At 68.5% G+C, this 56,812-nt stretch carries 55 protein-coding genes and 1 tRNA gene (1 of these 56 cut by a window edge); 11 read left to right on the top strand and 45 right to left on the bottom strand.

Annotated elements, in window-relative coordinates; genetic code table 11:
• On the bottom strand, positions 1–218 hold the start of the coding sequence (locus tag ACIBU0_RS11635; protein WP_398815314.1) for a hypothetical protein. Its footprint begins 328 nt before the window's first position; 218 of the gene's 546 nt are visible here — the first part of the coding sequence; the start codon lies at positions 216–218; the stop codon falls past the left edge of the window.
• A gap of 152 nt (positions 219–370) precedes the next feature.
• Between ACIBU0_RS11635 and ACIBU0_RS11630 the strand changes: the two genes are divergently transcribed.
• From ACIBU0_RS11630 to ACIBU0_RS11620, 3 genes are all read left to right on the top strand, one after another.
• Positions 371–1,540, top strand: coding sequence for a sensor histidine kinase (locus tag ACIBU0_RS11630; RefSeq protein ID WP_398815311.1), 1,170 nt, complete (start codon positions 371–373; stop codon positions 1,538–1,540).
• Complete coding sequence (locus tag ACIBU0_RS11625) at positions 1,537–2,178, top strand: response regulator (protein ID WP_398815308.1); 642 nt, start codon at positions 1,537–1,539, stop codon at positions 2,176–2,178. Before ACIBU0_RS11630 ends, ACIBU0_RS11625 begins: the two co-directional genes overlap by 4 nt.
• Before the next feature lie 139 nt (positions 2,179–2,317).
• Complete coding sequence (locus ACIBU0_RS11620; RefSeq protein WP_398815305.1) at positions 2,318–4,138, top strand: glycosyl hydrolase family 18 protein; 1,821 nt, start codon at positions 2,318–2,320, stop codon at positions 4,136–4,138.
• Positions 4,139–4,161: 23 nt separating this feature from the next.
• Here ACIBU0_RS11620 and ACIBU0_RS11615 read toward each other — a convergent pair whose 3' ends face one another.
• The 26 genes from ACIBU0_RS11615 to ACIBU0_RS11490 form a co-directional block, all read right to left on the bottom strand.
• Positions 4,162–4,608 (bottom strand): DUF2550 domain-containing protein, encoded by a 447-nt coding sequence (locus ACIBU0_RS11615; RefSeq protein ID WP_398815302.1) that lies wholly within the window; start codon positions 4,606–4,608, stop codon positions 4,162–4,164.
• Positions 4,609–4,783: 175 nt separating this feature from the next.
• Positions 4,784–5,158, bottom strand: a complete 375-nt coding sequence (locus ACIBU0_RS11610; protein WP_398815299.1) for a F0F1 ATP synthase subunit epsilon — start codon at positions 5,156–5,158, stop codon at positions 4,784–4,786.
• Between the two features lie 130 nt (positions 5,159–5,288).
• Positions 5,289–6,725, bottom strand: coding sequence for a F0F1 ATP synthase subunit beta (gene atpD / locus ACIBU0_RS11605; RefSeq protein ID WP_394726319.1), 1,437 nt, complete (start codon positions 6,723–6,725; stop codon positions 5,289–5,291).
• A complete protein-coding gene (locus tag ACIBU0_RS11600) occupies positions 6,726–7,643 on the bottom strand; it encodes a F0F1 ATP synthase subunit gamma (protein WP_398815296.1) in 918 nt (305 codons plus the stop codon).
• 21 nt (positions 7,644–7,664) lie between these two features.
• Positions 7,665–9,266, bottom strand: a complete 1,602-nt coding sequence (gene atpA / locus ACIBU0_RS11595; protein WP_398815293.1) for a F0F1 ATP synthase subunit alpha — start codon at positions 9,264–9,266, stop codon at positions 7,665–7,667.
• A gap of 132 nt (positions 9,267–9,398) precedes the next feature.
• Entirely contained in the window at positions 9,399–10,214 is an 816-nt protein-coding gene (locus ACIBU0_RS11590) for a F0F1 ATP synthase subunit delta (protein WP_398815290.1), read from the bottom strand.
• On the bottom strand, positions 10,211–10,750 hold the full coding sequence (locus tag ACIBU0_RS11585; RefSeq protein ID WP_398815287.1) for a F0F1 ATP synthase subunit B: 540 nt from the start codon (positions 10,748–10,750) through the stop codon (positions 10,211–10,213). Before ACIBU0_RS11585 ends, ACIBU0_RS11590 begins: the two co-directional genes overlap by 4 nt.
• Positions 10,751–10,804: 54 nt before the next feature.
• The gene (atpE, locus tag ACIBU0_RS11580) at positions 10,805–11,029 is read right to left on the bottom strand and encodes an ATP synthase F0 subunit C (RefSeq protein ID WP_126395086.1); all 225 of its coding nucleotides are present in this window, start codon (positions 11,027–11,029) and stop codon (positions 10,805–10,807) included.
• Between the two features lie 74 nt (positions 11,030–11,103).
• Entirely contained in the window at positions 11,104–11,928 is an 825-nt protein-coding gene (gene atpB, locus ACIBU0_RS11575; RefSeq protein ID WP_398815284.1) for a F0F1 ATP synthase subunit A, read from the bottom strand.
• 225 nt (positions 11,929–12,153) lie between these two features.
• Entirely contained in the window at positions 12,154–12,567 is a 414-nt protein-coding gene (locus ACIBU0_RS11570) for a hypothetical protein (RefSeq protein ID WP_398815282.1), read from the bottom strand.
• Positions 12,568–12,866: 299 nt separating this feature from the next.
• Positions 12,867–14,219: an MraY family glycosyltransferase gene (locus ACIBU0_RS11565; RefSeq protein ID WP_398815279.1), complete on the bottom strand. Its 1,353-nt coding sequence runs from the start codon at positions 14,217–14,219 to the stop codon at positions 12,867–12,869.
• Positions 14,220–14,359: 140 nt separating this feature from the next.
• The gene (gene glyA, locus ACIBU0_RS11560) at positions 14,360–15,598 is read right to left on the bottom strand and encodes a serine hydroxymethyltransferase (protein WP_398815276.1); all 1,239 of its coding nucleotides are present in this window, start codon (positions 15,596–15,598) and stop codon (positions 14,360–14,362) included.
• A gap of 72 nt (positions 15,599–15,670) precedes the next feature.
• Entirely contained in the window at positions 15,671–16,351 is a 681-nt protein-coding gene (locus ACIBU0_RS11555) for a protein-tyrosine-phosphatase (RefSeq protein WP_398815273.1), read from the bottom strand.
• Complete coding sequence (locus ACIBU0_RS11550) at positions 16,348–16,995, bottom strand: L-threonylcarbamoyladenylate synthase (protein ID WP_398815270.1); 648 nt, start codon at positions 16,993–16,995, stop codon at positions 16,348–16,350. Before ACIBU0_RS11550 ends, ACIBU0_RS11555 begins: the two co-directional genes overlap by 4 nt.
• A gap of 50 nt (positions 16,996–17,045) precedes the next feature.
• Entirely contained in the window at positions 17,046–17,885 is an 840-nt protein-coding gene (gene prmC / locus ACIBU0_RS11545; protein ID WP_398815267.1) for a peptide chain release factor N(5)-glutamine methyltransferase, read from the bottom strand.
• Positions 17,886–17,983: 98 nt separating this feature from the next.
• A complete protein-coding gene (gene prfA, locus ACIBU0_RS11540) occupies positions 17,984–19,060 on the bottom strand; it encodes a peptide chain release factor 1 (RefSeq protein ID WP_398815264.1) in 1,077 nt (358 codons plus the stop codon).
• 106 nt (positions 19,061–19,166) lie between these two features.
• Positions 19,167–19,391, bottom strand: a complete 225-nt coding sequence (gene rpmE / locus ACIBU0_RS11535) for a 50S ribosomal protein L31 (protein WP_062155333.1) — start codon at positions 19,389–19,391, stop codon at positions 19,167–19,169.
• A 196-nt stretch (positions 19,392–19,587) separates the two neighbouring features.
• Positions 19,588–20,724, bottom strand: a complete 1,137-nt coding sequence (locus tag ACIBU0_RS11530; protein WP_398815261.1) for an LCP family protein — start codon at positions 20,722–20,724, stop codon at positions 19,588–19,590.
• 206 nt (positions 20,725–20,930) lie between these two features.
• Positions 20,931–22,718 carry a trypsin-like serine protease gene (locus ACIBU0_RS11525; RefSeq protein WP_398815258.1) on the bottom strand — a complete coding sequence of 596 codons (1,788 nt, stop codon included), beginning with the start codon at positions 22,716–22,718 and terminating at the stop codon, positions 20,931–20,933.
• 165 nt (positions 22,719–22,883) lie between these two features.
• Positions 22,884–24,917, bottom strand: a complete 2,034-nt coding sequence (gene rho / locus ACIBU0_RS11520; RefSeq protein ID WP_398815255.1) for a transcription termination factor Rho — start codon at positions 24,915–24,917, stop codon at positions 22,884–22,886.
• A gap of 408 nt (positions 24,918–25,325) precedes the next feature.
• Positions 25,326–26,243 (bottom strand): homoserine kinase, encoded by a 918-nt coding sequence (gene thrB / locus ACIBU0_RS11515; RefSeq protein WP_398815252.1) that lies wholly within the window; start codon positions 26,241–26,243, stop codon positions 25,326–25,328.
• 296 nt (positions 26,244–26,539) lie between these two features.
• Positions 26,540–27,598: a threonine synthase gene (gene thrC / locus ACIBU0_RS11510; protein WP_398815249.1), complete on the bottom strand. Its 1,059-nt coding sequence runs from the start codon at positions 27,596–27,598 to the stop codon at positions 26,540–26,542.
• A gap of 6 nt (positions 27,599–27,604) precedes the next feature.
• On the bottom strand, positions 27,605–28,894 hold the full coding sequence (locus ACIBU0_RS11505) for a homoserine dehydrogenase (RefSeq protein WP_398815567.1): 1,290 nt from the start codon (positions 28,892–28,894) through the stop codon (positions 27,605–27,607).
• A gap of 149 nt (positions 28,895–29,043) precedes the next feature.
• Complete coding sequence (gene lysA / locus ACIBU0_RS11500; RefSeq protein ID WP_398815246.1) at positions 29,044–30,435, bottom strand: diaminopimelate decarboxylase; 1,392 nt, start codon at positions 30,433–30,435, stop codon at positions 29,044–29,046.
• Positions 30,436–30,455: 20 nt separating this feature from the next.
• Positions 30,456–31,565, bottom strand: coding sequence for an ArgS-related anticodon-binding protein NrtL (nrtL, locus tag ACIBU0_RS11495; RefSeq protein WP_398815243.1), 1,110 nt, complete (start codon positions 31,563–31,565; stop codon positions 30,456–30,458).
• A 272-nt stretch (positions 31,566–31,837) separates the two neighbouring features.
• A complete protein-coding gene (locus ACIBU0_RS11490; RefSeq protein WP_398815240.1) occupies positions 31,838–32,395 on the bottom strand; it encodes a response regulator in 558 nt (185 codons plus the stop codon).
• A 125-nt stretch (positions 32,396–32,520) separates the two neighbouring features.
• Between ACIBU0_RS11490 and ACIBU0_RS11485 the strand changes: the two genes are divergently transcribed.
• A tRNA-Arg gene (locus ACIBU0_RS11485) sits at positions 32,521–32,592 on the top strand.
• Positions 32,593–33,378: 786 nt separating this feature from the next.
• Here ACIBU0_RS11485 and ACIBU0_RS11480 read toward each other — a convergent pair.
• The 13 genes from ACIBU0_RS11480 to ACIBU0_RS11420 all read right to left on the bottom strand — a co-directional run bounded on the left by ACIBU0_RS11480 (position 33,379) and on the right by ACIBU0_RS11420 (position 45,139).
• Positions 33,379–34,734: a hypothetical protein gene (locus tag ACIBU0_RS11480; RefSeq protein WP_398815237.1), complete on the bottom strand. Its 1,356-nt coding sequence runs from the start codon at positions 34,732–34,734 to the stop codon at positions 33,379–33,381.
• 132 nt (positions 34,735–34,866) lie between these two features.
• On the bottom strand, positions 34,867–36,330 hold the full coding sequence (locus ACIBU0_RS11475; protein ID WP_398815234.1) for a tyrosine-type recombinase/integrase: 1,464 nt from the start codon (positions 36,328–36,330) through the stop codon (positions 34,867–34,869).
• Positions 36,327–36,521, bottom strand: a complete 195-nt coding sequence (locus tag ACIBU0_RS11470; RefSeq protein WP_355501895.1) for a helix-turn-helix domain-containing protein — start codon at positions 36,519–36,521, stop codon at positions 36,327–36,329. The genes ACIBU0_RS11475 and ACIBU0_RS11470 overlap by 4 nt, the downstream gene beginning before the upstream one ends.
• Complete coding sequence (locus ACIBU0_RS11465; RefSeq protein WP_398815230.1) at positions 36,518–37,675, bottom strand: AAA family ATPase; 1,158 nt, start codon at positions 37,673–37,675, stop codon at positions 36,518–36,520. Before ACIBU0_RS11465 ends, ACIBU0_RS11470 begins: the two co-directional genes overlap by 4 nt.
• Positions 37,672–38,571 (bottom strand): bifunctional DNA primase/polymerase, encoded by a 900-nt coding sequence (locus ACIBU0_RS11460; RefSeq protein ID WP_398815227.1) that lies wholly within the window; start codon positions 38,569–38,571, stop codon positions 37,672–37,674. The genes ACIBU0_RS11465 and ACIBU0_RS11460 overlap by 4 nt, the downstream gene beginning before the upstream one ends.
• 90 nt (positions 38,572–38,661) lie before the next feature.
• A complete protein-coding gene (locus ACIBU0_RS11455) occupies positions 38,662–39,114 on the bottom strand; it encodes a hypothetical protein (protein ID WP_398815224.1) in 453 nt (150 codons plus the stop codon).
• Positions 39,115–39,116: 2 nt separating this feature from the next.
• Positions 39,117–39,722, bottom strand: coding sequence for a hypothetical protein (locus ACIBU0_RS11450; RefSeq protein ID WP_398815221.1), 606 nt, complete (start codon positions 39,720–39,722; stop codon positions 39,117–39,119).
• An 11-nt stretch (positions 39,723–39,733) separates the two neighbouring features.
• The gene (locus ACIBU0_RS11445; RefSeq protein WP_027734944.1) at positions 39,734–39,922 is read right to left on the bottom strand and encodes a hypothetical protein; all 189 of its coding nucleotides are present in this window, start codon (positions 39,920–39,922) and stop codon (positions 39,734–39,736) included.
• A gap of 35 nt (positions 39,923–39,957) precedes the next feature.
• Positions 39,958–40,209 carry a hypothetical protein gene (locus ACIBU0_RS11440; protein ID WP_398815218.1) on the bottom strand — a complete coding sequence of 84 codons (252 nt, stop codon included), beginning with the start codon at positions 40,207–40,209 and terminating at the stop codon, positions 39,958–39,960.
• A gap of 139 nt (positions 40,210–40,348) precedes the next feature.
• Complete coding sequence (locus tag ACIBU0_RS11435) at positions 40,349–42,592, bottom strand: cell division protein FtsK (protein ID WP_398815215.1); 2,244 nt, start codon at positions 42,590–42,592, stop codon at positions 40,349–40,351.
• A 314-nt stretch (positions 42,593–42,906) separates the two neighbouring features.
• Positions 42,907–43,848, bottom strand: a complete 942-nt coding sequence (locus ACIBU0_RS11430) for a hypothetical protein (RefSeq protein ID WP_398815212.1) — start codon at positions 43,846–43,848, stop codon at positions 42,907–42,909.
• Positions 43,845–44,843, bottom strand: coding sequence for a DUF2637 domain-containing protein (locus ACIBU0_RS11425; RefSeq protein WP_398815209.1), 999 nt, complete (start codon positions 44,841–44,843; stop codon positions 43,845–43,847). The genes ACIBU0_RS11430 and ACIBU0_RS11425 overlap by 4 nt, the downstream gene beginning before the upstream one ends.
• The gene (locus tag ACIBU0_RS11420) at positions 44,840–45,139 is read right to left on the bottom strand and encodes a hypothetical protein (protein WP_398815206.1); all 300 of its coding nucleotides are present in this window, start codon (positions 45,137–45,139) and stop codon (positions 44,840–44,842) included. Before ACIBU0_RS11420 ends, ACIBU0_RS11425 begins: the two co-directional genes overlap by 4 nt.
• A gap of 283 nt (positions 45,140–45,422) precedes the next feature.
• Here ACIBU0_RS11420 and ACIBU0_RS11415 point away from each other — a divergent pair, with 283 nt between their 5' ends.
• Positions 45,423–46,169 carry a helix-turn-helix domain-containing protein gene (locus ACIBU0_RS11415; protein ID WP_398815203.1) on the top strand — a complete coding sequence of 249 codons (747 nt, stop codon included), beginning with the start codon at positions 45,423–45,425 and terminating at the stop codon, positions 46,167–46,169.
• On the top strand, positions 46,166–46,639 hold the full coding sequence (locus ACIBU0_RS11410) for an NUDIX domain-containing protein (RefSeq protein ID WP_398815200.1): 474 nt from the start codon (positions 46,166–46,168) through the stop codon (positions 46,637–46,639). The genes ACIBU0_RS11415 and ACIBU0_RS11410 overlap by 4 nt, the downstream gene beginning before the upstream one ends.
• On the opposite strand, the gene ACIBU0_RS11405 is transcribed toward ACIBU0_RS11410, so the two are convergent.
• Together ACIBU0_RS11405 and ACIBU0_RS11400 are read right to left on the bottom strand one after the other, a co-directional pair.
• A complete protein-coding gene (locus tag ACIBU0_RS11405; protein ID WP_398815197.1) occupies positions 46,632–47,192 on the bottom strand; it encodes an HD domain-containing protein in 561 nt (186 codons plus the stop codon). The genes ACIBU0_RS11410 and ACIBU0_RS11405 overlap by 8 nt on opposite strands.
• A gap of 26 nt (positions 47,193–47,218) precedes the next feature.
• Positions 47,219–47,653, bottom strand: a complete 435-nt coding sequence (locus ACIBU0_RS11400; RefSeq protein WP_398815194.1) for a GntR family transcriptional regulator — start codon at positions 47,651–47,653, stop codon at positions 47,219–47,221.
• 492 nt (positions 47,654–48,145) lie between these two features.
• Between ACIBU0_RS11400 and ACIBU0_RS11395 the strand changes: the two genes are divergently transcribed.
• The gene (locus ACIBU0_RS11395; protein ID WP_398815190.1) at positions 48,146–49,579 is read left to right on the top strand and encodes a hypothetical protein; all 1,434 of its coding nucleotides are present in this window, start codon (positions 48,146–48,148) and stop codon (positions 49,577–49,579) included.
• Between the two features lie 117 nt (positions 49,580–49,696).
• Here the strand turns inward: ACIBU0_RS11395 and ACIBU0_RS11390 are convergent, their stop codons facing one another.
• Both ACIBU0_RS11390 and ACIBU0_RS11385 read right to left on the bottom strand, forming a co-directional pair.
• Positions 49,697–50,746, bottom strand: coding sequence for a hypothetical protein (locus ACIBU0_RS11390; RefSeq protein ID WP_398815187.1), 1,050 nt, complete (start codon positions 50,744–50,746; stop codon positions 49,697–49,699).
• Positions 50,747–51,303: 557 nt separating this feature from the next.
• Positions 51,304–51,744, bottom strand: a complete 441-nt coding sequence (locus tag ACIBU0_RS11385; RefSeq protein ID WP_398815184.1) for a hypothetical protein — start codon at positions 51,742–51,744, stop codon at positions 51,304–51,306.
• Between the two features lie 489 nt (positions 51,745–52,233).
• Between ACIBU0_RS11385 and ACIBU0_RS11380 the strand changes: the two genes are divergently transcribed.
• The 4 genes from ACIBU0_RS11380 (at position 52,234) to ACIBU0_RS11365 (ending at position 54,053) form a co-directional block, all read left to right on the top strand.
• Entirely contained in the window at positions 52,234–52,623 is a 390-nt protein-coding gene (locus ACIBU0_RS11380) for a GNAT family N-acetyltransferase (protein WP_398815564.1), read from the top strand.
• A gap of 279 nt (positions 52,624–52,902) precedes the next feature.
• On the top strand, positions 52,903–53,145 hold the full coding sequence (locus tag ACIBU0_RS11375) for a hypothetical protein (protein WP_398815181.1): 243 nt from the start codon (positions 52,903–52,905) through the stop codon (positions 53,143–53,145).
• A gap of 99 nt (positions 53,146–53,244) precedes the next feature.
• Positions 53,245–53,550: a hypothetical protein gene (locus ACIBU0_RS11370; protein WP_398815178.1), complete on the top strand. Its 306-nt coding sequence runs from the start codon at positions 53,245–53,247 to the stop codon at positions 53,548–53,550.
• Entirely contained in the window at positions 53,547–54,053 is a 507-nt protein-coding gene (locus ACIBU0_RS11365) for a TetR/AcrR family transcriptional regulator (protein WP_398815175.1), read from the top strand. The genes ACIBU0_RS11370 and ACIBU0_RS11365 overlap by 4 nt, the downstream gene beginning before the upstream one ends.
• A gap of 16 nt (positions 54,054–54,069) precedes the next feature.
• Here the strand turns inward: ACIBU0_RS11365 and ACIBU0_RS11360 are convergent.
• The coding region (locus tag ACIBU0_RS11360) for an ATP-binding protein (protein WP_398815171.1) at positions 54,070–56,812 on the bottom strand (2,743 nt) is incomplete at its 5' end.

Raw genomic sequence — 56,812 nt, 5'->3', positions numbered from 1 at the left:
CCGATGTAGACGGCGGCGAGGCCGTGCTTCCAGTCGGGCTCCGCGCCGTTCTTGAGATCGATCGCGGTGACGGTGAACAGCACGATCTCCAGCAGCGGCTCGCACAGCAGCAGCGCGAGGCCAACCCGCGGCATCCGGAATGCGTACCGGAAGGCCAGTCCTGCCGCCAGCAGCACCCAGAAGGCCACCTCGCACGCGACGATCAGTCCGACGATCACCACTCGCTCCTCTCAGTCCTCCTTCCAGGCTCGCGTCGGAACCGGCCGCTTTCGTCGTCGCCGGTGACGAAGTGGCGGTACATCGAAAGATGCAGTCCAGGTCCCTTCGCGAGCATCAAGCGGTGAGCGTCCGGCCCGTGTTGGATGGAGACATGGCCGTACGACTGCCCCGCCCGCACCGCTTCGACGTCTGCGTCGCCGTCGCCGGGCTGCTCTGCGGCATCCTGTTCTGGGCGCTCGGACAGAACCTGAATTCGGGCCGGCTTCTGCCGGGGGCCTGGGTGCTGCTGCCCCTCGTCGTGATGGCCGCACTCGAACTGCTGCGCAGGACCAGACCCCAGCCCGCTGTCGTCCTCGGCACCGTCATGCTGGTCGTCGACCAGTTCACGGTCAGCAGCATCGCCACGATCACGATGTACACGGACCTCATGTACGCGGCCGCCCTGTACGGCACCCCCGCCGCCGCCCGCCGCCTGCCCATCAGCACGGGCCTGGTCACCGCGGGCGTGACGGTCGGGCTCCTCGCGTGGTGGCGGGCGCCCGAAGCGCTGCTGGTCGGATTCGTGACCGGCGTGGTCTCCTTCGCCCCGGCAGCGACCGGCGCGCTGGTCCGCTACCACCGCGACGCCGCCGAGACAGCCCGGCTGCGGGCCGAGCAGACGGCGCTCCTCGCCGAGATGGACCGCACCCAGGCCGTCGGCGCCGAGCGGGCCCGGATGGCCCGCGAGCTGCATGACATGGTCGCCAACCACCTCTCGGCCATCGCCATCCACTCCACCGCCGCGCTCTCCCTCGACGATCCGAACACCTCCCGGGACGCCCTCACCGTCATCCGCGAGAACAGCGTCGAGGGACTGTCCGAGATGCGCCGCCTGATCGGCATCCTGCGCGACAGCAGCGGCGACCTGGAACCTGCCGCGGCCCCGACACTCGAAGGGCTCGGGTCCCTGGTCGAGGGCGCCCGCAACAACGGCCTGGACATCACCCTGGACCGCGAGTACGGCAGCCTGCCCGCCCCCGTCGAACTCGCCGCCTACCGCATCGTCCAGGAGTCCCTGACCAACGCCCTCAAGCACGCCTCCCCCGGCCGGGTCACGGTCGACCTCGCACAGCAGGACGGTTCGCTCACCGTGACCGTGGCCAGTCCCTTCGGCGACCGCGACGGGCCGCGTGCTCCCGGCTCGGGCGCCGGGCTCGTCGGCATGCAGGAACGGACCGCGCTGCTGGACGGCCGTTTCGAGGCAGGCCCCGAGGACTCCCCCGACGGCAAGATCTGGGTCGTACGTGCCACGCTCCCCGTGACCGAAGGAGACAGAGAATGATCCGCGTCCTGGTCGCCGAGGACCAGTCCGCCGTCCGCGCGGGCCTGGTGCTCATCCTGCGCAGCGCGCCCGACATCGAGGTCGTCGGCGAGGCGGCGGACGGTGAGCAGGCGGTGGCCATGGCCCGTGAGCTGCGGCCCGACCTGGTGCTGATGGACGTTCAGATGCCGCGGCTGGACGGGGTGTCGGCGACCCGGCAGGTGGTCGCCGAGCGGCTGGCCGATGTCCTCGTGCTCACCACCTTCGACCTCGACGCGTACGTGTTCGGGGCGCTGCGCGCCGGGGCCGCGGGGTTCCTGCTGAAGAACACGGAGGCGAAGGACCTGATCGAGGCGGTCCGGACGGTGGCGCGCGGCGAGGGCCTGATCGCCCCGGCCGTCACCCGGCGCCTGATCGCCGAGTTCGCCGCGAAGCCGGTACGGGAGCCGACGGCGGATCCGTCCGTGCTGGACGCCCTCACGCGCCGCGAGCGCGAGGTGCTGGCCTGTCTCGGTGAGGGGTTGTCCAACGCCGGCATCGCGGCCCGGCTCGACATGGCCGAGGCGACGGTGAAGACGCACGTCAGCCGGTTGCTGGGGAAGCTGGAGCTGCGCAGCCGGGTCCAAGCGGCCGTACTGGCGCAGGAGTTGGGGATCTAGAGGGGGCGTAACGCAACCCAAAGGGGCTAGTGGTCCAGACCTATTGACCTGTGGTCCAGACCTTTCTATTCTCACCGCACCGTGTGCGGCATGAGGCTCAGTCATGCCTGCCCCTGACTCCCCGACAAGGAGGCGCAGCATGCGCTTCAGACACAGAGCCGCCGCAGGGTTCGCGACCCTGTTGCTCCCGCTGGCCGGTCTCGTCGGCCTGGCGAGCCCCGCCGAGGCCGCGACGTCCGCCACCGCGACCTACGCCAAGACCCAGGACTGGGGCTCCGGCTTCGAGGGCAAGTGGACGGTGAAGAACACCGGGACCACGACGCTCAGCTCCTGGACCGTCGAGTGGGACTTCCCCTCCGGCACCTCCGTCACCTCCGCCTGGGACGCCGACGTCACCTCGTCGGGCACCCACTGGACCGCCAAGAACAAGTCCTGGAACGGCACCCTCGCCCCCGGCGCCTCCGTCTCCTTCGGCTTCAACGGCGCCGGCTCCGGCTCCCCCGCGAACTGCAAGCTGAACGGCGGCAGCTGCGACGGCGGCAGCGTCCCCGGCGACAACCCGCCCTCCGCCCCCGGCACGCCCAGCGCCTCCGACATCACCAACACCTCGGTGAAGCTGACCTGGTCGGCCGCCACCGACGACAACGGCGTCAAGAACTACGACGTCCTGCGCGACGGCGCCAAGGTCGCCACGGTGACGACCACGTCGTACACCGACACCGGCCTGAGCGCCGGCACCGACTACTCCTACACCGTCCAGGCCCGCGACACCGCCGACCAGACCGGCCCGGCCAGCGGCGCCCGCGCGGTGCGCACCACCGGCGGCACGACCGAGCCGCCCACGGGCGACAAGGTCAAGCTCGGCTACTTCACCGAGTGGGGCGTCTACGGCCGCAACTACCACGTCAAGAACCTGGTGACGTCCGGCTCCGCGTCGAAGATCACGCACATCAACTACGCGTTCGGCAACGTCAAGAACGGTCAGTGCACCGTCGACGACACCTACGCCGCCTACGACAAGGCCTACACCGCCGACCAGTCCGTCAGCGGCACCGCCGACACCTGGGACCAGCCGCTGCGCGGCAACTTCAACCAGCTCCGCCAGCTCAAGGCGAAGTACCCGAACATCAAGGTGCTGTACTCGTTCGGCGGCTGGACCTACTCCGGCGGCTTCGGCCAGGCCGCGGCCAACGCCGCCGCGTTCGCCAAGTCCTGCAAGGCCGTCGTGGAGGACCCGCGCTGGGCCGATGTCTTCGACGGCATCGACATCGACTGGGAGTACCCGAACGCCTGCGGCCTGACCTGCGACACCTCCGGCGCCGCGGCCTTCAAGAACCTCACGCAGGCACTGCGTGCCGAGTTCGGCTCGAACTACCTGATCACCGCCGCCATCACCGCCGACGCCTCGTCCGGCGGCAAGATCGACGCGGCCGACTACGGCGGCGCCGCGCAGTACCTCGACTGGTACAACGTGATGACGTACGACTACTTCGGCGCCTGGGACAAGACCGGCCCGACCGCCCCGCACTCGCCGCTCACGTCGTACACGGGCATCCCGAAGGAGGGCTTCAACTCGGCGGCCGCGATCGCCAAGCTCAAGGCCAAGGGCGTCCCGGCCAGCAAGCTCCTGCTCGGCATCGGCTTCTACGGCCGCGGCTGGACCGGCGTCACCCAGTCCGCCCCCGGCGGCACCGCCACGGGCCCGGCGACCGGCACCTATGAGGCGGGCATCGAGGACTACAAGGTCCTCAAGACGTCCTGTCCGGCCACCGGCACGGTCGCCGGCACCGCGTACGCGCACTGCGGCAGCAACTGGTGGTCGTACGACACTCCCTCGACGATCGCCGGGAAGATGAGTTGGGCCAAGAACCAGGGGCTCGGCGGCGCGTTCTTCTGGGAGTTCAGCGGTGACAGCAGCAATGGCGAGCTGGTGAGCGCCATCAACAGCGGGCTGTCGTAAAGCAGTTCCAGGGGTTGCGACCCCTAAGCGACATTGACGCGCTGACCGGGCGGGGCTGCCTCCAGCCACGCGAGGAAACCGGTCAGCGCGTCTTCGCTCATGGCGAGTTCCAGGCGCGTGCCCCGGTGCAGACAGACGAGGATCACGGCGTCGGAGAGCAGCGCCAGCTCCTCCTCGCCGTCGGGGACGCGGCGGCCGGCCACCTCGATCGAGGCGCGCTCCAGGATGCGACGGGGGCGGTAGGCGTAGGAGAAGACGCGGTACCACTCGATGCGGTCGCCGTTGTAGCGGGCGACGCCGTAGCTCCAGCCCTTGCCGCTGGGGTCGGGTTTCTCCGGCACGTCCCAGCGCAGGGAACAGTCGAAGGTGCCGCCGGAGCGCTGGATGAGCCTGCGGCGCAGACCGAAGACGAACAACCCCAGCACCACGAGGGCGACCACGATTCCGCACACAGTCAGAGCGAGGACCATCGACACCGACCTCCTCGTCTCCTAGGTACCTTCAGTAGGTAACGGAACGGAAAAAACATCCATATCTGCCTCAGCCGCGACCGGCACCGGATTGCTCCGGTCCCAGCCGCGGCTGAGTGACGTCATCGCGTGCGCTCCCCCAGAGCCTAAAGGGCCCGGGCGGTACCCCCAGGGGTCAGCGCGCCGTCGCCGCCCGCAGTCGTACGTCCGCGCGGCGCTCGGCGGCGGCGTCGCCCTCCGCCTTCGCGCGCTCGAGCTCGCGCTCCGCGCGCTGGACGTCGATCTCGTCCGACAGCTCGGCGATCTCGGCCAGCAGCGACAGCTTGTTGTCCGCGAACGAGATGAAACCGCCGTGCACAGCGGCGACGACCGTTCCGCCCTCACTCGTACGGATGGTCACCGGGCCCGACTCCAGCACACCGAGCAGCGGCTGGTGACCGGGCATGACGCCGATGTCGCCGGACGTGGTGCGCGCGACGACCAGGGTGGCCTGGCCCGACCAGACCTCACGGTCGGCGGCGACCAGCGCGACGTGCAGCTCAGCAGCCAAGGTGGCTCCTCGGGTCACCACCCGGCGGTTCTGCCGGGTGTTGGTTACAAGTCTAGTAGGCGTGAGTGAGGGGGCGGGACGAACCCCCGCCCCCTCACCCAGAGCTCAATGGCTCACGAAGACCGGTGCGTCAGGAGACGCCCAGTTCCTTCGCGTTCTTCTTCAGGTCCTCGAGACCACCGCACATGAAGAACGCCTGCTCCGGGAAGTGGTCGAACTCACCGTCGCAGATCGCGTTGAACGCGGTGATCGACTCGTCCAGCGGCACGTCCGAGCCGTCCACACCGGTGAACTGCTTGGCGACGTGCGTGTTCTGGGACAGGAAGCGCTCGACGCGGCGGGCACGCTGGACGACCAGCTTGTCCTCCTCGCTGAGCTCGTCGATACCGAGGATCGCGATGATGTCCTGGAGGTCCTTGTACTTCTGCAGGATCCCCTTGACGCGCATGGCGGTGTTGTAGTGGTCCTGCGCGATGTAGCGCGGGTCCAGGATCCGGGACGTGGAGTCCAGCGGGTCCACGGCCGGGTAGATGCCCTTCTCGGAGATCGGACGGGACAGAACCGTCGTCGCGTCGAGGTGGGCGAAGGTGGTGGCCGGGGCCGGGTCGGTCAGGTCGTCCGCGGGGACGTAGATCGCCTGCATCGAGGTGATCGAGTGACCACGGGTCGAGGTGATGCGCTCCTGGAGGAGACCCATCTCGTCGGCCAGGTTCGGCTGGTAGCCCACCGCGGAGGGCATACGGCCGAGCAGGGTCGACACCTCGGAACCGGCCTGCGTGAAGCGGAAGATGTTGTCGATGAAGAACAGCACGTCCTGCTTCTGCACATCGCGGAAGTACTCCGCCATGGTCAGACCGGCGAGGGCCACGCGCAGACGGGTGCCCGGGGGCTCGTCCATCTGACCGAAGACCAGCGCGGTCTTGTCGATGACGCCCGACTCGCTCATCTCGTCGATGAGGTCGTTGCCCTCACGGGTGCGCTCGCCGACACCGGCGAACACCGACACACCGTCGTGGTTGTTGGCCACGCGGTAGATCATTTCCTGGATCAGAACGGTCTTGCCGACACCGGCACCACCGAACAGACCGATCTTTCCACCCTTGACGTACGGGGTGAGAAGGTCGATGACCTTGACGCCGGTCTCGAACATCTCGGTCTTCGACTCGAGCTCGTCGAAGTTCGGGGCCTTGCGGTGGATGGACCAGCGCTCGCCCTCGTACTGCTCGTCGACGTTCAGCACCTCACCGAGGGTGTTGAACACCTTGCCCTTGGTGAAGTCGCCGACCGGGACGGTGATGCCGTCGCCGGTGTCGGTGACCGGGGCCTGGCGGACCAGACCGTCGGTGGGCTGCATGGAGATGGTGCGGACCAGGCCGTCACCCAGGTGCTGGGCGACCTCCAGGGTCAGCGTCTTCTTCTCGCCGGCGTTGGCCGGGTCGGCCACCTCGACGTGAAGGGCGTTGTAGATGTCCGGCATCGCGTCGACGGGGAACTCCACGTCGACGACCGGGCCGATGACCCGGGCGACGCGGCCCGTAGCCGTCGCGGTCTCAACAGTGGTGGTCATTTATCGGTCACTCCCCGCGGTCGCGTCGGCCAGGGCGCTCGCGCCACCGACGATCTCGCTGATTTCCTGGGTGATTTCGGCCTGGCGGGCCGCGTTGGCAAGACGGGAGAGCGTGTTGATCAGCTCGCCCGCGTTGTCGGTGGCCGACTTCATCGCGCGCCGCGTGGCGGCGTGCTTGGAGGCGGCCGACTGGAGCAGCGCGTTGTAGATCCGGCTCTCGACGTACCGCGGCAGCAGGGCGTCGAGGACGTCCTCCGCCGACGGCTCGAAGTCGTACAGCGGGAGGATCTCGCCCTTGGTGTGCGACTCCTCCGCCACCTCTTCGAGGCTGAGCGGCAGCAGACGCGCATCCAGCGCCTGCTGGGTCATCATCGAGACGAACTCGGTGTAGACGATGTGGAGCTCGTCCACGCCGCCCTCCGCCGTCTCCTTCTCGATGGCCTCGATCAGCGGGGCCGCGACCTTCTTGGCGTCCGCGTACGAGGGCTCGTCGGTGAAGCCGCTCCACGACTCCGCGATCTTGCGCTCACGGAAGTTGTAGTGGGCGACACCGCGGCGGCCGACGATGTAGATGTCGACCTCCTTGCCCTCGCGCTCCAGCCGCTCGGTGAGCTGCTCGGCAGCCTTGATGGCGTTGGAGTTGAAGGCACCGGCGAGACCACGGTCGCTCGTCAGGAGCAGCACCGCGGACCGCGTGACCGTGTCGGCCTGCGTGGTCAGCGGGTGCTTGGTGTTCGAACCGGTACCGACCGCCGTGACCGCGCGGGTGAGCTCGGTCGCGTACGGCGTGGAGGCCGCCACCTTGCGCTGCGCCTTGACGACGCGCGAGGCGGCGATCATCTCCATCGCCTTCGTGATCTTCTTGGTCGCGGTGACGGATCGGATGCGACGCTTGTAGACCCGGAGCTGGGCTCCCATGAGTCAGGTCCCTTCCTTACGTCACTTGGAGGCGCTGGTCGCCTTCGGGCCCGCCTCTTCGCCGAGCAGCTTGCCGTCCGAGGTCTCGAACTGCTTCTTGAACTCGGCGATGGCGTCGGCGACGGCGGTGAGCGTGTCGTCGGACATCTTGCCGCCCTCCTTGATGGAGGTCATGAGGCCCTGCTCCTTGCGGTGCAGGTACTCCAGGAGCTCCTTCTCGAAGCGGCGGATGTCGGCGACCGGCACGTCGTCCATCTTGCCGGTGGTGCCGGCCCAGACGGAGACGACCTGGTCCTCGGTGGACATCGGCTCGTACTGCGCCTGCTTCAGCAGCTCGACCATGCGCTGACCGCGCTCCAGCTGCGCCTTCGACGCGGCGTCCAGGTCGGAACCGAAGGCGGCGAACGCCTCCAGCTCACGGAACTGGGCGAGGTCCACGCGCAGACGGCCGGAGACCTGCTTCATCGCCTTGTGCTGCGCGGAACCACCGACTCGGGAGACGGAGATACCGACGTTCAGCGCGGGGCGCTGACCGGCGTTGAACAGGTCCGACTCCAGGAAGCACTGGCCGTCGGTGATGGAGATGACGTTGGTCGGGATGAACGCCGAGACGTCGTTGGCCTTGGTCTCGACGATCGGCAGACCGGTCATCGAGCCGGCGCCCATGTCGTCGGAGAGCTTGGCGCAGCGCTCCAGCAGACGGGAGTGCAGGTAGAAGACGTCACCCGGGTAGGCCTCACGGCCCGGCGGGCGGCGCAGCAGCAGGGACACGGCGCGGTAGGCGTCGGCCTGCTTCGAGAGGTCGTCGAAGATGATGAGGACGTGCTTGCCCTCGTACATCCACTGCTGGCCGATGGCCGAACCGGTGTACGGCGCCAGGTACTTGAAGCCGGCCGGGTCGGACGCCGGGGCGGCGACGATGGTCGTGTACTCCAGCGCGCCGTTCTCCTCCAGCGCGCGGCGGACCGACGCGATGGTGGAGCCCTTCTGGCCGATGGCGACGTAGATGCAGCGGACCTGCTTGTTCGGGTCGCCGGTGCGCCAGTTGTCGCGCTGGTTGATGATCGTGTCGACGGCCAGGGCGGTCTTGCCGGTCTGGCGGTCACCGATGATCAGCTGACGCTGGCCACGGCCGATCGGGGTCATCGCGTCGACGGCCTTGTAGCCGGTCTCCATCGGCTCGTGCACCGACTTGCGCTGCATGACCGTGGGGGCCTGCAGCTCAAGGGCACGGCGGCCGGACGTCTCGATCTCGCCGAGGCCGTCGATCGGGTTGCCGAGCGGGTCGACGACGCGGCCGAGGTAGCCCTCGCCGACGGCCACGGAGAGCACCTCACCGGTGCGCTGCACCGGCTGACCCTCCTCGATGCCGCTGAACTCACCGAGGACGATGGCACCGATCTCGCGCTCCTCGAGGTTGAGGGCGAGGCCGAGGGTGCCGTCCTCGAACTTCAGCAGTTCGTTGGCCATGGCCGAGGGCAGCCCCTCGACCTTCGCGATGCCGTCGCCGGCAAGGGTGACCGTACCGACCTCCTCGCGCGAGGCCGCGTCCGGCTTGTACGACTGGACGAAGTTCTCCAGCGCGTCCCGGATCTCCTCCGGCCGGATCGTGAGCTCCGCCATCTGGGTTCCCTGCTCTCCTTGTTGGGCCCGAAGTTTCACTTTGGGGGGATGGGGACTCCCCCCATTAGGAGGTGAATCCTCTGCACGGCCCAACATGGGCCGTCATAAGTACGTACTGCTATTAAGTTGCCGCTAGCTCGCCAGTCGGCGGCCGGCGTCCTCGATGCGGTCCGCGAGGGAGCCGTTGATGACCTCGTCGCCGACCTGCACCCGGATGCCGCCGACGACCTCGGGGTCCACGTCGAGGTTGAGGTGCATCGTGCGGCCGTAGAGCTTCGCGAGGGCGGCGCCCAGGCGCTGCTTCTGCGCATCGCTCAGCGGCACCGCCGAGGTGACGACGGCGACCATGCGGTCCCGGCGGTCGGCGGCGAGCTTGGACAGGGACTCCAGTCCCGACTCCAGGCTACGTCCACGCGGCGCGGTCACAAGACGCGTCACCAGACGCTCGGTGGTCACCTTGGCCCGCCCGCCGAGCAGGCTGCCCAGCAGCTCGCTCTTGGCCGCCTTCGTCGCGGCGCGGTTGGTCAGCGCGGAGCGCAGCTCGGTGTTGGAAGAGACGATCCGGCCGAACCGGAACAGCTCGTCCTCGACGTCGTCGAGCGTGCCCGCCTTCTGCGCGGCGGTGAGGTCGGCGGTGCTCGCCAGCTCCTCCAGCGCGTCCACCAGGTCGCGGGACTGCGACCAGCGGGAGCGCACCATGCCGGCCAGCAGGTCCGCGGTCTCCCCGCCGACCTGGCCACCGAGGAGGCGCTGGGCCAGCTCGGCCTTGGCCTCACCGGCCTGCGCCGGGTCGGTGAGGACCCGACGCAGCGACACCTCGCGGTCGAGCAGCGCGGTGACGGCGGCCAGCTCGTCGGCGAGCTTGGCCGCGTCGACGGACGTGTTGTCCGTCAGCGCGTCGAGACGCTCACGTGCGGCTGCCAGGGCCTCGCGGCTCGCTCCGTTCATCGGCCGGCCTCGGCCTTCTCCTCGAGCTCGTCGAGGAAGCGGTCGATGACGCGGCTCTGCCGGGCGTGGTCCTCGAGGGACTCACCGACGAGCTTGCCGGCCAGGTCGGTGGCGAGCTTGCCGACGTCCTGGCGCAGCGCGGACGCGGCGGCCTTGCGGTCGGCCTCGATCTGCGCGTGACCGGCGGCGATGATCTCCTCACGCTGCCGCTGGCCCTCCGCGCGCATCTCGGCGATGAGCGTGGCGCCCTGCTCCTGCGCCTCCTGGCGCAGCCGCGCGGCCTCGTGCCGGGCCTCGGCGAGCTGGGCCTTGTACTGCTCCAGAACGCTCTGGGCCTCGGTCTGAGCGGCCTCGGCCTTCTCGATACCGCCCTCGATGGCCTCGCGACGCTCTTCCAGAACCTTGTTGATGTTCGGGAGGAGCTTCTTGGCGAGGAAGCCGAAGACGATGACGAAGGCGATCAGGCCGATGACGAGCTCCGGCCACGGCGGAATGAGGGGGTTCTCCTTCTCCGCCTCGGCCGCCAGCTGAACCATGGCGAGGTTCACATCAGTGCCTTTCGTCGAATACGGCTGGTCGTTGGGTTCGTCTTAGTAGACGAACGGCATGACCAGACCGATGAGGGCGAGCGCCTCACAGAAGGCGAAGCCCAGGATCTGGTTGGCGCGGATCAGACCGGCCGCCTCGGGCTGGCGGGCGAGGGCCTGGGTACCGTTGCCGAAGATGATGCCGACGCCGACGCCGGGGCCGATGGCCGCGAGACCGTAACCGACGGAACCGAGGTCACCGGTGACAGCAGCGAGGGTGGAGGCCATGAGAGTTCTTCCTTCTCTTTACGGACCGGTGGGGGTTGGCCACCGGACGGCTGTGGGATTCGAAAGCGGGGTGCTCAGTGGTGCTCGGCGAGCGCGCCCTGGATGAAGGTGCAGGTCAGCAGGACGAAGACGTACGCCTGGACGGCCTGGATGAAGAGCTCGAAGGCGGTCATGACGATGACCATCGTGAACGAGACGGCCGAGTACGCGATGCCGATGCCGTTCAGCATGTACCAGCTGGCGATGGTGAACAGCAGCAGCAGCGTGTGACCGGCGAACATGTTCGCGAAGAGTCGCACCGCGTGCGTGAACGGGCGCACCAGCAGGTTCGAGAAGAACTCGATGGTCATGGCCAGCGGAAGCACCGGGCCGAGCGACTTGTCGTAGCCCGTGAAGTTCTTGAAGGCGCCGACGAAGCCGTGCCGCTTGAACGTCAGTGAGACCCAGGTGATGTAGACGATCGCGGCCAGGACCGCCGGGTAGGCGATGATCGACGTCACCGGGAAAGAGGCGACAGGAACGATCGACCAGACGTTCATCATCCAGATGAAGAAGAACAGCGAGACGGCCAGCGGAACGTACTTCTCGCCTTCCTTCTTGCCGATCGTCTCGTAGACGATGCCACGGCGTACGAAGTCGTATCCGGCCTCGACGACCATCTGGAGCTTGCCCGGTACCACCTGCGGCTTACGGAAGGCGGCCCAGAAGACGCCCACCACGATGATGGAACCGAGGAGAGCCAGCAGCATCGGCTTGTTGAAGTAGAAGCCGTTGCCGTCTGCGTCGCCCCACAGGGGCTCGAACAGGAACGAGTGCAGGCCCGGAGCCGGGAAGCCACACCCGTCGAAAAGGTGGCAGTCGGTCTCGAAGGCGAGCACCTGCGTCGGGTCAGCACTCACCGCGGGCTCCTTCAGCGTGGCGCATAGGTACGGCAACCTCGTTGTGTCGGCGCGGCGTGGAGCCGCGGTTCGGCACGGGACTGGTGTTACGGATGTGGGGGCGGCTGGGGGGCATCTCGCCTCGCGATTGAGCAGGCGTCAGCTCAGATGCCCGCGCCCGCGATGCCGCAGTTGGCACCGGACGATAGCAGGATCTCTCAGACGTCCTTATCCCGGCCCTACCCCTCACGACGAGTGCCCCGATTTATCGGGCTCGACGTAGAGGATCTTGGCCTTCATATGAGCACGGGTCTGGGCGGCGATCCAGGTCAGGGTGCCGACGACCAGCGTGATCGCGAAGGCCTTGGGATGGAACAGCGTCGTGTTCTTGAACGCGGCCAGGAAAATGAACAGCAGCAGGATCTGCGCCGCGTACAGCATCAGACCCATGGCCTGGAACAGATGCGGAAGCGATTTGGCAGTGCGCTGGAGAACATAGAGACCGAGCCCCATGAAAAGGATCACGACCACCGTCGCGACGACAGCACCGATCGCTCCCTTGCCGCCGGCGACCACACCGCTGACGACGGCGGCAATCGCGCCGACGGCGGCTGTGGGCACAGCGGCCTGAAGCAGGATCCGGGCGTCATTGGACGGCATGGCGGCAACTCCGCTTTCACAAGGGGGCAGGGTGTCGTCATGGACGAGCGTAGTCCCGGGCTGAGAGAGAACCTCACACCAATGGACCGTCGCACTACGGCCCTTCGGCTCTATCCGGGGGGTTCTCGTGAACCGTATCACAAACTATTTGATGAGGTCTTTACCTGGCGGGTGTGCCCGCCGTCACACATGAGAGTGACAGTGCGCGTCTGTGCAGGATCGCGGTCGACTTGTCTGGTATTAGGGCGCTTCGCACCCCCATCGCACTGCCACGGTTTGGCAATGCTCTAGTCAGATTCTTACCTTGACCGTGTCCTTACGAGACGCGAACGGGCGCCGATGGCGGTCGCTCCGTTGACGCGTGAGGCCCCGGCGGCGACCGGCGTGCGGGCCTCCTCCTCGGCGCAGGCCCCGGACAGGGCGTCCGCCGGTGTCTCGGCGGACGCCGTCTGCGGCGTCGTGGCCGCGGGTTCGGCGACGGCCCGGCCACGGCGGTAGCGCGGCGGCACGAAGGCCTCGGCCCAGCGCGGGGCCCGCGGCGTGAAGCGCGGGAGCAGCAGCAGGACCAGGCCGATGGCGCTGAGGAACACCACGCCCAGCACGATCCACATGGACGCCGAGTTCACGGAGTAGGCGAGGGCGCCGAAGCCGATCAGCGCCGACCAGAAGTACATAATCAGCACCGCGCGGCTGTGCGAGTGCCCGATCTCCAGCAGGCGGTGGTGCAGGTGGCCGCGGTCGGCGGCGAACGGCGACTGGCCGCGCCAGGTGCGGCGGACGATCGCCAGCACCAGGTCCGCGGCCGGGATCGCGATGATCGTCAGGGGCAGGAGCAGCGGAATGTAGACCGGCACCGTCTGGTGCACGGCCGCCTTCTCGGAACCGGTCCACAGCTTCAGGGCGTCCGGGTCGACCTGGCCGGTGATGGAGATGGCGCCCGCCGCCAGGACCAGGCCGATCAGCATCGAGCCGGAGTCGCCCATGAAGATCCGCGCCGGGTGCATGTTGTGCGGCAGGAAGCCCAGGCACATGCCCATCAGGATCGCCGCGAACAGCGTGGCCGGGGCGGCCGCCTCGATGCCGTACGACACCCAGACCCGGTAGGCGTACAGGAAGAACGCGGCGGACGCGATGCAGACCATGCCGGCCGCGAGGCCGTCCAGGCCGTCGACGAAGTTCACCGCGTTGATGGTGATGACGACCAGCGCGACCGTCAGCAGGGTGCCCTGCCACTGGGTCAGCGCCACGTTGCCGACGCCCGGGATGGGCAGCCACAGGATGGTCAGGCCCTGCATGACCATGACGCCGGCGGCGATCATCTGGCCGCCCAGCTTGATCAGGGCGTCGATCTCGAACTTGTCGTCCAGGACGCCGATCAGCCAGATGAGCGCCGCTCCGGAGAGCAGCGCCCGCGGTTCGTTGGAGTTCTCGAAGACGGCACTGAGATTGGTGAGGTGGTCGGCGACCAGCAGGCCCGCGCACAGGCCGAAGAACATCGCGATCCCGCCGAGCCGCGGAGTGGGCTCCCGGTGCACGTCACGTGCCCGGATCTCCGGCATCGCTCCGGCCACGATCGCGAATTTCCGTACCGGCCCTGTCAGCAGATACGTCACCGCGGCCGTGATGCAGAGCGTCAGCAGGTATTCACGCACGGGCTTCCCCACAAGTCTCGCCGGCCATCTCAGCCCCACACCCTAGCGACGGACACATACGCGACGCATATGTGTGGGGACTTCCGGGTAGCGACGATGGTTGCACGCGTGGCTGTGCATGCGGGTGCGCCTACCCCGCCTCAGCCGGGATACGGCGGAAATCTACCGGCCAGCTCCCGCACTTCTTCACGCGCCTTCTGGCTTTCGGTCTCCGCCCGCAGCACCCGCGCCAGCAACCCGGCCAGCCACGCCATCTCCTCCTCGCCCATGCCCTGGGTGGTCACGGCCGCCGTGCCGAGGCGCAGACCGCGGGCATCGCCGTGCGGCAACGCACAGCAGTCCAGCACGATCCCGGCCGCCGCGAGCCGGCCGCGCGCGCCGCGGCCGTCGGCGCCGAGCGGCGCCGGGTCGGCGGTGATGAGGTGGGTGTCGGTGCCGCCCGTGGTGACGACGAAACCCTCCGCGGCCAGCCCGGCCGCCAGGACCCGCGCATTGGCGACCACCTGATGGGCGTACGCGGTGAACGCCGGCGTTGCCGCCTCGCCGAACGCGACGGCCTTGGCGGCGATGGTGTGCATCTGCGCGCCGCCCTGGGTGAACGGGAAGACGGCACGGTCGACGCGCTCGGCGAGGTCCGCGCCGCACAGGATCATGCCGCCGCGCGGTCCGCGCAGCACCTTGTGCGTGGTGGCGCAGACGACATCGGCGTACGGCACCGGACTCGGCGCCGCTCCCCCGGCGACGAGCCCCATCGGGTGGGCGGCGTCGGCGATGAGGTACGCCCCGACCTCGTCGGCGACCTCGCGGAAGAAGGCGTAGTCGATGTGCCGGGGGTAGGCGATGGATCCGCAGACGATGGCCTTGGGCCGGTGGGTGCGGGCCAGGGTGCGCACCTGGTCGTGGTCGATGAGCCCGGTCTCCGCGTCGACGCCGTAGGGGACGAAGTCGAACCAGCGGCCGGAGAAGTTGGCGGGCGAGCCGTGCGTGAGGTGTCCGCCGTACGGCAGCCCCAGCGCGAGCACGGTGTCGCCGGGCCGCAGCAGGGCGGCGTACGCGGCGAGGACGGCCGAAGAACCCGAGTGGGACTGCACGTTGGCGTGTTCGGCGCCGAACAGCAGCTTGGCCCGCTCCACGGCGAGCCGCTCGGCGACGTCGACCATCTCGCATCCGCCGTGGTAGCGGGCGCCCGGATACCCCTCCGCGTACTTGTTGGCGAGCGGCGACCCGAGGGCCGCCAGCACGGCCGGCGACGTGAAGTTCTCGGCGGCGATGAGCTGCAGCGTCGTCGACTGCCGGTCCAGCTCCCCGAGCAGGATGTCGGCGAGCTGCGGGTCCTGGCGGCGCAGGACGTCGGCCTCGATGGCAGGGGTGACCGTCATGGTGGGCTCCGGGCGTGCGTCGACGGTGACGTACGTCCAATGTAGGCCCGGTACGTCAGGGGCGCCCGGTTGTTACGCCTTTGCAGGTACTCCGGTGAGCGCCGTGACCACCGGATCCAGCGCCTCGTGTATCTCGTCCCCCACCGACCGGAAAAACGTCAACGGCGCCCCGTACGGGTCGTACACCTCGTCCGCCTCCGCCGTCGGCGCCAGCAGCCACCCGCGTAGAGCCGCCGCAGCACGCACCAGCGCACGCGCGCGCGTGACGACGCCGTCGTCCAGGGGCGGCAGCGTCGCGGGGTCTATCGCCTTCACCAGGCGGGTGAACTCCTTGAGGGTGAAGGTGCGCAGGCCCGCCGAGTGGCCCATGGAGATGACCTGGGCGCGGTGGTCGCGGGTCGCTGTCAGGACCAGGTCGGCGCGGATGACGTGCTCGTCGAGGAGCTCGCGGCCGGTGAAGCCGGAGGCGTCCGCGCCGAAGTCGGCGAGGACGGTCTCCGCGTTGGCCTCCATGGGCGCGCCCTCGTGGCCCCAGGTGCCCGCGCTCTCCACGATCAGCCCGCCGCCCAGCACACCGAGCCGCTGGGCCACGAAATGACGGGTCAGCCGCTCGGTGATGGGTGAGCGGCACACATTGCCGGTGCTGACGTGGAGGATGCGGAAGCTGTCGCGCGGGAGCCCGACGAAGGTGGTCGTGATCTCCGCGGCACGTTCCCCGTTGCCTATGCCACGCCCCGCCTCAGGGGCTGTCAATTCGCCACCTCGAGGTCGGGTACGACCTTCCGCAGCTCGTCCGCCGAGAGGGCGCCCTCACGCAGCAGGAGCGGGACCTCGCCGGTGACGTCGACGATCGAGGAGGGCACGTTGCCCGGCGTGGGGCCGCCGTCGAGGTAGACGGAGACCGAGTCGCCGAGCATCTCCTGTGCGGCGTCACAGTCCTCCGGCGCCGGATGACCGGTCAGGTTCGCCGAGGACACCGCCATCGGGCCGACCTCGGTGAGCAGCTCGATGGCGACCGGGTGCAGTGGCATGCGCACGGCAACCGTGCCCCGGGTGTCGCCCAGGTCCCACTGCAGGGACGGCTGGTGCTTGGCGACGAGCGTCAGCGCGCCCGGCCAGAACGCGTCCACCAGCTCCCAGGCCAGCTCGGAGAAGTCGGTGACGAGACCATGGAGCGTGTTCGGGGAGCCGATCAGCACAGGGGTGGGCATGTTGCGGCCCCGCCCCTTGGCCTCCAGGAGGTCACCCACGGCCTCCTTGGAGAACGCGTCGGCGCCGATGCCGTACACCGTGTCGGTCGGGAGGACCACGAGCTCGCCTCGGCGGACGGCGGACGCGGCTTCGCGCAGACCCGTCGTGCGGTCGGTCGCGTCGTTGGTGTCGTATCGCCGTGCCATCTAGCGGGCCTCCTCGTACACGTACTGCGGGAAAGAAGTGGGGGCGGTGGTCACGGCAGCGCCTTGCGGGCGGTCGCGAACCTCGGGCGATTGTTGAGGTCGGGGTGGTCGGCCGCGTCGGCCCAGCCCCGCTCCTCGGTGAAGATCCACGGCACCTGGCCGCCCTGGGTGTCGGCGTGCTCGATGACGACGACGCCGCCGGGGCGCAGGAGACGGTGTGCGGTCCGTTCCAGACCGCGGATGAGGTCGAGGCCGTCCTCGCCCGAGAAGAGGGCGAGTTCGGGATCGTAGTCGCGGGCCTCCGGGGCCACGTACTCCCACTCCGTGAGCGGGATGTAGGGCGGGTTGGAGATGACCAGGTCGACCTGGCCGTCGAGGTCCGGGAAGGCGTCCAGGGCGTTGCCCTGACGCAGGTCCACCCGTGACCCCGCGACGTTCTTCCGCGTCCACACCAGGGCGTCCTCGGACAGCTCCACGGCGTGCACGCGGGAACGCGGGACCTCCTGGGCGAGGGCGAGCGCGATGGCACCGGAGCCGGTGCACAGGTCGACGATGCAGGGCTCGACGACGTCCATCGCGCGCACGGCGTCTATGGCCCATCCGACGACCGACTCCGTCTCGGGGCGGGGCACGAACACGCCCGGCCCGACTTGGAGTTCGAGATAGCGGAAGTAGGCCCGCCCGGTGATGTGCTGCAGCGGCTCGCGCTGCTCACGCCGGGCGATGACCTCCCAGTACCGGGCGTCGAAGTCCGCGTCCTTCACGGAGTGCAGCTCGCCCCGCTTCACGCCGTGCACGAACGCGGCGAGCTCCTCCGCGTCGGTGCGCGGTGAGGGCACGCCGGCATCGGCCAGCCGCTGGGTGGCCTGTGCCACCTCCGCGAGCAGCACGCTGCGGGGGCTTTGGGGTCGCCCCCCAAAAGATTGCTGCACGCAAGTCCTCCGTGTCGTACTCGTACGTGCGTACGCCCTTTACGTCTTCTACGTCGTTACGCGGCCGCCAGCTTCGCCGCCGAGTCCGCGTCGACGCAGGCCTGGATCACCGCGTCGAGGTCGCCGTCCAGGACCTGGTCCAGGTTGTACGCCTTGAAGCCGACGCGGTGGTCCGAGATGCGATTCTCCGGGAAGTTGTAGGTGCGGATCTTCTCGGAGCGGTCGACGGTGCGGACCTGGCTGCGGCGGGCGTCCGCGGCCTCCTTCTCCGCCTCCTCCTGCGCCGCCGCGAGCAGCCTGGAGCGCAGGATACGCATCGCCTGCTCCTTGTTCTGCAGCTGGCTCTTCTCGTTCTGGCAGGAGGCGACGACTCCGGTCGGAATGTGCGTGATGCGCACGGCGGAGTCGGTGGTGTTGACGGACTGGCCGCCCGGGCCGGACGACCGGTACACGTCGATGCGCAGGTCGTTCGGGTTGATCTCGACGTCGATCTCCTCGGCCTCGGGCGTGACCAGCACACCGGCCGCGGAGGTGTGGATACGGCCCTGGGACTCGGTCGCGGGCACGCGCTGCACGCGGTGCACACCGCCCTCGTACTTCAGCCGCGCCCACACGCCCTGACCGGGCTCGGTCGCCCCCTGGCCGCCCTTGGTCTTCACCGCGACCTGGACGTCCTTGTAGCCGCCGAGCTCGGACTCGGTGGAGTCGATGATCTCGGTCTTCCAGCCGACGCGCTCGGCGTAGCGCAGGTACATGCGCAGCAGGTCGCCGGCGAAGAGCGCCGACTCGTCGCCGCCGGCGCCGGCCTTGATCTCGAGGATGACGTCCTTGTCGTCGCTGGGGTCGCGCGGGACGAGGAGCATGCGCAGCTTCTCGGTGAGCTCCTCGCGGTGCTTCTCCAGCTCCTTGACCTCGGCGGCGAACTCCGGGTCGTCGGCGCCGAGTTCACGCGCGGTCTCGATGTCGTCGCCGGTCTGCTTCCAGGAGCGGTACGTGGCGACGATCGGGGTGAGCTCGGCGTAGCGCTTGTTCAGCTTGCGCGCGTTGGCCTGGTCGGAGTGGACCGACGGGTCGGCGAGCTTCTTCTCCAGGTCGGCGTGCTCGGCGACGAGTTCCTCGACGGCCTCGAACATCTTGGGCTCCTGTGTGCGTACGGGGGTGAAGGGGCGGGCGACCAAAAACGCCGGTCCCGGCACGCCTGTGGGAGGGCGCGACCGTGGACCGGCGAATTGGAGCTCGCTACTTCTTGGAGCCGGCAGCAGCCTTGCCGAAGCGGGCCTCGAAGCGGGCCACACGGCCACCGGTGTCGAGGATCTTCTGCTTGCCCGTGTAGAACGGGTGGCACTCGGAGCAGACCTCGGCACGGATGGTGCCGCTGGTGATCGTGCTACGGGTGGTGAACGACGCGCCACAGGTGCAGCTGACCTGCGTCTCGACGTACTCGGGGTGGATGTCGCGCTTCAAGGTGTCTCCTATGTTTCGGGAGGGCGCCGGGTCGCTGCCGCGGGGTGCGGGAGCGTGAACCGGAGCCGACGTACCAGTCTGCCAGGACTGGGGCCATCCCCCAAAACCGGGGGTACGCCTTGTGTATTCCCTGCGGGCCGGTGGGGGTTGATCTCGCCCACGCGGCGGAGCCGCAAATCGATACAGCCCCGCGCCCCTAAGCGGCGTTCACCACACCCTTGGCATCCCCGGTAGCGGTGCCTTCGGTGGCCGTCCTGGGGATCGGCTTGTCGTTCTTCAACGCCTTCCAGACCATCTTGGCCTTGGCCTCCGCCACCAGAACCCGGTTGGGGTCCGCCGGGTCGTACTGGACCGGCATCGTGACCATGGTCATGTTCTTCGAGCTGATGCCCTTCAAGCCATTGGCGAAAGACATGAGCTTGTTGACCGAGCCGAGGTCGGAGTCGGTCGTCACGGCCTTGGTCGCGGTGTTGGCGAGGTCGTAGAGCTTCTTCGGGTTGCCGAAGAGGTTGATGTCCTTGACCTGGTTGATCAGCGCCTTGATGAAGGCCTGCTGGAGCTGGATGCGGCCCAGGTCGGAGCCGTCGCCGACGCCGTGGCGGGTGCGGACCAGGCCGAGGGCCTGCTTGCCGGTGAGTTCGTGGGGGCCGGCCTTCAGGTTGAGGTGGCTGTCGGGGTCGTTGATGTCCTTGGTGGTGGTGACCTCGACGCCACCGAGCTCGTCGATCAGCTTCTGGAAGCCGGCGAAGTCGACCTCCAGGTAGTGGTCCATGCGGAGGCCGGTGATGGACTCGACGGTCTTCACCGCGCAGGCGGCGCCGCCCGTGCCGTACGACTCGTTGAACATCACGCCGGACGCGGCGTCGTGCGTCTTGCCGTCGGTGTCCGTGCACTGAGGGCGTTCCACGAGGGTGTCGCGCGGGATGGAGACCACGCTGGCCTTCTTGTGGCCCTCGTAGACGTGCACGATCATCGCCGTGTCCGAGCGGGCGCTGCCGTCGTCGGTGCCGCCCCCGAGCTTCTTGTTGCTGCCGGAGCGGGTGTCGGAGCCGAGGACGAGGATGTTCTCGGAGCCGTTGTCGACCTTCTCCGGCCGGTCGGTGCCGAGGGCCTGGTCGATGTCGACGCTCTTGATGTTGCCGTTGAGCTTGAAGTAGAGGTAGCCGGCTCCGGTGCCCCCCAGGACCACGATGCCCGCGGCCGTCCAGGCCATGATCAGCAGGCCCTTGCGCCTTTCGCGGGGCTTGCGGCGGCGGCCCTTGGCGCGGTGGCGCGGGGCGCTGGTGCCGGTCCCACCCGGTATGCCGGGCTCCGGCGTGCTCTCGGCGGACACTGTGCTCCTCGGTTCTCGTTCGGTCGGTTACCCCCTGTTTTCAGGGTCAGGCGTGGCCATACGGCCCGTACCGCACCATCGTCACCCCGTCCGGTCAGACGGGGAAACTCGGAGAAGGGTTGCACAACGGACCGTGCCCACCGCTGGGCGAGCGGTGGGCACGGCATGGGGGCGGTGATCCGGTCGGGCCCGTCTCACCTGCTGTTTCAGCCGAAGATGTCGTACTGCTTGAAGTCCGTACCGACCGAGATCCTTGTGGCAAAGATCTCGCTGGTGGCCTTTCCGGTGCCCTTGTACAGGTAGAGCGTGCCGCCGGGCGTGCGCGCCAGGAAGTCGGCCCTGCCGTCACCGCTGATGTCGCCGACCGCGTCGAAGGCGTTGTACGTCGTGCTGCTCCACGTACGCACCTTGATCCGCGACGAGAAGGCGCCCGTGCCGGACTTGCCGGTGCCCTTGTACAGGTACACATAGCCGCTGCTCTTGGCGCGGGCGATCAGGTCGGTCTTGCCGTCACCGGTGAAGTCGCCGTGGCCGCGCAGGCTGTCGTACTGGTTCCAGCCGGAGCCGACCTGCGCGCGCGTTCCGAAGGTGCCGTCGCCCTTGCCCGGGTAGATCCACAGGTAGCCGCCGGAGTCGACCGACAGCAGGTCGGGCAGGTAGTCCCCGGTGACGTCACCGGGGACGGCGATGCGGGTGCGGCTCGCCCAGTTGTCGGCGATCTGCTTGGTGGACCAGTCGTCGATGGACCTGACGTAGTGGGTCCAGAAGACGTCGCCGTCCGAGCTGCGCCGGAACAGCAGGTCCTGGTAGCCGTCCCGGTCGAGATCGGTCTGCAGCACGAGGTTGACGCCGCTCCAGTCGCCCCACGACACACGCGCGGCGAACGAGCTGCCGCCTGAGTCCTTCGAGTAGCCGGTCTTGGTGGAGGCGTTGCGCACCCACAGGTCGGCCTTGTGGTCACCGCTGATGTTGGTGTCGTCGACCCGCGGGTAGGCGGCGCCGACGTAGGTGCTGACCTTGGAGAAGACGCTGTAGGCACCCTCGGCGACGCAGTCCTGCACACCCCAGGAGACGACACCGACGATCCGGTTGTTCACGACGAGAGGCCCGCCGGAGTCACCGTTGCAGGCGGAGGTGGTGCCGTCGTCGCTGCCGCTCGCCGGGTTGCCCGCGCAGACCATGTGGCCCTTGATGAACTCGGTGCCGTAGTAGCCGGTGCAGGTGGTGTCGGACTGGATGGGCAGCGTGGCCGTCTTCAGCGTCTGCGAGATGTCCTGACTGGTGGAGCTGGTACGGCCCCACCCGTAGACCTTGGCGCTCGTCCCCGCGGCGTACGAGGCGGTGTCGCCCGACGTCGTCATGCGGATCGGCGTCACCTTGACCGCGCGCTCCAGCGTGATGACGGCGATGTCGTTGTCGATCGTCGTCGCGTTGTACGACGGGTGGTTCCACTGCCGCAGCGGCAGGGTGACGGTGCCGCCGTGCAGGTCGGTGTTGCCGGCGTCGTCGGTGGTCGGCAGCTGGGCGGTGCCGGTGACGACGGCGCCGTAGTTGTACCAGTCGTAGCCCTTGGCGCAGTGCGCGGCGGTCAGGATCTTCGTCGGCGCGACGACGGCACCCCCGCAGAAGAACCCGATGTCGTCGGCCTCGTCGGTGGTGCCCTGGTCGTCGTAGTACCAGAGCTGCGCCATCCAGGGCGCCGAGGTGATGGTGGTCTCGGTGCCGCCGATGACCATGGGGCTCACGGTGGGGTCCCCGGAGGAACTGCTGGTGCTCGCGCTGTACGACGACTTCTGGGTCGTCTGCCCCGCGGTGTCGTCACCCTCGACGGCACCTGCGACACGCCGCTCCAGCTCGGCGAGCGAGGCCGAACCGGCGGCGGGCTTCACGGTGGGCTTCGGCAGCGCGGTGGCGGCCCCCGCGGACGAGGTCAGCAGCGCGGCGGCAACGGCCGCGGCGACGCCGGCGGCGGCAACGGGCAGCCCGAATCGCATCCGGCGTCTGTGACGACCGCTGCCGGACAGGGTGGTGGTCAAGAAAGTCCCCCCAGAGGAACAAGAGTAGGAAGGGGCGTACGCATACGCCCGTCCCTATCAGCGCCAAAAGGCCGCCCCCCGTCACTGCAGGACGGGGGGCGGCCTTTTTCAGATCGCTGAAGCTCAGTCTCCGTTACCGGGCGTCGGCGTCGTCTTCTGAATCTGCATCAGGAACTCGACGTTCGACTTGGTCTGCTTCATCTTGTCGAGCAGCAGCTCGATCGCCTGCTGCTGGTCGAGCGCGTGCAGCACCCGGCGCAGCTTCCAGACGACGGCCAGCTCCTCGTTGCCGAGCAGGATCTCTTCCTTACGGGTACCGGACGCGTCCACGTCCACCGCCGGGAAGATGCGCTTGTCGGCGAGCTTCCGGTCGAGCTTGAGCTCCATGTTGCCGGTGCCCTTGAACTCCTCGAAGATCACCTCGTCCATGCGGGACCCGGTGTCCACCAGGGCGGTGGCGAGGATGGTCAGCGAACCGCCGTCCTCGATGTTGCGGGCCGCACCGAAGAAGCGCTTCGGGGGGTACAGGGCGGTCGAGTCGACACCACCGGACAGAATGCGGCCGGAGGCGGGCGCGGCCAGGTTGTACGCACGGCCCAGACGCGTGATCGAGTCGAGCAGCACGACGACGTCGTGACCCAGCTCCACCAGACGCTTGGCACGCTCGATGGCGAGCTCGGCGACCGTGGTGTGGTCCTCGGCCGGGCGGTCGAAGGTCGAGGAGATGACCTCGCCCTTGACCGACCGCTGCATGTCGGTGACCTCTTCCGGACGCTCGTCGACGAGGACGACCATCAGGTGGCACTCGGGGTTGTTGTGCGTGATCGCGTTGGCGATCGCCTGCATGATCATGGTCTTACCGGTCTTCGGCGGGGCCACGATCAGACCGCGCTGGCCCTTACCGATCGGCGACACGAGGTCGATGATGCGGGTGGTCAGCACGCCCGGGTCCGTCTCCAGGCGGAGGCGGTCCTGCGGGTACAGCGGGGTCAGCTTGTTGAACTCCGGGCGGCCACGGCCGTGTTCGGGCGCCATGCCGTTGACGGAGTCGAGACGGACCAGCGCGTTGAACTTCTCGCGCCGCTCGCCTTCCTTGGGCTGACGGACCGCACCGGTGATGTGGTCACCCTTGCGCAGGCCGTTCTTGCGGACCTGGGCGAGGGAGACGTACACGTCGTTCGGGCCGGGCAGGTAGCCCGAGGTACGGATGAAGGCGTAGTTGTCGAGGATGTCCAGGATGCCCGCGACGGGGATCAGGACGTCGTCCTCGGCGATCTGCGGCTCGGAGGCGATGTCGTCGCGGCCACGACGGCCCCGGCGGTCGCGGTAGCGGCCACGACGGCCACGGCGGCCGCCCTCGAAGTCGTCGTCGTCCTGCGGGGCGTTGTCGCGCTGACGGTCCTGACGGCCGCCGCCCTGCTGCTGGCCCTGCTGGCGGTCCTGCCGGCCGCCCTGCTGGTCGTCGCCCTTGCGGCGGTCGCCACGGTCACCACGGTCACCACGGTCACCGCGGTCACCGCGGTCGCGGTCCCGGCCGCGCTCACGGCGGTCGCGACGGCGGCCCTCGCCGCCCTCACCGGCGTCGCCCTTGGCGTCGCCCTGCTGGGCCTGCGACTGTGCGGGCGTCTCGGCCTTCGGCTCGCTCTTGGCCTCGGCGGCGACCGTCTCGGGGGCGGCCGCGGGGGCGCCCGCCTCGGCGGTGGCGCGGCGACGGCGGCGCTCGGCCGGGGCGTCCTCGGCGGCCGGCTGGCCGGGAATCTCGATCTGCTGCTGGGCCACGGCCTTCTCGGCGGGGGCCTCAGCCGCCTTGTCCGCCTTCTTGTCGGCGGCGGCCTCGTCGCCCCCCGTACGGGCGCGGGAGGTGGCGCGGCGCTTCGGCTTGGTCTCGGTGGCGGCGTCGGCCTTCGCGGCCGGGGCACCCCCTCCCGCCTGCGCCTCCTTGATGACCTCGATCAGCTGGCTCTTGCGCATACGCGCGGTGCCCCTGATTCCGAGGCCCGAGGCGACCTGCTGCAGCTCGGCCAGCACCATGCCCTCGAGGCCGGTACCGCGGCGCCGCCGGGAGCCGGCACCGGTGGCAGGCGCGGAGGCGTCCGTGGCGGGCGCGGCAGCGGTCTCCTCGACACGTGCGCCCATCAGATCGGTGGTGTCGCTCACGAAGGGTCCTTCCCTGGAGCGGACGTCGGCCTGTCTGGCTCGGCGACCGGTTGTGCTGTCCGGCTTCGGTCCCTGGTGTGTGGACCGTGCCGGGGCGGTGGTCCGCCAAAGCGGCGGAGGAAATATCTGGTGATGACGCTTCCCAGAGCTGTGGCACTCAGTGTCTGTGTCACTCGGCTCGGTCGCGCCGGTTCCGGAGCGTGCCCGGCAAGTCGCTCAGCGCCCGCGTACGAGGTACTGCCCGCGTACGTCGTACGGAACACAGTGCGGCTTGGGAGGCTCCCGGAAGAATGTCTGTCCCGGACGGGGACACGAAGCACCTCGCCATGGTGGGGTCGGGTGCAGACTTGAGGTTAACACTACCGGATCCAACAAACATTCCCCCTCTCGAAATCCGGCAACCGTGTGTCAGGGCGCAAGCGGCAGCACGCTCGCTCCCTGGGCGTCGAGGTCGAGCCGGTTCGCGGCCCACCCTTCGCCTGCCAGATGGGCCACCTTGTCGGCGCTGTCGCCGTCGGCCAGCGCCAGCACCGTGGGGCCCGCGCCGGAGATGACTGCCGGGACGCCGTCGGCCCGCAGCCGCTCCACCAGTGCGGCGCTCTCGGGCATCGCCGGTGCGCGGTACTCCTGGTGGAGCCGGTCCTCGGTGGCCGGCAGCAGCAGCTCGGGGCGCCTGGTCAGGGCCTCGACGAGCAGGGCGGCACGGCCCGCGTTGGTGGCGGCGTCGACGTGCGGCACGGTGCGCGGGAGCAGGCCGCGCGCGGTCTCGGTGAGGACCGGCTTTCCGGGCACGAAAACCACCGGAACGATGGAATCGGCGGGATCCATCCTGATCGCGCGCGCGGCACCGCGCTCCATCCAGGAGAGGGTGAAACCGCCGAGCAGACAGGCCGCCACATTGTCGGGGTGGCCCTCGATCTCGGTGGCGAGCTCCAGGAGGGCCGTGTCGTCGAGCCTGGCCTCGCCGCCTATGGTCACGGCGCGCGCGGCGACGATACCGGCGCAGATGGCGGCCGACGAGGAGCCGAGACCCCGGCCGTGCGGGATGCGGTTGGCGCAGACGATCTCCAGGCCGCGCGGCTGGCCGCCCAGCAGATCGAAGGCGGTGCGCAGGGAGCGTACGAGAAGGTGGTTTTCGTCACGTGGCAGCGTCTCGCTGCCTTCACCCGCGATGTCGATGTGCAGCCCGGAGTCGGCCACCCGGACGACGACGTCGTCGTAGAGCCCCAGCGACAGGCCGAGGGCGTCGAAGCCCGGGCCGAGGTTGGCGCTGGTGGCGGGGACGCGCACCCGGACGGCGGCGGCGCGGAAGGCTGGACCGGCCATCGCTCGATGACTCTCCTTGAGCTGCGTGATTGTCGAAGACATTCGATGACGTACGAGGACCCTTGCGGCCGCTTCCGGGCCACGGAGACGGCGCGGCACCGAGCCCCATGCGGAGGCATATGCGGCGGGCGGGTTCGCTACAGCCTATCGAAGGTAGGTTCTGTGGCGACATAGGGCGCACAGGAGGCGCACGATGCGTGTCGTAAGCCCCCTGTGCACCCCCCGTAGGGAAGTTCCCCAGGTAAGCGCCGTCTTACTCGCGTACGCGAGTCGTCTGCCCCGGGGTATGGGCCCGTCTACGCCAGCCCGAGCCGCTCGGCCGCCGTCGCCGCGTCGACCGGGACGGTGACGGGCTGCGGGGCACCGGCGACGGCCCAGTCGGGGTCCTTGAGGCCGTTGCCGGTGACGGTGCACACGATGCGCTGGCCCGGGTCGACCTCGCCCTGCTCGGCGGCCTTCAGCAGACCGGCCACGGACGCGGCGGAGGCGGGCTCCACGAAGACGCCCTCCTGCGCGGCCAACAGCCGGTAGGCGCGCAGGATTTCACGGTCCGTCACCTCGTCGATGAACCCGCCGGACTCGTCCCGCGCGGCGAGCGCGTACTGCCACGAGGCCGGGTTGCCGATGCGGATGGCGGTGGCGATGGTCGACGGGTCCTTGACGACCTCGCCGCGCACGATGGGTGCGGAGCCAGAGGCCTGGAAACCCCACATGCGCGGCGTCTGCTTCGAGACACCGTCGGCGGCGTACTCCTTGTACCCCTTCCAGTACGCGGTGATGTTGCCCGCGTTGCCCACCGGCAGGACGTGGATGTCGGGGGCGTCCCCGAGCATGTCCACGATCTCGAAGGACGCCGTCTTCTGACCCTCGATACGCACCGGATTGACTGAATTGACCAGCGCCACGGGGTAGTTGTCGCTCAGGTCACGGGCGAGCGTGAGGCAGTCGTCGAAGTTGCCGTCGACCTGGAGGATCTTCGCGCCGTGCACGAGCGCCTGGCCCATCTTGCCGAGCGCGATCTTGCCCTGCGGCACGAGAACGGCCGAAACCATTCCCGCGCGGACGGCGTAGGCGGCGGCGGAGGCGGAGGTGTTTCCGGTGGAGGCGCAGATGACCGCCTTCGCCCCCTCCTCCTTGGCCTTGCTGATGGCCATGGTCATGCCGCGGTCCTTGAAGGACCCGGTGGGGTTGGCACCCTCCACCTTCAGGTGGACCTCGCAGCCCGTGCGCTCGGAGAGCACCTGCGCGGGCACGAGGGGCGTGCCGCCCTCGCGGAGCGTCACGACCGGCGTGGTGTCGGAGACGGGCAGCCGGTCCCGGTACTCCTCGATGATTCCGCGCCACTGGTGGGTCATTGCTGGTTACTCTCCTTCAACCCGCATGATGCTGGCGACACCCCGCACGGTGTCGAGCTTGCGCAGCGCCTCGACGGTCCCGACGAGGGCCGCGTCCGACGCACGGTGGGTGACGACGACGAGGGAGGCCTCGCCGTCCTTGCCCTGCTGGCGAACCGTATCGATCGACACGCCGTGCTCCGCGAACACGGTCGCGACCTGGGCGAGAACGCCCGGTTTGTCCGCCACGTCGAGGCTGATGTGATAGCGCGTGACGACGTCGCCCATCGGCGAGACGGTCAGGGCGGCGTACGCCGACTCGCCGGGCCCCGTTGCCCCGCTGAGCCGGTTGCGGCAGACGGCGACGAGGTCGCCGAGCACGGCGGACGCGGTCGGGGAACCGCCCGCGCCGGGGCCGTAGAACATGAGCTGCCCGGAGGCGTCGGACTCGACGAACACGGCGTTGTACGCGCCGCGCACGGAGGCGAGCGGGTGGGTCAGCGGAATCATGGCGGGATGCACGCGCGCGGTGACCGACCCACCGTCCGCGGCCCGCTCGCAGATGGCGAGCAGCTTGATGGTGCAGCCCATCTCCTTCGCGGAGGCGAAGTCGGCCGCGGTCACCTCGGTCATGCCCTCGCGGTAGACGTCGTCGAGACGCACGCGCGTGTGGAAGGCGATACCGGCGAGGATGGCGGCCTTGGCGGCGGCGTCGAACCCTTCGACGTCGGCGGTCGGGTCGGCCTCCGCGTACCCCAGGGCGGTGGCCTCGTCGAGGGCCTCCTGATACCCGGCGCCCGTCGAGTCCATCTTGTCGAGGATGAAGTTGGTCGTCCCGTTGACGATGCCGAGCACCCGGTTGACCTTGTCGCCGGCGAGGGACTCGCGCAGCGGGCGGATCAGCGGGATGGCACCGGCGACGGCGGCCTCGTAGTAGAGGTCCTTGTCGTTCGCTTCCGCAGCCGCGTGGAGGGCGGCGCCGTCCTGGGCGAGGAGCGCCTTGTTGGCCGACACGACCGACGCGCCGTGCTCGAAGGCGGTGGTGATGAGGGTGCGGGCGGGCTCGATGCCGCCGATGACCTCCACCACGACGTCGATGTCGCCGCGTTTGACGAGGGCGGTGGCGTCGGTGGTGATGAGCGCCGGGTCGATGCCCTCACGGACCCTGGAGGGCCGCCGTACGGCCACACCCGCGAGCTCCACGGGCGCCCCGATCCGGGCGGCGAGGTCGTCGGCGTGCGTCGTCATGATGCGCGCCACCTCTGAGCCGACAACCCCACAGCCCAGCAGCGCCACCTTCAGCGGACGCGTACGCATCATCCGACCTCGTTTCCTCATACCGTCTACGGTTGCACCAGTCTCACTCACCGGACGGGAGTTTCTGCCCTTCGTCCGGATCGTGAGACATCTATTTCATTTGTACGGGGGTGGATCACAGGAGATCTTCCACCCCCGTGGCCGGGGACCTAGCCGACGTCGAGACGCAGGAGGTCGTCCTCCGTCTCCCGGCGGACGATCACCCGGGCCTCACCGTCGTTCACAGCGACGACGGGCGGCCGGAGCACATGGTTGTAGTTGCTGGCCATGGACCGGCAGTAGGCACCCGTGGCCGGTACGGCGACGAGGTCACCCGGTGCCAGGTCGGCGGGAAGGAACGCGTCCTTCACGACGATGTCCCCGCTCTCGCAGTGCTTGCCGACGACGCGCGCGAGCATGGGCTCGGCCTCGCTCGTCCGGGACACGAGGGCGACGCTGTACTCCGCGTCGTAGAGCGCCGTACGGATGTTGTCGGACATGCCGCCGTCGACGGAGACGTACGTGCGCAGTCCGTCGAGCGGCTTGATGGTGCCGACCTCGTAGAGCGTGAAGGCGGTCGGCCCGACGATGGCCCGCCCCGGCTCGACGGAGATGCGCGGAGTCCGCAGCCGGGCGGCCTCGCACTCACGGGTGACGATCTCGGTGAGCGCCTTGGCGATCTCGTGCGGCTCACGGGGATCGTCGTCACTGGTGTACGCGATCCCGAGCCCGCCCCCGAGGTCGATCTCGGGCAGTTCGACGCCGTGCTCGTCACGGATGTCCTTGAGCAACCCGACGACCCGGTGCGCGGCGACCTCGAACCCGGACATGTCGAAGATCTGCGACCCGATGTGGGAGTGGATCCCGATGAGCTCCAGCCCGTCGAGCTTCAGCGCCCGCCGTACGGCCTCGGCGGCCTGCCCCCCGGCGAGCGGGATGCCGAACTTCTGGTCCTCGTGCGCGGTGGCGATGAACTCGTGGGTGTGGGCTTCGACCCCGACGGTGATCCGGATCTGGACGCGCTGCCGCTTGCCCAGGGACTGCGCGATGTGAGCGACCCGCACGATCTCCTGGAAGGAGTCGAGGACGATCCGTCCGACGCCGGCGTCGACGGCCCGGGTGATCTCGTCGACGGACTTGTTGTTGCCGTGGAAGGCGATGCGGTCGGCGGGCATACCGGCGGAGAGAGCGGTGGCGAGCTCGCCACCGGAGCACACATCGAGATTGAGCCCCTCCTCGTGCAGCCACCGCACGACGGCACGGGACAGGAACGCCTTGCCCGCGTAGAAGACGTCGGCGTCGGCCCCGAACGCACTGCGCCAGGCACGCGCCCGCGCGCGGAAGTCGGCCTCGTCGAGGATGTAGGCGGGGGTGCCGTGCTGCTCGGCGAGCGTCTTCACATCGATCCCGCCGACGGTGACGACACCGTCGGCGTTCCGGCCGACGGTCTGGGCCCACACCTTGGGGTCGAGGTCGTTGAGATCGGCGGGCGGGGCCGAGTAGTGGCCCTCGGGGAGCACATCGGCGTGACGGGGCCCGGCGGGGTGTGCGGAACGGCTCATCGGTCTTCTCTTCGGCTCTCTCAGAGGTGGTCGGGTGCGTCGATGCCGAGCAGGGACAGGCCACCGGCCAGCACCGTCCCGGCGGCTTCGGCGAGGGCGAGCCGGGCACGGTGGGCGGCCGAGGGTTTCTCCGCACCACGGGGGAGAACGGCAGGCAGGAGCGGCAGGACGGCATCGGCGACGGTGACGAGGTGCCGGGCGAGACGGTCGGGCGCTCGGTGGGCTGCCGCTTGGGCCAGGACGCGGGGATGATCGGCGAGCAGCGCGGTGACTTCGTGCCGTACGTCCCCGGCTTCCGCGGCGAAGCCCAGGTCGGCGGCGTTACGGCTGAGCGCCCGGGTGCGGGCGTGTGCGTAACGGACCCGGAAGAGAGGGTTGCTCTCACGCTGGACGAGGTGCTCGCCGGTGATACGGGGCCGGTCGTGGGCGGCGGGGTGGAGGAGGGCCCAGCGGGCGGCGTCGCGGCCGAGGGGGAGGGGGTCGACGGGGGCGGGGGCCGGCCGGACGGCGTAGTGAGGGAGGGGGGGCTTCGGGTTGAGCGGCTTGGGCTTGTTGGGCTGCTTGGGTTGGTTGGGCTGCTTGGGCTGGTCGGCTTGGTCGGCCTGGTCAGCCTGTGCGTCGACACGAAGGCCCAGGATGTCGACCCACTCCGGCGCGAGCGGGGCCTCGCAGCGGGTGTGGACGGCGGCGCCCTGCGACCGGAGGATCCGCGCGAGCGCGTCCATCACGACGACGGCCCGTACCTCCCGGGGACAGACCAGCGGCACGAGGTCCGCGGAGGGTGCGTGGGCGTGCCCGTACCGGGTGCCGCGCCGCAGGATCTCCTCGACGAGGGTGGCGGTGGCGGTGTCACCGAGACTGATGTTGAGGAAGCCGGGCCCCGTAATGACAACGTCGGCGACGCCGTCGGCGCCGGCCAGATGGGCCTGGAGAATCCCGGCGACGTCACGCGGCGGCTGTCCGGCCGGGCGGGCGAGCTGGAGGGCGACGTTGGTGGCGTAGTCCCCACAGCCACCGGGCCCGGGAGCGGTGACGACGACACGCTCCGGCACGGCGACGCGCAGCTCCCCCTCGTCGACAGCACGACGCACCGCGCGCAGCACGGTACGGGAGAGCTCGACGGGGGTCACGGGACAAGCGTATGGGAGGAAGGGGGTGGGTACGCGAATGGGTTTGGCGGGGTCCCGCGATGTGGACGGCGTGCAGCCCGGGGTGATGCCCTGAGGTTTGCCGGGGGCTTGCCCAGGGGTTTTGTCCAAGGGTGTTGCCCAGGGTTCTGTCCGGGGGCTTGCCCAGGGTTCTGTCCAGGGGTGTTGCCAGCGGGGGTGTTGCCAGGGGCCGCGGGAATCACCGGAGGGTCAGCCCTCAGTGCCCTGAGCCCTTAGCCGTCAGCCGTCAGCCGTCAGCCGCCGGTATGCCCGGCGGCCTCTTCGGCCCCGAAGACGTTCCCAAGGACGGCCTCACCGTCGCCCCGGTCGGCACCCCGGCCGCCACCACCCCCACGGTCACGCTCTCTGCCCGCTGCCCCATCCTTCCTCTTCCCGTCCATCAACCGCCGTACGACGCTGACGAGTTCGGCGGGCTCGAAGGGCTTGGCGAGGAAGGCGTCGACACCGACGTCGAGGCCGCTGTCGACCTCGTACTGGGTACAGGCGCTGACGATGGCGAGGGGAAGATCGCGGGTACGGGGGTCGGAGCGCAACCGCGCTGCAGTGCGGAGGCCGTCCAGCCGGGGCATGACCACATCCAGGGTGATCACATCGGGCCGCACCTGATGAACGACATCCAGACACTCGGCACCATCGGCCGCGGTCACCACCTCAAGCCCCTCGAGCTCGAGATTGACCCTGATCAGCTGCCGGATGACCTTGTTGTCGTCCACAACAAGCACCCGGCCCGACGCGCCTGGCACAACTCGAGAGTAGGTCCGGACCGGCCACCGCGTCCGGGTTTTCCCCACTTCCACCCCCTGCGGGCGAGCCGCCCCAGGTGACGCCCGGTGCCACCACCCGGAAACCCGTTCATGAACACCCCACCGAAGCTGGTAGGGTTCTACCCGTCGCCGCCAAGCAAGGCGCCCGACACGCCCCCGTAGCTCAGGGGATAGAGCAACGGCCTCCGGAGCCGTGTGCGCAGGTTCGAATCCTGCCGGGGGCACTCGCCAAGCAGTCAGCGTGAATCAGCCGCTGAGCTGGGCGGATGCCGATATAAGAGAGCGGGAGTCAGTCTCACTGACTCCCGCTCTTTCTCGTTGTCTATCAGCATTCGCGACACACCTCCGACACACTCATCAGCCAAAGGCGCGGGCCCGCCGTGCCCAGCCTGGTGAGGATGACCTGATGGATGAGGGCATGGCGGCCTTGATCGCCGGAGGTTGTGGGCTGGTCGGGGCGTTGGCCGCGACTGCCGGCGCGGTGTGGGGCGCTCGCAGAGGCGCTACGAGCACCCTCGAAACCGCCCGTGCTCAGGTAGCTGGACAGGAACAAGCGGAACATCGCCACTGGGCCCGAGAGCAACGCATGCTGACCTTGATGGATGCGCTTGATCAACTAGCAACGATCGATCGAACTCTGGGAGCGGCCGGGGTGAAACTCCAGCTGGGAGAAAGACCTCCGACCGCGTTGCACGACGACTACATGACATCCAGTGAGGGACTTATGCGCGCCGTCTTCCGCCTTGGGGTCTGGGGGCCCGACCAAGCGCGTGTCGTTGGCCAGAACATCTACGACCTGGCCAATCGGGTTTACCAATCATGGGTGTTTTGGGATGGCGCGATGACTGCTGGACTTCCAACAGACACGCACCGGGACGCTTTCCGGACACGCCGGACCGAACTGCACGCACCATGGTCGAAGTTCCTCAACCTGGCTGCACAGTCCCTCAGGGAGCCTGAGCAAGCCTCCTAGGCGGCACCCATATGAGCCACCGCCGCCCACAACACCTTCATGTGCGCTTCCTTTTCCTCCTCGGCTCCTCTCGCCGCTTGATTCGCGCGTTAGGGTCTGCCAGCAGATCGCAGACCTTCCGTCCCAGATCTGCATTTCTGTGACTAGCCATTACCACCTTCCCTGGGAGTTTCGTTCCAGAGGTTCGATTCAGGATCGCCGACAACAGCAAGAGCCACCCCGATCCAGCCAGGTGACTCAAGGCGTACGGATCAGGAACAAATTTAGGATCATGCTTGACGGCATTGTAGGTACCAGCGAAGACACTGTCCCACTCCTTGGGATCACCAACCCAAGCAGCAAAATCCTTTCCAACCCGATTGGCTAGCGCCAAAGGACGCCTCTTCTCTTGGGCCCACTGCAATCCTGCTTGATCTTGCAAAGCCACCCAATATTCGATCGCTGAGGCCACCTCCAAGAAACGAGCTTCCACGTTGGCCACGCCGATTCGATACCCAAGAGAAAGCGCCCGGTGAACACGCGGAACTTGGTCACAGAATTTCACCCAGCGGGCAAGCCCTCGAATACCCCCAATGTGCCCCAAAGAGAACATCGGCATCGCGGTCATGGATTTCGGTGCGGCTACACCTTCAGGAGCTTGCATAACCCGAGCACACCAGACTCTGGGATGGACTGGGGGACTCTCATTCGCGGCGAACCTGACGCGCCCACCACGGGCTGGCACGAATCCCGCATAGGCAATATTGAGAATATCCTGAATCTGAACCAGCGGATCTAGAAGATCACGGAAGGGTTGAGCCCTACGCGCAGAGCATTCCAGAGCCACAGGCGCAAAGATCGATCTGTCGTCAACAGTTCCTCCCAACTTCCAATGCGAAGCGATCGAGATCATGCGACCTTTACTAAGCCGGCACTCTTGCTTTGGTGCCGCTTCAACATGCAGAGAGACACTCTTCCCGCGCCCTCTGTCATCACTCCGCGCTTCCTCTTTAACAGTCTGCAAGCCAGCCCAATGAGTAACACCAGGGAAGAAGACGGATACAGAAGTGACCGCATCCAATTTCGCATGCCCGGGCATTACTCCGAGGATCGCCGTTCCGGCTGTTTGAGTGCGCACAGATGGCAGCCCATGCGTTCGCCTCGTTACCCTGGATCGAACGAGATCCAATAGCAGAACGTGACCATTTACAGTGGCACCGTAGATACACTTGGGGAATTTGTAAGTATCCCCCTGATCAGATTCTTCGTCCAGAAAATACTCAAGCTGAACATTCCCGTCGTTCAGCCTCTTCAAGAATCCTCTCGCCTTGCCACCGGAAGACTTCCCCAACCGAACATCTTCCCAGAAGTATCCGAGGCTCCCACTCAAGAGGCTCTCGTCTTTTTCTTCCACGATGCTCCTTATTATTGGATAACTATCGGCGCAATGTGAGGCTTCTTAAGCGTGGCTTCATACTGGACCGGCAGACAGAGGGCGAGGGCAGTCCGAGCGGTCTGGACTGCCCTGCGGACATCGAACTCGTTGTTACACCACGTCTCCCTCCTCATCCAATGATTTGGCAATCTTGGCGTTGGCGGCTTCTTCATGACCATCTATGCAACCGTGGTACCGGCGGTGGATGACCTCCGGCGAGTTGCCAACCCTGCGCGCTACCTCGGCGATAGGCACTCCGGCGTTCAACCACCGCGTGATGCATGCGTGGCGCAGGTCGTATGGGCGCCCGGCCAACGGCGAGTCGATGCGCTCCGGCGGGAGGGCGTACCCCCGTGCTTCCTCCCACACGCGCCAGTAGGTGGAGGAGCCGACCACTCCCCCGCGCTCGTTCCCGAACACGCGCCCTTCCTTGGCCGTCCCGAACGCCTTCAGGTGAGCTCGGATGATGGCAACCAGGACCGGCGGGATGGGGACCGGTCGGTCGGTGGACGCCTCGCGCGCCTTCAGACCTCGCCGGTCGTGGCGATCCCCGGAGTCGGTCCACTGCTTGCCGGAGACGGGGCGTGTCTCCCGCAGCGTCAGCGTGCCCCAGCCCTTCTCTGGCAGGTGGCAGTCCGACAGCCGTAGCCCGACCGCCTCAGCGGGCCGGAGCCCCGCGTAGTACAGGACCGCATAGAAGGCCACCAGGCGCCGCCCTCGGCAGCGGTCCCACGACCCGACGTAGGAAACGGCGATGAGCAACTGCCGGGCCTGTAGGGCGTTCACCAGGACGCGCGGGTCCACCACGTCGTTGGAGCCGACGCGCTTTCGGCGGGTCCGCTGAAGCGGGTTCTCCGGGAGCTCCCCTGTGGCAACGGCGTGTTCGAGAGCGGCGTTCAGGGCCCGGCGGCGCCGCTTGTACGTGTCTCCCGCGGCCGGGGTGCCGTCCAGCTTGTAGCTGACGCGGTACAGCACATCCTCGAACAACTCGGCATCGGCAAGGTCGCTCAAGGGCCGGTCGGTCGTTGTGATCCACTCGTACGCGGCCTTGAGTTCGGCCGGCGGGTCCTCCCCCTCGTTCGCGGGCACGATCCCCCAGCGGAAGGCCAGCCGCAGGGGCTCATCGTCGGGAGCGCCGTCGCCGCGCTTGACCATGGCGAGCGTCACGGCCGCGAGACCGTCGGCCATGCCCTCACGGGTCTTGGCCGCAGCCGTACGCCACCGCCCGGCCACGTACTTCCGGCAGAATTCGAACCACCGCAACGACGGTTCGGCGTCCGCTGCTTCGGCAGCTTCGGCCGCCGCGCGCACCTCGGACTCGGGCAGTCCGGATTCGATCTCGAACGCCTCACCGCGCCGGTTCATGGCCTGCCACAGCTCGGACCGTCGGCTTTCCGCGAGAGCGGACGTGGTGAACGTGTCGCCGTGCACCTGCCCTGCGACCACCCACCGGAGGCGCCACGGGCGGGACTTGCGGCCGGTCTTGGACACCTTCCACAGCTTGACGTCGAACGAGTAGCCCGGCCGGGCGGACCCGCGAGGGCGCCCGGGTGGGGTGTCGGTCTCAGGGCTCACGCCGCGTCCTCCCGCTCCGCAAGCCAACGCTCGTACTCCGACCGCCGGATCCGCACGTCGCCGTTCGGGAGCTTGATCGAGCGGGGTCCCTTCCCGAGCTGGCGCCACCGGTAGAAGGTCGACGGGGCGACCTTCAGATCAGTGATGACCTCCTTGACGGTCATCTTCTCGTCCCGCGTACGGGCGCTCATTCCGTCATCCCTTCGGCGTCGTCCGCACCGGACAGGCCGGACAGCTCGAATTCCGACTGTCCGGGGTGTTCGTGCTGGTCAGAGGGGGTAACCGGACAGCCGGACAGTGCGGACACCTCTTGGTCGCCCTGTGTCCGGGTCTCGGTGTCCGGGTAGTACCGGCCGCCGGGGTCCTTAGTGAGCTGTCCGGCATCGGCCATGCGGTTGCACGTGCGGCGGATCGTGTCGATGTCGACCTGCGGCAGCTCGCCCGCCATGTCCTTCGGCTTGGCGCCGGGGTTGGCGCGGACGTAGCGCAGGATCGTGGCGCGGGTGTCGCTGACGGTGTGGTCGGTGACCGGGCCGTCCAGCAGGTGCCAGGCGCCGGAGGCGGCTTGGAAGCTGAGGGCGTACTCGGCTTCGTCCACGTCGCGGCCGGTGACGTGCAGGATGCCGTCCGCCTGCCCGCGCGCTCGCTTCAGTACGAGCGTGGCGTCAGCGGCTCCGGCGATGCCGTTAGTGCCGGAGACCTCGGTGAGGAAGTCCTCGGAGCCCGCCTTGCGGACGTGGTGGACCAGGACAACGGCCACGCCGTAGTGGTCGGCGAGCCTCTTGGCGTAGCCCACGGCGACATAGTCCGCGTCGTACGCCGACACGCCGGCCGGGGACTGCCCGCGCATCTTGGCGAACACGTCGATGACCACCATGCGCGCATCGGGGTTGCGCTCCAGCCACTGGGCGATGGCCTCGGTGCCGCCCTGGGGGAAGGGCGGGCATTCGGTGACCAGGGTCAGCCCGGCGGGGGCTGGCTGTCCTCCGAGTAGCTTGCCCATGCGGGTCTGGAGACGACGCGGGGTGTCTTCCAGGGCGAGGTAGAGCACCGGGCCGCCCTGGACGGGCACGGAGTCGAACGCCTTGTCTCCGGCCGCGACCGACAGGCCCAGTCCGAGGGAGAGCCAGGACTTGCCGACCTTGGGCGGTCCGGCGAGCACGCTGACACCTTCAGCGAGGATGCCGGGCACGGCCCATTTCGGCTCCGGGAAATGCGCAGCCATGAGCTGATCAGCCGTCCATGCCGTCCGTGGGCGCTCCCGCTTCGGCGGCGCCGCGGGGGCCTGTCCGGGGTCGCTGGGCACGGAGTACAGGTGCAGCGGCGGGATGGGGTTGGCGCTCATGCCGCAACCGTCCGGGGGCGCCGTGCTCCGGCCCGAAGACCGGAGGCGATCGTGCGCTGTGCCTCGCGCTCGCCCTGGCCGACCTGAAGCGCGGCCGTGAGCAGCCAGCCAGTCACGTCGGCTTCGCTCAGCTCGCCCCCGGCAACGAGCTGCCCGAGGGCGACCGCGGCGATGTAGAGGCTGTTGTTGTGCTCGTGTTGGCCGGAGCCGGTGACCCGCTCAACTTCCCCGTTGACGGCGGACCGGAGGAAAGCGGTGCGCCGCCCATGGCCCGTGAGAGTGACCGTGATGGGCGTCTGCGGGGGCAGCGGCGCCGGGCGCATGAGTTCAGCGAGCCAGCCCGGCAGCGGCGCCACGGGGGCGTTGCGGATGACCCCGTACGGGCGTCCGGCGAAGGCGCTGCCCGCGCCGACCACGAGACCGCCCCACGCGCGGGTGTCGACCTTCCAGCCCAGCCCGCGGGCGCTGTCCCCGGCGGTGTTACGCAAGGGTTCACCCTCGGGTGCGGCGAAGTACAGGTGGGTACCGCCGCTCCAGGTACGGACGGTGTAGGTGTCGGCGGGGAAGGGCTGGCCGTGGCGCTCGCAGAGCACGGCGAGCACGTCGGTGCCGTCGGTGACGCCGTGCTCCGCCCAAACGGCCGGCGGGGTGTCGCCGGGGTGCTTGGGCCGATCCAGGTCGATGACGACCAGGCCGGAAGGGCCGGTGGCGATGCCGACGTTGAAGGCAGCGACGGACCACGCGCGGGTGATGCGCTCGGGGTCGGTGGTGGCGCGGGTCTCCCAGTCGGTCACGGCCGGGCGCTTGTCACCGCAGATGAGGGGGAAGACGTGCCAGTCACGCGACGCTGCGTCAAGCGCGGCGGTGAGCTGGGCAGAGCCGTCCAGGTACGGCATGCTGGGGGTTCTCCTGTTCTGTCTACGGATGGGCAGGGAGAACCGCGGCGGCGGGCGACCTTGCTGGGGAGTCCCGCCGCCGCGGCGTTGCTACTGGTTGTTGATCCAGTGGGCGTACTGCTGGCGGACGTAGTGGCGCGGTTCGCAGATGACGCCCGCGTCGTCCAGGCTCATCAGCCGCTCGGCCGCCTCGTTCGCCACCTCGGCCGCGTCGTCGCCCACGTCCTGCAGGGCGATGCGATCCAACAGCGCCGCTTTGCGGAGCCAGAAGTCACGCGGCAGCCGGGTTCCGAACGGCTTGTTGGCGGCTTGGTCGGCGGTCCATCCGATCTCGCTGACGAGGCTCGGGGCGAGCGCGTAGGCCTCTTCCGGAGTGGGCCACGGGCCGGTGTTGCTGTGGTGGTCGGCCGTGAGGTACATGCGCAGCCGCTCGCCGTCGCGGGTGGGGTGCTGACTTACGGGGCCGGCGGTGAAGGCCTGGGACAGCGCGTCGGTGACGCGGTCGGTGTCGACTGGGTCGCAGATGATGCGGATCTCGAACATGGTCAGCTCTCCTTGGTGTTGGTGGAGGGGAGTTCGGGCAGTCCGGTGGCTTCCACGGCCTTGAAGTCGAAGCCGGGCAGGGCGGCGCGGGTGATGAGGGCCTGGGCGAGCTGTTCGGCGTAGGCGGCGCCGGTGCGGGCCACCTCGATCTGTGCTCCGGCGCGCAGGGCTTCGACGCGCTCGATGTGGGCGTGCTCCTCGCGGCGCGCGCTGGTCTGCCGCTCGTACGCGATGTGCTCGCGGCAGTCGGTGCGCCAGTACCGCGCGGCGAGCCCGTAGGCGATGGCGGTTGCCAGCACCCACAGCAGCAGCGGCAGGGACAGCCCGTCGGCGTATCCGGCGACGCCCGCGAGGGCGAGCCCGCCGGAGGCGGCGAACGCGGTTCCGGCGATGACGCTGTCTCCGACCTGGCCGATGCTCGCGCACACCCCGGCCGCGGCGGCTCCGAGGGACAGCGCGGTCATCAGCACGGCGTTGCCGACGGAGTGTTCGGCGCCGTTGGCGTTCCAGATGCGTGCCAGGATGAGCACGGTGGACGTGGCCAGCGCGGGGGCGGCCTTGGGCGCGATGATGGCGAGCCAGTGCCGGGCGATGATCTGTTCGTTCATGGCCGGACTCCTCACAGTTGCTTGACGGCGTCGATGACAGCGGCGGCGAGCTGGTTGATGGGTCCGGCGGCGCCGGTGGAGGCGAGGAAGAAGCCGAACCCGGCGGCGATGAAGGCGGCGCCGTAGCCGAGGGACTTGGAGCGCAGCAGGAAGAACAGGACGAGTCCGAACAGGGCCACGAGCGAGACGGTGACGGCCACGGACGGAACCTCCTTCGGGTGGTGTGGGCGGGTGGTCAGTGGGTGCCTTCGCGGTAGATCCGCTGGGCGCGGTTGAAGAGCCAGCGGCCGACGCGTATGCGCTTGCCGGTGGCCTTGCAGCGGCGGCAGCTCTTGCCGCGCTTGGGCTGTCCCTTGCGGTCGGTGTCCATGGCGAAGCCGAAGCCGTTGCACTTGCGGCAGGTGCCGAACGGACTGGCCGCACACAGAGCGCTGTAACCGAACGTGACGAGCATCAGGCAGGCGGTAGCAAGGGCGATGAGGGTCATCGGGGGCCCTTTCTCGGGGTTTCCGGGGTTCGTGCAGGTGGGGCGCTATGCGCTAGATCGCAGATCAGGTGCTATGTGGGGTGCTAGCGGGGGTGCTACCGGTAGCAGGGCGACGTGCTACCGGTAGCACCGTCCAGAGCTAGGCGGCACCCCGCTTTTCGTCACGCTCCGCAATCGCCTTCATGAGGTCGGCGCGGGCGATGCCGCGGCGGGTGGTGCGGGTGCCGTCGTCGGTGGTCCCGGCCACATCACGGGTCTTGATGCCGTGCGGCTTGAGCGCGGATGTGACGTTCTCGCCCTTCCAGCCGCCGTAGACCTCCGGCCGCAGCTCGGCAAGCCGGGCGGCGATCCGCTCGTTCCACACCCGCTCTTCCGACGGCGGCACGACGGCGGCGACGTCGGCGAGCAGGTCGTAGGACGGGCCGGACGTGCTCTCGGCGTCCTCCCCGAGCGCGTGCCCGGACAGGGTTCCTGCGGTCTTGCGCAGGGCGTGGGCGCGCTGGGCGATGGCGTGGGTGGCGTTGTCGTCCAGGTAGGCGGTGCGTACCACGACCGGCAGCGCGGTGGCTCCGGCGAGGTAGCCGTTACCGGCGTCGATCTCCGGGCGGAACGAGGTGGCGCGCACGCCGTTCTTGTACGCGGACGTGCCCAGAATCATGTCGTTCTCGACCTGCCCGGCGACCTTGAGGGCGAAGCGGATGGACACGTTGCCGCTGATCCCGGTCGGGAGCGAGTCCTTGTCCGGGCGCTGCGTGGCCAGGATGAGAATCACCCCGAGGGCGCGACCGAGCTTGATGATGAACTCAGCGTCGTCACCTGCCTGTTTGCCGTACTTGGGGTGGGCGAACAGGTTCTGGCACTCATCGAACACGCCGACCAGCGGCCACAGCTTCAGCGAGCGCTTGTCGGCGATGGCACGGGTGACGCGCTTGTCCGGGCACAGATCCCGGGGCAGCTTCTTGATCGCAGCCGCGCGGCGCATGACCTCCTCGCGCAGCAGCTTCAGCGAGTCGGCCGCGTACTTGATCGATTCGTCGTCGATGCCGGACACGAACCGGTGGCTGACGCATTCGAGGGAGTCGAGGTCGCCGGTGCCCTTGTTCTCGTGAAGCCACAGTTCCACGGAAGGGTCCATGGCGGCGCCGCAGCTCAGCACGCGCACGGAGGCAGTCTTGCCCTGGCCGGGCAGCGAGCCGATCAGGATGTTGTGCTGGATCATCGGCACCGACTGAGCCCGGCCGCGCGGGTCGATGCCGAACGGAATCCGCTTGAAGATGTCGTGCTTGGACGCGTTGGCGAGCGGCCACTTGACGATGCCGGTCTTGGACAGGTCCCGGTCCCCCACCCACAGGATGAGGCGCCCCTCGTGCTCGCTGGGGTCGGCGTCGGGCCACACGCAGCCCAGCGGGCGGCGCAGGCCAGAGGCGAGCCGGGCGCGCCGGTCGGCCACGTCCGCGACCGTCACACCCAACGGCAGGTCGATGTCCGCACGCCAGCCCGGCCCCTCGCGGGTGATCGGGGCAACGAACTTGATGCCGTCCTGGCCCTTGGCCACCGCTGAAGCAATCTGCCCGATGCCGATGGACGCCATGGCCTTGATGACGATGTCGCTGGTCAGCTTCTGCACCTCGGTCTTGATGACCGCGCGGGTGGCCAGCGGTGCATCCGCCGGCGCACCCAGCCAGCCCAGCGTCAGCACGGCGACCACGGCGGCGATGACCTGCGTGCGCGGCTCCGCGCCGAACACCAGGAACAAGGCCATGCCCAGGGCGGACAGGGCCCCGAGGATGGTGACGAGCATCCGCAGCCGCACCCGGCGGTCACGCTGGCGCGAGAGCTTCAGGTACAGCTCGGAGTTCTCCCGCCGTGCCTCGGCCTGCCGCAGCGGCTCGCCTTCCGCGTCGACCGCCCAACGGCCGATCCGGCCGAGGGTGTTGGCCAGGCCGCGCGGCGAGCGCCAGATGAGCTTGGGCACGTACAGGAACGGCACGCGGACCGCGTGGAAGGCGATGGTGTGCCAGACGTGTCCGGCCAGCCACCGCATCGCGTCGGCGAACTCCGGGCCCGACTTCACCCACGCCGGGAGGACGTCCAGCCGCTTGGAGTCGCGGATGCGGTCGATCAGACCTGGGCCCGACTGAGTCGGCGCCGCACGGTCGACCAGGGTCCGGCCGGAGTCGCCCGACTCCCCCTCGCTCGGGTCGGCCGACTCGGTCAGCTTCGAGTGGCCCGACCGGTCGGGCCCGGAGTCGGGCGTACGGTCGGCTGACTCGGCACGGGCCGACCGGGCCTTGTCCAGGTCGACCACAGCGCCGTCGGAGTCGGCGGCCATCTCGGCTTCCAGCCGGTTGAACAGTTCGTTGTCGTCGTCGGGGTGTTTCACTGAGACTTCCTTCTCTCTGGGAGGGACGCGGGGCCCGGCCACTGCTCTGGTCGGTTGAGACCGGGCCCCGTAGCGGGTTACGCGGCGCGCTGTTCCTTGGGGTAGGCGCAGAGGATGCACATGCCGAGCGAGGTCGGGATGCAGCCGTTGGCGGCGCATCACCTGAGCCGCGACCGGCTGTCCGCCCGGCCGCAGCCCGCGGGCGCGCAACTGTCGGCGGGTGGCGTAGCCGTCCGGGGCGAAGTGCCACGGGTAGGTGGGGACCCCGAACCGGGTGCCGGACGGGTCGAAGCACTTGCCGAACGCGCCGGACATCAGGCCACCGCCTCGGGGCTGTCGCCACGGCAGGACCACGGGGAGCAGCCGAGTGCGGCGCCGTCTTCGGCTTCCGCGTCCGCTGCCGCGTCGAACAAGTCGCCCTGCCGGTCGGCCCACTCAGTGCGCGTCACGCGGTCGATGGGGGCCTGATCGAGCGGAAGCAAGCTGCGGTGCAGATACGGCGCGGCCTTGATGCCCCGAAGCCGGGTCTGGCGTAGGCGGTGGTCGAAGTCGACGGCATCCGCCCACTCCTCGGGGTGGTGGTCGCGCAGCTCGCGCCACTGCCGGTTGCCGTGGAACGGGCACCCGATGCAGGCCGACTTGGGGGTCTCGCCCCAGCCGCGCGAGCGCAGGTAGCGCAGGCAGTCATTCCGTGTCCAGCCCTCGCGGCCGTCCGCGGCGCCGTCCAGGTGCAGCAGCGGGAAGATGTTGCGCAGGTAGCGGACGGATGCGTCCTTGGCCCGCTCGAACTCATCCTGGCTGATGCCGATGGCCTGCTCTACGAACACGTCCGCCGGAACGGGCCGCGGGTGCGGGTAGCCGAGCATCGCGCGGACCGCGGCCTTGATGGGCTTGACCTTGTACTCCTCGGTGCACTGACGCCGCACCATCGCGGCGCGCGTGCCCTCGCGGTCGATGACGAAGACCGGGATGCGGACGAACGAGCCAGGGTTGAGGGAGTCGGCCCGCAGGTTGCCGCTGACCCGCTGGGCGTTACCGCCCTCGACGCGGACGCGGTGAACGGGGATGCCGGCGGGCTGGGCAATCTCGCGTTCCAGCCGGTCAAGGTGCGCGTACACCCGCGCCGGTTCCCATCCGGTGTCCGCGAAGATCGCGGCATCCCACTTCGGCAACCGACCGTCGGCAGCCAACATCAGCAGCGTGGTGGACTGCACCCCCGCACCCAGCGAGAGCACCCGCAGACGTGGCGCCGTCATGCCGCCGCCCCCTCGGTGCCCTCACTGTCGTCGCCGTCGACGGAGTGCAGACGACGCCCCTCGGCCCGCTCGTTCAGCAACAGGTCACGCAGCACACGGGAGTTGGCAGCCGAGCAGTGCAGCGTGGTCCGGATGGCTTCCGCGTTGATTGCGTCATCGGCCCAGTCGGCCGTGGCCTGGCGCGCCTCGGCGAGCAGTTCCGCCGGAGTCCGCGTGGCCTTGCCGGTCTTGGCCTTGCCCTTGGTGCTGGCCGGGCGCTTGCGCGGCGCCTTGGGCGCCTCCGGCTTCGGCTCGGCCGTCTGCTGCGGCGGCACGGGTGGGACATCCTCGCTGGCCGGGGCCAGCTCGCCCAGTTTCAGCAGCACGCGTTCCGGGCGCGGGGTCTTCGACCGCCACCGCCGACCGTGCCGCTCGCGCAGCCGGGCACGGGCCAACTGCCGCTCACGCTCCCGCTTCAGCGCCTCGGAGTACGACGTGATCTCCCACAGCGTCATCCGCCGCCACAGGGCGAACGTCGACAGTGGAGCGAGCATCCAGCGGGAGAACCGCACCTTCTCCATCCGGCGGCCGGTCGCGGCGCCGATCCGCACGGCGTAGACGTGGGCGCCGATCTCGGAGAACACCACCCACAGCAGGGGCATCGTGCCGTGCGCGACCTTGGCCCACAGCGAGTGCCCAGCGGCGACATTCAGGCCGCACGTGACCAGCGTCAGCACCCACGGCACGAACCGCACCCACGCCAACGCCATGTCCATCCGGATCAGCAGCAGATTGGCCACGGTGAACACCGGAATGGCCACGTCGATCCCGACCGGCAGCATCCACGGCGCGCCGAAACTCCACCGGGCGGCGGCAGAGGAGACCGCGTCGAACGAGGCGATCAGTCCCAGGGCACCGACCCCGGCCGCGGCCAGCGCGCCCAGTCCGGCAAGGCCCATCTCGGGGCGCGTCAGCGGCGGCACCGTCGGCCGCACCGTCTCGGTTACGGTCGTCATGCCGCCGCTCCCTTCCGGGAGGACCGGCGGCGCCGGGTCGGCCGCGCCAGCGGAACGACGTTGAACAGCTCCGGGGCGTGCGCCTCGATCACCTCGGCGGCGATGCGGGCCACGTCGTCCGGCAGGCTGCGGTACTCGGGGTCGGCGAGGATGTCGCGCGCCGCGTCCAGGCGAGCGGCGCGCTCCTCGTCCGTCTCGCTCTCGGCCCCGAGCCACAGCTCAACCGGGGTGCCAAGGGCGAGCTCCACGAAGTCTTCGGCGGAGACAGCCTGTTGATGGCCGATGTACGTGCGCATGGTGCTCTCCTGAGTCGATGTGGCAGGGAGAGCCCGGCGGCGGGCGACCTTGCTGGGGAGTCCCACCGCACGAGCAGATGCGATACATGCTTGAACGTGTATTTCACCGTGGCGCACTTAATCACGGCTGTCAAGCCCAGTGCCGTTTTCGGAGTGCCGCGCGATGCGCCTTCAGGTTGCCGTGGGGACCAGGGACGAAGTCACCGCATCCCTGGACGACTTGGGACGTCCTCGATAGCGTTCGGGAGGTCGAGTACGTCCCTGGACGTCCCTGGGAGTTGGGATGGCGAACGAGCGCTTACGATCGGCGATGTTGACGCATGGCATCACGGTCGACGCCATGGCGGCCCACGTCGGGGTGGACCCGAAAACTGTCGAGCGCTGGATCACACAGGGACGCGCGCCCTACCGGCGCCACCGCCTTACCATCGCCGCATTCCTGCAGGAAGACGAGACATACCTCTGGCCGAACGGCCTTCCTGACAACCAGCGGCAGGACGCAGCCGACGCTGAAGTCCTGAAGGTGTACCCGCACCGCTCCTACGTCCCTCCGGAACTCTGGCTGCAGCTCTTCGGCCGGGCGGAGCGGGAGATCGGCGTACTCGTCCACGCGGGCGTGTTTCTGGCGGAGAACCCACGGTGGCCCCAACTACTGAGACAGAAGGCGTCGTCCGGCGTGCGTGCCCGGATTCTGCTGGGCGACCCCGACAGTCCAGAGATCCGACGGCGCGGTGAAGAGGAGGAGATCGGCGAAGGCGTCGCTTACAAGGTGCGCGAAGTCATGAAACTCTACGGCCCGCTGTACTCAGTCCCGGGCATCGAGTTCCGTATGCACAGGTCGACTCTCCACAACTCCCTCTATCGCTCTGATGACGAGTGGCTGGTCAATACGCAGGTGTACGGCGTGAGCGCCCCCTTGACCCCGGTGCTCCACCTCCGCCGTGTCGCCGGCGCCCAGCTGGTCTCGACGTATCAGCAGAGCTTCGAGAAGGTGTGGTCCGAAGCCGTCCCCATCGAAAGGTCCTCATGAGTCGCCGCACCGACTACTTCAACGATCCCGCCGCGCCGAAGGCCAACAGCATCGTGCCCGCGGTGACCGCGTTCGTCGTGAACGACGCAGGTGACGTGCTCCTAGAGCGACGTTCGGACAACGGCCGCTGGGGCATGCCAGGGGGCGTCCAGGAGATCGGGGAGAACATCGCCGGTACGGTCGTCCGGGAGGTTCTGGAGGAGACAGGGATTCACGTCGAAGTGGTCGGCCTGGTAGGGATTTTCACCGACCCCGGCCACGTCATCGCCTTCGCAGATGGAGAGGTGCGTCAGGAATTCTCGCTCTGCTTCCGAGCCCGGCCGGTCGGTGGCGAGATCAAGGTGAGCTCGGAGTCCTTCGCAGTGCGGTGGGTCCCCAGGGCAGAGCTGGACTCTCTCGATATCTCGCCGACCACGCGTCGCCGCCTCGAAGAGGGCTTCCGCAACGCCGAGGTCCCTCTGATCAGCTGAGCTTCGCCATCACGGCCTCAACACGCCCCCGTACCCGGGCCACCCTTGCCATGAGCTCGGGCCGGGCCGCGGATACCGCCCGGAAGACGACGTGCTCGGGACCGTACCGCTCCAGGACTTCCGAGAGCCGCTCGGCAGGGTCCACTAGATCCCCGACTGGACCACTGGTCAGGTCGCAATAGGTGATCGCGTCTACCAACTCGGGTTCGGCGGGCCCAAATTCGCTGAGCGCATCGTCCAGTCCAAGTTCAGACGCCTCCCATGAGGAGGAGGTGTGGAAAGCCACGATGCTGCACAGCCGTGGGTCAGCCCCAACGACGTCGCGCAGGTATCGGGCTCCATCGATCATGTGCTGCCCGGTGTCCACGGCGACCTGGGCATAGCCGATGTCGTGCGTGATGGCGGCGGCCGCCAACAGCTCGGCGTCCTCGCCCAATGCTGGCGCCAGGGTCAGTGCCTGGGAGTAGACCCGCTGAGAGTGGGCCCACCGCCTCGGCAGACTGTCAGCCAACAGCGACTCAGCAAGGTCATAGGCCCACCTGGCCAATTGCATTTTCCGCTACCTCGGCAATCGGGAGTCTAGGAAGGAGAGCTGACGAACCGGCCGATCCCGTGTCGTGCCTCGATGTGACCGGCGGTCTCCAGCTCACGGACGGCGCGGCGAACCGTGCCACGGGATACCCCGTACTTCTCGACTAGGGCCGCTTCGCTCGGAAGGCGTGTGCCGGCAGGGAGGTCGCCTTTCCGGATCTGCTCTAGCAAGTCCGCCATGATCTGTTCGTATGGTGCAGTCCCGGCGCCACCGGCGACACGGCCAACACCAGCGACGGTCTTGATGTCCCCTGATTCTTCGAGGGCACGCAGAGCTCGCCGAACCGTCGTACGGGCCACCCCAAACTCGCGTCCGATCTCCGCTTCGGACGGCAACCCGTCCATGTAGACCCCAGCGGCGATCCGCTCGCGCAACGCCTGAGAGATCACCTGATACGTCCCACGTGGGCTGGGGCTTGGCACGCATTCCTCCTTCGGGCACCGTCGCGTTCCAGCTTCCCACGCACGCCCGTGCTTGTGGGGTGTCCCAGCTGTCCGGCTGTCCGGATACACGTCCCACCTGCACAAACAGGCCGGACAGCCCAAAGTGCCGGTGTCCGGGCTGTCCGGTCACAGACGGCTGTAACACCCCGGGGTGTTACAGCCCGTCGGCGAAGCCGACCTCACGATGGGCGGTAGGAGCCGGAGTCGACTTCCGATCTGCTCTGCCCTTACCAAAGGGATGGACAAGGGTTTCCCTACTTGATCAACGTCCGCGCACGGCGCGGGCGCGCTCCGCCTCTGCGGCGCACTGCATGCAGGAGGCAGAGTAGAGAGGGCCCTTGGTAGCGGAGGCCGGTCGGCTCCACGGCACGGGCCAAACCTCTCAGCCGATCTGGCGAGCGAACGTCGCAGCAGTGAGCTAATGCTCTAAATCCCCTCGCATGCAGATGCCGCGCCTGACAAAGTACTGACATGGGAGTGTCTCGCCAGCACATCGCTGAACTTCTGGCCAAAGCCGCTATGACGATCAAGGAAGCGCCCGGTATCGACCCATGGGATTACGGCTGGTGCTTGCCTGAGTACCGCCAGTCGGAAGGCGCGGCATTATCCTCCACCAATGGCCCAGTGACAATGACGCCAGAGGGTATTTCTGCCTATGAAGGAGCAGTCGAGGCACTCCTGAACCAAGCATCAGCACGCGACCGGTGGGACGCGAAAGAATTTTGGGGGCTAGTCGCCTCTCTTGTTGTCGCAGCATTCGAAGCCAAGGACCCCTCAGCCTTCATTGACAGGAATATCTCGAAGCTCCTCAAGCCGAGCCCTGCGTTGGTAGTGTTCCCCGTCGCCAACGTTGGATGGGATGACACGCCGCGCCTACTGGGGAATAAATGCGCCATCGGCAACGCGAGCGCCGAGCTTTCTGAAGTGATAACCCGAATGGGTGGACGAGCGGCTTCGGCCGGGGAAATACTTGCGAAATTCATTAACCAGCAATCCCACCAACCGCCACCCGTTTGCTTTGCCACGCTTGTACCCGGCCAGCGCAATATGGCATTTAGGCAGGCATCCAGGCGATTTGAGATGCTCGTCGACACTGCTCTCTTACTGGACACCGACAAGGAAAATCACAGGTTGCACTCTTCGCGAGGATCTTGGAATCGCCCCGGCGTTCGAGGGCTGATGCTCGATCGCGGCGCCGTAGAGAAGGGCATGCAGAGGAAGGACGCAGCAGTAGAACTATACAGCCACCCATTGATCTATGACGAAGTCGGGCGGACGGGTAGTCATCACTGGTACAGCGCAGAGCCGGTGCCACTGCATGCTGTGTTATCGCACGCCGAATTGTGTGATGCGGTCCTGAAGTCGCTATTCGACTCCGGAAGTATCTACCGCCGCCTAGCGGTCGCCGGAAAATGGTTCTCTGAAGCGTTCTGGTCCTCGAACCCGGATGATGCGACTCTCGCACTAGGGGTGGCCCTGGACGCTCTAATTGGAGCGAAGAATGGACTTCCTGGGCGCGCCATGAAAGAGCGCTTTGCCCTGCTGGAAGATGATCCGCAAGAGCGCTCGAATCGCGCAAAACGGTACGAGGATCTTTATGCCGTCAGGAGCAGGATTGCTCATGGGGGAGTGACCAGTAAGGTACAGGAGGCTGGATTCATCAAGGGATTTCAACGGGAGGTCACATGGACGGCCTGGCGCTTGATCGCTATGCAAGTAGACTTCTCAATTTCTAGCGACACCGATCTAGAGTCGACTCTCGAAAACTTGCGTTGGAGTACTATGTCTTGGCCCACCGGGGGTAAGGGGAAGGAGGTCGGCGCGATGCTGCGAAGGCAGGCAGAAGACGGAAAAGAAAGCACAGACCTGCGCCCTTGTGGGTCCCAAATTAGGGCCCCGAAGTGACCTGACTGCGTGACAACGCCGTCGGGCAGCGGTGACCGATCCGCGCACTACGGGCCATCCAGCAAGTGAGGGCAGGTCGGCCTCTGTTGAGCCATCAGTCAAGCTCCCTCCTCCGCTCTACGGGCTCCCTGTAGCGGTCAGGCGAGCTGTAACGACCGCTAGATGATGCGACGTTGCCCAGGCCCGCCACTCCGTGCCTCCACCAGCCTTCTGGCGCTTCCGTTGGGCACAGTCCTGGAGGCGCGCATCCCCCCACGACGTGGCTGCTCCCGTGACAGGCCAGTAAGGCGAGTTGACGAGGTCCCGGCTGAGGGTGAAGAAGTCATCGTTGCCCGGCTGGAGCCGTGGATAGACGAAGACCTGCCATTCTGTCGCCGTGGTGTAGCGCATGTTGGGGTCAGGCGTCCCGCGACTCTTGGGCAGAATCCGGGGATACGTCACGCCGAAGTCGCCGAAGTCAAGTTCAGGCCCTCGCCACTTTGCGATGATCTCCCGCCAGAGCCTCGCATCTTGCCTGACGACAGGCGTGGCCGTGCCTCGTGGGAAGCCCGTCAGGTTGACAGGGAACGCGCCGGCCGCCACGCAGACGTGCCTCCATGGCCAGCGCGACAAAGCATGTAGCGCTTCGGCGGTTCCCTCGGCCAGAGCTTCCCGGGTGCGCTCCGATTGAACCGGACCAGCATCAATCAGCAAGTCAATCTCTTCTGGATCTAGCTGGACAGATCCGAGCAAGTCACGCATCTGCTCTCTGTCTGGCATTAGGTCGCTGAGGTCGACGGCCGTGGACACTCGCAGACACGCTCCCTGTCGGTGCGCTGCCGCTGCGCCCGCCACCTCGATCAGGACGTCGCGGGGATCGCTGAGCCTGAATACCGGGCACATAGCAATGTCACGAAGTGCCAGCGACTCACTGACACGCGATACGGGTCCGCCGACGTCTCCTTCGAGTACGCGGACGAAAGGCAGCGCGCCACAGTCCACGGTGAGCACCATGCCGTTCGGCACGTGTTCCATCGCGTGCTCGCAGAAGGTCTCCAGGAGATCTCGGAGTTCGAAGTCGGGCACGATCTCCATCACCGGACGGATCTGAGCCTGAACTTCCTGCGCCGCGTGCCCCAGCGCATGAAACTCGCCTGCCTTGCCCTTCAGGATTGGGACATAGGCCACCAGCGCACCCCCAAGCGCTCCCCACACTCAGCCAGATGTCGAGCCAGTCGTTCTTGACAGGGTGACCGGGCCAACCAGAGGCAGGTAGAGCGCCGTTCAAGCCACGCGGCTCAAAGTTGAAGCGTGGACGAGTGAACGTGTCGGCTGCGTGGCTCAACAGTGCTCGGCCGCGCTGCGCAGAGTGCCCCCGACACACCTCCGACACACTCTGTGTCGCCGCGCGCCCGCTGTCTGACTCCGCCGCAGGTCAGAGGGGCACTACGGGCGCGATCAGACAATCACTCCGGAGCCGTGTGCGCAGGTTCGAATCCTGCCGGGGGCACTCGCCTAGGTTCAGCGGAAATCAAGCTCTGACCAGGGCGGATGCCGACACGAAAGAGCGGGAGACAGTCTCACTGTCTCCCGCTCTTTCTCGTTGTTGCGCACCGATCGCGCGTGAGGAGCGTGTGGGCCGCACCCGCAAGCCACCACCCTTCCTTGTGGATCGCCGCTGGATCTGGCGCACGTCTGGCACGGCTGCCTGCTCACTGCAGCTCATGCCGAGCAAGCGTGGCCTCCTACTGGTGAATGGTCTGACCCAGATCTCGCCTCGCGCTCTTCCCGAGGCTTGCAGTGACAGGAATGATCAGTCGGAAGGATCCGGCTAGAGCCATGGAGCAGAGCGCATGACCGAGCGGACATTCCGCCTTGTCGCTGATCCGAGCAGTCGGGACACCAGGAAGGTCCGGGTTCGGTCCTCGCGCTGGTTCGCCACTGTCCAGCTCGACCGAGATGGTTACGTCGATGCCTAGGCCGCGCGGGGCGACGAACCGGATTTGCCCCGCGACTACGTAGAGGCAGTCGACAAGGCGGGCGATGCGGCAATGGACTGCATTCGATATGACGGTTACCGAGGTGCCTTCCACCTCGGGCGCGGTCCGCGATGGATCGAATTGTGCGCTCGTTTCCGAGATGTCGAGGCTTCGGTCGATGCGTTGCGCGCAGCTGAGCTCGAACACGACTACAGCCGACTGCACGCGCTCGCCGATCGGCTTGCATTACCCATTGAGGATTGGCTGTCTCCCGGTGAGCGAGAGCTGATCCGCGGAGTGGACTTTGACCCACCTCCCGGCGTGTTCTTGAGGTTCCTGTGCGCCAAGGCCGCAAAGAGGGGTTTGCGTCTCAACGGCCGGGCGACGGCTGGCAGCGTGTGGGTTCGCCCTACACTGTCCGCGGCTCAGAAGCAGATTCGCGAGATGTTCCCCGAACGGTATCCGGGGTGGGTGGATCGCTGGACGAGGACCTGAGCCGCGGCGCGATCCCAGCCCGGTTCCGGCAGTTGGAAGCGGAGAGTGGTGGCGAGTGCCCGAGCGGCATGCGTCTTCAAGATGTGGAGGATGACGGCAACGTCCACCGCGTACATCATGCGAATTGGGCGCTAGGCGTTCGGGTGCCGAAAAGCACAGTCGCCCATTTCATGGCGGAAGTTGGCCTATCAGGCGGCACGCATGCCGCAGAGGGAGGAGAACTACGACTTCCCCTCGTGGTCCCACATGGGCGAGTCCGAGGCAACTTCGGACAACTATCGCGCGTATCTTATGAAAGTGGACGGGCGCATCGTTGGCTACATGGCAGCTCACGACACTACCGAGCACCGTCGCTGGAATCTGGCCGACGGGTCAAAGTACGGAGGAGAGGACTCCTCCCTACGCCCCCGAATCATCCTCAGTTGGGTAGCAGACGCCTACCGGCACCGCGGCATTGGTGCCGCGCTCGTACAGGCACTCGCCACCGACTTCGGATGCAAGGTTGCGGATGTGTCCTGGTCGACTCCTGTAAGCGCTGCAGGCCGGCGCCTTGCGCGTCGACTCTCGCCCGACGGCATCTGGGTCAGCTGAACGGCCTTGCAGCGCGTGGGGGCCTGCTCTGGCGCGCGGCAGGCGGGTGAATAGCCACCGCTTTAGGAGCGAGGTTGGGCAATCATGGGCGTTACCAGCGGATTACCTACCTCGGGCGGACGTCGGCGCACTGGCCCCGCCGAACCCTAAGTGCCCGTGAGTCCCCGTCCGTTCTGGCACGAGAGTGGCACGGCCGAGGGCTTCCGGGGTCGGCTGCTCAACTCAGTTGACCGGAGGAGCCGCGGTTGCTCTACTGCGATGCCGGACTGGGGAGGACGTGTGGCAGAACTGCCGGAGAGTGTAGATCGCGACATTCTGGAGGGGCGCACCATCCTCGCAGTGAAGGCGATTCGTGAGGCACAAGGATGCCCGCTCCGCGAAGCGGTTGATCTTTACCATCAGCGCTACGCAGAGCTTCATCCTGAGCCGGTCTCAGCCCAGGAAGCTCCCCGGACCCGCGTGCTGCGGTTCGAGCGGGATGGCTCTTTGGTTGTGCTTGAGGGACTGCAAGACGGTCAGTAGCCGGTGTACTGATCAACGCCTTTGGCGGGCCGCCGAGTTGCTCCGTGGCCCGCCATTTCAGAGGTCATCTCATTTGGCCAGCTCGGTAGGCTGCGGGCTGTGGTGGAGGTTGTCGAGCGGCTGGTGCCGGACGAGCTGTGGGAGCTGTTCCAGCTGGTGGTGCCGGAGGCTCCTTCGCGGCCCCAGGGTGGTGGCCGGCGCCGGCAGCGCCCGCATGTCGTGCCGCTCGCCTGCGTCGGTCAATCTCCTGCGGAACCCTTCCTACCGAGACGCGCCGCCCTCGCCGTCCTCCCGCCACGCCTCCGGTCGCAGTCGGCCGCAGGCGCCACGGCCGCCGCCCAGGCGTTCGCCGCCAAGGGCTGCCCGGCGGTCACGATCCTGGACGTGACCGACGCGGCCGGGTGACCCAGGGCGTCGTCTACTTCCGCTACGAGAACAAGGACGCCCTCGCGCTCGCGGTGACCGAGCGGTTCTACCTGCGGATCTGCGAGATCGCCGACTTCGCGGAGCAGTTGGGCCTCCACCCCTCGGCTCCGTCGCCGAACTCCTGCTCCGGATGGCCACGGCGTTCCGGGACGAGACCGGTCATCCAGGCCGGAGCACGGCTCCAGCTGGAGCGGCAGCCGATCGGCGTCCGGCTCCCGCTGCCGTACGAGGGGGACACCCGGCTGATCACCTCATGGCTGGCCGGGGAGCGCGAAGCGGGCGCCCGGGACGACCTCCCGCCGCCCGGCACGCTCGCCGCCGTCCTGGTCTCCGCCTTCTTCGGTGCCCAGCACATCTCGTGGGTGCTCGACGACCGGGCCGACCTGGTGGAGCGCACCACCGATCTGGTGCGGACGATCATTCCGTCGGCGCAGGGGGGCATCGAGTCGTGTCCGTCGGCGCCGCAGCGATGTCGCGGCTGACCGCGAGTTTCGATGCTCAACAGGCATTGTTGACCGACCAGTTGAGCGCTGTGCACGCATGGCGCACCGCTTCCTCGGTGGTCAGCCGCGCCCCGCGCTCGAAGGCCTCCGCGAAGGCCGGGCCGCCCAGGGCCGTGTGCGCCGCCGTGGTGACGCGGTCGACGTCGCCGCGTTCGGCGGGCGGCAGCGGGGCGCCCACCCCTCGGCGGGCCGCGTCGGCCGCCCCCAGCAGCAGCGCGGCGCACTCGGCAGCGGGCCCGCGCTGCCACAGTGCCGCCGCGCCCGCGAGGCCCTCCAGGGACAGGGCCAGCGCACGCGGCTCACCGAGGGAGCGGGCGACGTCCAGGCCCTGCAGATGATGGCGGACGGACCGGTCGGCGTCGCCGCGGAGTTCGGCGATGAAGCCGAGCTCGGCCAGGAGCAGATGGTCGCCCGCCTCCGAGGAGACGTCGGCGTAGCCGTCGCGGATGTGGAGCAGGTGGGTCTCGGCGGCGTCGAGGTCGCCGGAGCGGCGCGCGCCGAGTGCCAGGCCCATCTCGGAGTGGATCTCGCCGTACTTGTAGCCCTGTTCGGCGGCGATACGGCGGGCCTGCTCGTGCAGGCCGCGTGCCTGCTCCCACTCGCCGGCGAGCAGCTCGAGCCGTCCGAGCCCGGACAGTCGCGCCGACACCTCGGCCTCCAGGCCCAGTTCCCGCGCCAGGCGCAGCCCTTCCCGCTGCAGGCGGGCCGCCTCGTTGTACTCGCCCTTGATCTCGGCGAGCGCGGCGAGCGGCGACACCGTCTGCAGCTCACCCCAGCGGTCACCCAGCTCCCCGAAGAGGTCGGCGCTGCGTCGTCCGTCCCGGCCGAGCGCGTCGAGGTCGCCGCGGACCAGGGCGAGTGTGGCCCGCAGGCCGAGCGCGGCCGCGGTGCCCCACTGCTCGTCCGCGCTGCCGAAGAGGTCGAGCGCGGTTGCGTTCAGCTCCGCGCCGGCGGTCACCTCTCCCGCACTGAACAGGCCGTACGCGCACAGCCAGAGGGCGCGGGCACGGCGTACGGGGTCGGGGACGGCGTCGGCCGCCGCGGTGGCCGACGCCTCGGTGTGGTCGCCGGTGAGGAGTGCGAACGCGGTGTGCAGGAGGGTGAGTTCGGGGGCGTCGGGAGCGACGGCCAGGACCGCGGACAGGTGTCGGCGCGCCTCGGTGAGCCGGCCGCGCAGCAACCACCACCAGGACAGGGCGGTGGCGAGTCGTACCGCCTCGTCGGCCTGTCCGGCGGCGGCACGGCGCACCGCCTCGTCGAGCGCCGCGCGCAGATTGCCGGCCTCTGCGTCCAGACGGACGAGCCAGGACCGTTGACCCGCACAGCGCAGCCGGGGCTCGGCGCGTTCGGCGAGGGCGAGATAGTGGCGCAGGTGGCGATCGCGTACGGCGGTGAGGTCCTGCATCTCGTGCAGCCGCTCCATGGCGTACGCGGCGACGGACTCCAGGAGTCGGTAGCGGGGTCCGAGGGGGCCCTCCACGACGACCACGAACGACCGGTCGACGAGTCGCGTCACCAGGTCGAGCACCTCCTCGCGGGCCACGCCGTCGCCCGCGCACACCGCTTCGGCGGCGGCCAGGTCACAGCCGTCGCTGTGCACGGCCAGGCGGCGCAGCACGATGCGCTCCGGGGCGCTGAGCAGCTCCCAGCTCCAGTCGATCATCGCCCGCAGGGTCTGCTGCCGGGCGGGTGCACCACGCTGCCCGGCGGTCAGGATCCGGAACCGGTCGCCGAGCCGGGCCGCCAACTCCCGTACCCCGAGGGCGCGTACGCGCGTCGCGGCGAGCTCCAGGGCGAGTGGGATGCCGTCCAGCCGACGGCAGATCTCGGCGACGGCGGCACGGGCGGCCGGGTCGGACGCGGTCGGGTCGGACGCGGTCGGGTCGGAGGCGTCCGGGTCGCCCCGGAAGCCGGGGGCGGAGGCGGAGGCGCGCTCGGTGAACAGCCGTACGGCGTCGTCGGTTCGGAGCGGCTCGACGAGGAACACGGCCTCGCCCGCGAGGCCGAGCGGTTCCTGGCTGGTGACCAGGACCCGCAGCCCGGGGGCGGTGCGCAGCAGCAGCTCGGCGAGTTCGGCGGCGGCGTCGATGACGTGTTCGCAGTTGTCCAGGACGAGCAGGGTGCGGCGGTCTCGCAATACGGCGGCGAGGCGGTGCGCCGGGGGCGGGGAGGGCGTTGCGGGCCCGGTGCCCGGCGGGGCGGACGGGTTGTCGTCCCGGAGGCCGAGTGCCGAGGCGACGGCCTGGGCGAGGTCGGCGGCGGTACCGGCCCGGACACCCGAGAACTCCACGAGCCAGACGCCGTCGGGGATTTCCTCCGCCTGCACCGTACCGGCCGCGGCCACGGCGAGACGCGTCTTGCCGACGCCTCCGGGGCCGGTGAGGGTCACCAGCCGGGCGGAGGTGAGGAGTCGGGAGAGGCGGGTCAGGGCTTCCGTGCGGCCGATGAGGGGGGTGAGGGCGGCGGGGAGGTTGGAGTGCGGGGGTCTCGCGGGGGGAGCCGGGATCGCCGTTGTGGTGGGGTGCGTCGCGGGGACGGCCGGGATGGTGCGGGACGCGGCAGCGGCCCCGCCTGGGGCCATCGGGGCCGGATCGGGGGGCGCCGGGGTGGGTCCGGAGGCGGTCTCGGTGGCGCCGAGAGGCATCCCGGCAGCGCCCGGCACCGCCACAGCCGCGCCGGGAGCGGTTGCCGCCGTACCTGGGTCGGCCGTGGCCGCGTCGGGCGCCGTGCCGGCCGTA

It is taken from the genome of Streptomyces sp. NPDC049627, assembly GCF_044465645.1.
Taxonomy (GTDB): Bacteria; Actinomycetota; Actinomycetes; order Streptomycetales; family Streptomycetaceae; genus Streptomyces.
Note: the sequence above shows the minus strand (reverse complement) of the source record. Positions and strands in the feature narration are given on the sequence as shown.

Coding starts and splice junctions, on each gene's coding strand:
- ACIBU0_RS11420 (WP_398815206.1), bottom strand. CDS start 45,139: ATGCGCACGTACATCGGCCATCAACAGGCTGTCTCCGCCGAAGACTTC.
- atpD (WP_394726319.1), bottom strand. CDS start 6,725: ATGACCACCACTGTTGAGACCGCGACGGCTACGGGCCGCGTCGCCCGG.
- glyA (WP_398815276.1), bottom strand. CDS start 15,598: ATGACGGTCACCCCTGCCATCGAGGCCGACGTCCTGCGCCGCCAGGAC.
- ACIBU0_RS11470 (WP_355501895.1), bottom strand. CDS start 36,521: ATGAGCGCCCGTACGCGGGACGAGAAGATGACCGTCAAGGAGGTCATC.
- ACIBU0_RS11410 (WP_398815200.1), top strand. CDS start 46,166: ATGAGTCGCCGCACCGACTACTTCAACGATCCCGCCGCGCCGAAGGCC.
- ACIBU0_RS11425 (WP_398815209.1), bottom strand. CDS start 44,843: ATGACGACCGTAACCGAGACGGTGCGGCCGACGGTGCCGCCGCTGACG.
- ACIBU0_RS11460 (WP_398815227.1), bottom strand. CDS start 38,571: ATGCCGTACCTGGACGGCTCTGCCCAGCTCACCGCCGCGCTTGACGCA.
- atpE (WP_126395086.1), bottom strand. CDS start 11,029: ATGGCCTCCACCCTCGCTGCTGTCACCGGTGACCTCGGTTCCGTCGGT.
- thrC (WP_398815249.1), bottom strand. CDS start 27,598: ATGACCCACCAGTGGCGCGGAATCATCGAGGAGTACCGGGACCGGCTG.
- ACIBU0_RS11430 (WP_398815212.1), bottom strand. CDS start 43,848: ATGACGGCGCCACGTCTGCGGGTGCTCTCGCTGGGTGCGGGGGTGCAG.
- ACIBU0_RS11440 (WP_398815218.1), bottom strand. CDS start 40,209: ATGACCCTCATCGCCCTTGCTACCGCCTGCCTGATGCTCGTCACGTTC.
- ACIBU0_RS11600 (WP_398815296.1), bottom strand. CDS start 7,643: ATGGGAGCCCAGCTCCGGGTCTACAAGCGTCGCATCCGATCCGTCACC.
- ACIBU0_RS11590 (WP_398815290.1), bottom strand. CDS start 10,214: ATGAACGGAGCGAGCCGCGAGGCCCTGGCAGCCGCACGTGAGCGTCTC.
- ACIBU0_RS11465 (WP_398815230.1), bottom strand. CDS start 37,675: ATGAGCGCCAACCCCATCCCGCCGCTGCACCTGTACTCCGTGCCCAGC.
- ACIBU0_RS11585 (WP_398815287.1), bottom strand. CDS start 10,750: ATGGTTCAGCTGGCGGCCGAGGCGGAGAAGGAGAACCCCCTCATTCCG.
- ACIBU0_RS11570 (WP_398815282.1), bottom strand. CDS start 12,567: ATGCCGTCCAATGACGCCCGGATCCTGCTTCAGGCCGCTGTGCCCACA.
- lysA (WP_398815246.1), bottom strand. CDS start 30,435: ATGAGCCGTTCCGCACACCCCGCCGGGCCCCGTCACGCCGATGTGCTC.
- ACIBU0_RS11630 (WP_398815311.1), top strand. CDS start 371: ATGGCCGTACGACTGCCCCGCCCGCACCGCTTCGACGTCTGCGTCGCC.
- ACIBU0_RS11550 (WP_398815270.1), bottom strand. CDS start 16,995: ATGGCACGGCGATACGACACCAACGACGCGACCGACCGCACGACGGGT.
- ACIBU0_RS11620 (WP_398815305.1), top strand. CDS start 2,318: ATGCGCTTCAGACACAGAGCCGCCGCAGGGTTCGCGACCCTGTTGCTC.
- ACIBU0_RS11525 (WP_398815258.1), bottom strand. CDS start 22,718: ATGCGATTCGGGCTGCCCGTTGCCGCCGCCGGCGTCGCCGCGGCCGTT.
- prfA (WP_398815264.1), bottom strand. CDS start 19,060: ATGTTCGAGGCCGTCGAGGAACTCGTCGCCGAGCACGCCGACCTGGAG.
- ACIBU0_RS11405 (WP_398815197.1), bottom strand. CDS start 47,192: ATGCAATTGGCCAGGTGGGCCTATGACCTTGCTGAGTCGCTGTTGGCT.
- ACIBU0_RS11415 (WP_398815203.1), top strand. CDS start 45,423: ATGGCGAACGAGCGCTTACGATCGGCGATGTTGACGCATGGCATCACG.
- thrB (WP_398815252.1), bottom strand. CDS start 26,243: ATGGCCGGTCCAGCCTTCCGCGCCGCCGCCGTCCGGGTGCGCGTCCCC.
- ACIBU0_RS11625 (WP_398815308.1), top strand. CDS start 1,537: ATGATCCGCGTCCTGGTCGCCGAGGACCAGTCCGCCGTCCGCGCGGGC.
- ACIBU0_RS11615 (WP_398815302.1), bottom strand. CDS start 4,608: ATGGTCCTCGCTCTGACTGTGTGCGGAATCGTGGTCGCCCTCGTGGTG.
- ACIBU0_RS11450 (WP_398815221.1), bottom strand. CDS start 39,722: ATGAACGAACAGATCATCGCCCGGCACTGGCTCGCCATCATCGCGCCC.
- ACIBU0_RS11380 (WP_398815564.1), top strand. CDS start 52,234: ATGCCGCAGAGGGAGGAGAACTACGACTTCCCCTCGTGGTCCCACATG.
- ACIBU0_RS11505 (WP_398815567.1), bottom strand. CDS start 28,894: ATGCGTACGCGTCCGCTGAAGGTGGCGCTGCTGGGCTGTGGGGTTGTC.
- ACIBU0_RS11395 (WP_398815190.1), top strand. CDS start 48,146: ATGGGAGTGTCTCGCCAGCACATCGCTGAACTTCTGGCCAAAGCCGCT.
- atpA (WP_398815293.1), bottom strand. CDS start 9,266: ATGGCGGAGCTCACGATCCGGCCGGAGGAGATCCGGGACGCGCTGGAG.
- ACIBU0_RS11455 (WP_398815224.1), bottom strand. CDS start 39,114: ATGTTCGAGATCCGCATCATCTGCGACCCAGTCGACACCGACCGCGTC.